This window comes from Streptomyces sp. STR69 (assembly GCF_024519455.1).
GTDB lineage: Bacteria > Actinomycetota > Actinomycetes > Streptomycetales > Streptomycetaceae > Streptomyces.
In genome coordinates this window covers 1-55,640 of the sequence record NZ_JALJRY010000024.1, presented here as the reverse complement: position 1 = coordinate 55,640, position 55,640 = coordinate 1, and the positions used below count along the sequence as shown (strand labels likewise).

General features: G+C 70.6%; 56 protein-coding genes (1 of these 56 running past the window's edge). 18 read left to right on the top strand and 38 right to left on the bottom strand.

The window, feature by feature from the left end; all coding sequences use genetic code 11:
• The 3 genes from OC490_RS35710 to OC490_RS35700 form a co-directional block, all read right to left on the bottom strand.
• Window positions 1–284, bottom strand: the 5' portion of a protein-coding gene (locus OC490_RS35710) for a carboxylesterase/lipase family protein (protein WP_262062191.1). It extends 1,369 nt beyond the left edge of the window; the window shows 284 of its 1,653 coding nt (coding positions 1–284); its start codon is at window positions 282–284; its stop codon lies beyond the left edge, outside the window.
• A gap of 72 nt (window positions 285–356) precedes the next feature.
• The gene (locus OC490_RS35705) at window positions 357–1,100 is read right to left on the bottom strand and encodes a polysaccharide deacetylase family protein (protein ID WP_262062190.1); all 744 of its coding nucleotides are present in this window, start codon (window positions 1,098–1,100) and stop codon (window positions 357–359) included.
• A complete protein-coding gene (locus tag OC490_RS35700; protein WP_262062189.1) occupies window positions 1,097–2,698 on the bottom strand; it encodes a glycosyltransferase in 1,602 nt (533 codons plus the stop codon). The genes OC490_RS35705 and OC490_RS35700 overlap by 4 nt, the downstream gene beginning before the upstream one ends.
• Window positions 2,699–2,827: 129 nt before the next feature.
• Here OC490_RS35700 and OC490_RS35695 point away from each other — a divergent pair, with 129 nt between their 5' ends.
• From OC490_RS35695 to OC490_RS35685, 3 genes are all read left to right on the top strand, one after another.
• A complete protein-coding gene (locus OC490_RS35695; protein ID WP_262062188.1) occupies window positions 2,828–3,253 on the top strand; it encodes a BlaI/MecI/CopY family transcriptional regulator in 426 nt (141 codons plus the stop codon).
• Between the two features lie 4 nt (window positions 3,254–3,257).
• Window positions 3,258–4,265, top strand: coding sequence for a M56 family metallopeptidase (locus OC490_RS35690; protein ID WP_262062187.1), 1,008 nt, complete (start codon window positions 3,258–3,260; stop codon window positions 4,263–4,265).
• A 235-nt stretch (window positions 4,266–4,500) separates the two neighbouring features.
• On the top strand, window positions 4,501–5,436 hold the full coding sequence (locus tag OC490_RS35685; protein WP_262062186.1) for an alpha/beta hydrolase: 936 nt from the start codon (window positions 4,501–4,503) through the stop codon (window positions 5,434–5,436).
• Between the two features lie 67 nt (window positions 5,437–5,503).
• Here OC490_RS35685 and OC490_RS35680 read toward each other — a convergent pair whose 3' ends face one another.
• The 5 genes from OC490_RS35680 to OC490_RS35660 form a co-directional block, all read right to left on the bottom strand.
• Window positions 5,504–6,583, bottom strand: coding sequence for an Ldh family oxidoreductase (locus OC490_RS35680; protein WP_262062185.1), 1,080 nt, complete (start codon window positions 6,581–6,583; stop codon window positions 5,504–5,506).
• 21 nt (window positions 6,584–6,604) lie between these two features.
• On the bottom strand, window positions 6,605–8,314 hold the full coding sequence (locus tag OC490_RS35675; protein ID WP_262062184.1) for a thiamine pyrophosphate-dependent enzyme: 1,710 nt from the start codon (window positions 8,312–8,314) through the stop codon (window positions 6,605–6,607).
• 13 nt (window positions 8,315–8,327) lie between these two features.
• Window positions 8,328–9,188 carry an amidohydrolase family protein gene (locus tag OC490_RS35670; protein WP_033282910.1) on the bottom strand — a complete coding sequence of 287 codons (861 nt, stop codon included), beginning with the start codon at window positions 9,186–9,188 and terminating at the stop codon, window positions 8,328–8,330.
• Between the two features lie 122 nt (window positions 9,189–9,310).
• Window positions 9,311–10,519: an L-2-hydroxyglutarate oxidase gene (lhgO, locus tag OC490_RS35665; RefSeq protein ID WP_262062183.1), complete on the bottom strand. Its 1,209-nt coding sequence runs from the start codon at window positions 10,517–10,519 to the stop codon at window positions 9,311–9,313.
• Window positions 10,520–10,552: 33 nt separating this feature from the next.
• On the bottom strand, window positions 10,553–12,001 hold the full coding sequence (locus OC490_RS35660) for an aldehyde dehydrogenase family protein (protein ID WP_262062182.1): 1,449 nt from the start codon (window positions 11,999–12,001) through the stop codon (window positions 10,553–10,555).
• 246 nt (window positions 12,002–12,247) lie between these two features.
• On the opposite strand from OC490_RS35660, the gene OC490_RS35655 reads away from it, so the two are divergent.
• On the top strand, window positions 12,248–12,535 hold the full coding sequence (locus OC490_RS35655) for a putative quinol monooxygenase (RefSeq protein ID WP_262062181.1): 288 nt from the start codon (window positions 12,248–12,250) through the stop codon (window positions 12,533–12,535).
• A gap of 45 nt (window positions 12,536–12,580) precedes the next feature.
• Here OC490_RS35655 and OC490_RS35650 read toward each other — a convergent pair whose 3' ends face one another.
• The 9 genes from OC490_RS35650 to OC490_RS35610 form a co-directional block, all read right to left on the bottom strand.
• Window positions 12,581–13,609 carry a methionine synthase II (cobalamin-independent)-like protein gene (locus OC490_RS35650; RefSeq protein WP_262062180.1) on the bottom strand — a complete coding sequence of 343 codons (1,029 nt, stop codon included), beginning with the start codon at window positions 13,607–13,609 and terminating at the stop codon, window positions 12,581–12,583.
• Window positions 13,610–13,612: 3 nt separating this feature from the next.
• A complete protein-coding gene (locus OC490_RS35645) occupies window positions 13,613–14,095 on the bottom strand; it encodes a GlcG/HbpS family heme-binding protein (RefSeq protein WP_262062179.1) in 483 nt (160 codons plus the stop codon).
• Window positions 14,092–14,877 (bottom strand): alpha/beta fold hydrolase, encoded by a 786-nt coding sequence (locus OC490_RS35640; RefSeq protein ID WP_262062178.1) that lies wholly within the window; start codon window positions 14,875–14,877, stop codon window positions 14,092–14,094. Before OC490_RS35640 ends, OC490_RS35645 begins: the two co-directional genes overlap by 4 nt.
• A 26-nt stretch (window positions 14,878–14,903) precedes the next feature.
• A complete protein-coding gene (locus OC490_RS35635; protein ID WP_262062177.1) occupies window positions 14,904–15,275 on the bottom strand; it encodes a VOC family protein in 372 nt (123 codons plus the stop codon).
• On the bottom strand, window positions 15,272–16,042 hold the full coding sequence (locus OC490_RS35630; RefSeq protein WP_262062176.1) for a fumarylacetoacetate hydrolase family protein: 771 nt from the start codon (window positions 16,040–16,042) through the stop codon (window positions 15,272–15,274). The genes OC490_RS35635 and OC490_RS35630 overlap by 4 nt, the downstream gene beginning before the upstream one ends.
• 6 nt (window positions 16,043–16,048) lie before the next feature.
• The gene (locus OC490_RS35625) at window positions 16,049–17,497 is read right to left on the bottom strand and encodes an NAD-dependent succinate-semialdehyde dehydrogenase (protein ID WP_262062175.1); all 1,449 of its coding nucleotides are present in this window, start codon (window positions 17,495–17,497) and stop codon (window positions 16,049–16,051) included.
• A gap of 32 nt (window positions 17,498–17,529) precedes the next feature.
• Window positions 17,530–18,447, bottom strand: coding sequence for a VOC family protein (locus tag OC490_RS35620; RefSeq protein WP_262062174.1), 918 nt, complete (start codon window positions 18,445–18,447; stop codon window positions 17,530–17,532).
• 98 nt (window positions 18,448–18,545) lie between these two features.
• A complete protein-coding gene (locus OC490_RS35615) occupies window positions 18,546–19,457 on the bottom strand; it encodes a LysR family transcriptional regulator (protein ID WP_262062173.1) in 912 nt (303 codons plus the stop codon).
• 474 nt (window positions 19,458–19,931) lie between these two features.
• Window positions 19,932–20,504: a carboxymuconolactone decarboxylase family protein gene (locus tag OC490_RS35610; RefSeq protein ID WP_262062280.1), complete on the bottom strand. Its 573-nt coding sequence runs from the start codon at window positions 20,502–20,504 to the stop codon at window positions 19,932–19,934.
• A 233-nt stretch (window positions 20,505–20,737) separates the two neighbouring features.
• On the opposite strand from OC490_RS35610, the gene OC490_RS35605 reads away from it, so the two are divergent.
• On the top strand, window positions 20,738–21,148 hold the full coding sequence (locus OC490_RS35605) for a cupin domain-containing protein (RefSeq protein ID WP_262062172.1): 411 nt from the start codon (window positions 20,738–20,740) through the stop codon (window positions 21,146–21,148).
• Window positions 21,149–21,211: 63 nt separating this feature from the next.
• Here the strand turns inward: OC490_RS35605 and OC490_RS35600 are convergent, their stop codons facing one another.
• From OC490_RS35600 to OC490_RS35565, 8 genes are all read right to left on the bottom strand, one after another.
• Entirely contained in the window at window positions 21,212–22,549 is a 1,338-nt protein-coding gene (locus OC490_RS35600; RefSeq protein ID WP_262062171.1) for an MFS transporter, read from the bottom strand.
• 125 nt (window positions 22,550–22,674) lie between these two features.
• Entirely contained in the window at window positions 22,675–23,625 is a 951-nt protein-coding gene (locus tag OC490_RS35595; protein WP_262062170.1) for a catechol 2,3-dioxygenase, read from the bottom strand.
• Window positions 23,606–24,739, bottom strand: coding sequence for a 4-oxalomesaconate tautomerase (locus tag OC490_RS35590; protein ID WP_262062169.1), 1,134 nt, complete (start codon window positions 24,737–24,739; stop codon window positions 23,606–23,608). Before OC490_RS35590 ends, OC490_RS35595 begins: the two co-directional genes overlap by 20 nt.
• On the bottom strand, window positions 24,736–25,440 hold the full coding sequence (locus OC490_RS35585; RefSeq protein WP_262062168.1) for a 4-carboxy-4-hydroxy-2-oxoadipate aldolase/oxaloacetate decarboxylase: 705 nt from the start codon (window positions 25,438–25,440) through the stop codon (window positions 24,736–24,738). The genes OC490_RS35590 and OC490_RS35585 overlap by 4 nt, the downstream gene beginning before the upstream one ends.
• Before the next feature lie 2 nt (window positions 25,441–25,442).
• Entirely contained in the window at window positions 25,443–26,228 is a 786-nt protein-coding gene (locus OC490_RS35580) for a PIG-L deacetylase family protein (RefSeq protein ID WP_262062167.1), read from the bottom strand.
• 61 nt (window positions 26,229–26,289) lie between these two features.
• On the bottom strand, window positions 26,290–26,940 hold the full coding sequence (locus tag OC490_RS35575; protein WP_262062166.1) for a GntR family transcriptional regulator: 651 nt from the start codon (window positions 26,938–26,940) through the stop codon (window positions 26,290–26,292).
• 164 nt (window positions 26,941–27,104) lie between these two features.
• The gene (locus tag OC490_RS35570; RefSeq protein WP_262062165.1) at window positions 27,105–28,967 is read right to left on the bottom strand and encodes a tannase/feruloyl esterase family alpha/beta hydrolase; all 1,863 of its coding nucleotides are present in this window, start codon (window positions 28,965–28,967) and stop codon (window positions 27,105–27,107) included.
• 62 nt (window positions 28,968–29,029) lie between these two features.
• Window positions 29,030–29,884: a LysR family transcriptional regulator gene (locus OC490_RS35565; protein WP_262062164.1), complete on the bottom strand. Its 855-nt coding sequence runs from the start codon at window positions 29,882–29,884 to the stop codon at window positions 29,030–29,032.
• A gap of 68 nt (window positions 29,885–29,952) precedes the next feature.
• Here OC490_RS35565 and OC490_RS35560 point away from each other — a divergent pair, with 68 nt between their 5' ends.
• The gene (locus tag OC490_RS35560; protein ID WP_410099215.1) at window positions 29,953–30,849 is read left to right on the top strand and encodes an EamA family transporter; all 897 of its coding nucleotides are present in this window, start codon (window positions 29,953–29,955) and stop codon (window positions 30,847–30,849) included.
• Window positions 30,850–30,903: 54 nt separating this feature from the next.
• On the opposite strand, the gene OC490_RS35555 is transcribed toward OC490_RS35560, so the two are convergent.
• From OC490_RS35555 to OC490_RS35525, 7 genes are all read right to left on the bottom strand, one after another.
• On the bottom strand, window positions 30,904–31,743 hold the full coding sequence (locus OC490_RS35555) for an SDR family oxidoreductase (protein WP_262062163.1): 840 nt from the start codon (window positions 31,741–31,743) through the stop codon (window positions 30,904–30,906).
• Window positions 31,724–32,899 carry an NAD(P)/FAD-dependent oxidoreductase gene (locus tag OC490_RS35550; RefSeq protein WP_262062162.1) on the bottom strand — a complete coding sequence of 392 codons (1,176 nt, stop codon included), beginning with the start codon at window positions 32,897–32,899 and terminating at the stop codon, window positions 31,724–31,726. Before OC490_RS35550 ends, OC490_RS35555 begins: the two co-directional genes overlap by 20 nt.
• Entirely contained in the window at window positions 32,896–33,093 is a 198-nt protein-coding gene (locus OC490_RS35545; protein ID WP_262062161.1) for a ferredoxin, read from the bottom strand. The genes OC490_RS35550 and OC490_RS35545 overlap by 4 nt, the downstream gene beginning before the upstream one ends.
• 41 nt (window positions 33,094–33,134) lie before the next feature.
• Entirely contained in the window at window positions 33,135–34,376 is a 1,242-nt protein-coding gene (locus tag OC490_RS35540; RefSeq protein ID WP_262062160.1) for a cytochrome P450, read from the bottom strand.
• 367 nt (window positions 34,377–34,743) lie between these two features.
• Window positions 34,744–35,511, bottom strand: a complete 768-nt coding sequence (locus OC490_RS35535; RefSeq protein ID WP_262062159.1) for a DUF6082 family protein — start codon at window positions 35,509–35,511, stop codon at window positions 34,744–34,746.
• 98 nt (window positions 35,512–35,609) lie between these two features.
• A complete protein-coding gene (locus OC490_RS35530; RefSeq protein ID WP_262062158.1) occupies window positions 35,610–36,326 on the bottom strand; it encodes a response regulator transcription factor in 717 nt (238 codons plus the stop codon).
• Between the two features lie 308 nt (window positions 36,327–36,634).
• Window positions 36,635–36,817: a hypothetical protein gene (locus OC490_RS35525; RefSeq protein WP_262062157.1), complete on the bottom strand. Its 183-nt coding sequence runs from the start codon at window positions 36,815–36,817 to the stop codon at window positions 36,635–36,637.
• 196 nt (window positions 36,818–37,013) lie between these two features.
• Here OC490_RS35525 and OC490_RS35520 point away from each other — a divergent pair, with 196 nt between their 5' ends.
• The 9 genes from OC490_RS35520 (at window position 37,014) to hemC (ending at window position 47,855) form a co-directional block, all read left to right on the top strand.
• Complete coding sequence (locus OC490_RS35520; protein WP_262062156.1) at window positions 37,014–38,174, top strand: sensor histidine kinase; 1,161 nt, start codon at window positions 37,014–37,016, stop codon at window positions 38,172–38,174.
• 22 nt (window positions 38,175–38,196) lie between these two features.
• Complete coding sequence (locus tag OC490_RS35515) at window positions 38,197–38,841, top strand: response regulator (RefSeq protein WP_262062155.1); 645 nt, start codon at window positions 38,197–38,199, stop codon at window positions 38,839–38,841.
• A gap of 156 nt (window positions 38,842–38,997) precedes the next feature.
• Window positions 38,998–41,202: an MMPL family transporter gene (locus OC490_RS35510; protein WP_262062154.1), complete on the top strand. Its 2,205-nt coding sequence runs from the start codon at window positions 38,998–39,000 to the stop codon at window positions 41,200–41,202.
• A 145-nt stretch (window positions 41,203–41,347) separates the two neighbouring features.
• Window positions 41,348–42,559, top strand: a complete 1,212-nt coding sequence (locus tag OC490_RS35505) for a sensor histidine kinase (RefSeq protein WP_262062153.1) — start codon at window positions 41,348–41,350, stop codon at window positions 42,557–42,559.
• Complete coding sequence (locus tag OC490_RS35500) at window positions 42,556–43,245, top strand: response regulator (protein WP_262062152.1); 690 nt, start codon at window positions 42,556–42,558, stop codon at window positions 43,243–43,245. The genes OC490_RS35505 and OC490_RS35500 overlap by 4 nt, the downstream gene beginning before the upstream one ends.
• 95 nt (window positions 43,246–43,340) lie before the next feature.
• A complete protein-coding gene (locus OC490_RS35495) occupies window positions 43,341–44,291 on the top strand; it encodes an ATP-dependent DNA ligase (RefSeq protein ID WP_262062278.1) in 951 nt (316 codons plus the stop codon).
• A gap of 135 nt (window positions 44,292–44,426) precedes the next feature.
• On the top strand, window positions 44,427–45,203 hold the full coding sequence (locus OC490_RS35490; protein WP_262062151.1) for an NPP1 family protein: 777 nt from the start codon (window positions 44,427–44,429) through the stop codon (window positions 45,201–45,203).
• A 77-nt stretch (window positions 45,204–45,280) separates the two neighbouring features.
• Window positions 45,281–46,849 carry an MGH1-like glycoside hydrolase domain-containing protein gene (locus OC490_RS35485; RefSeq protein WP_262062150.1) on the top strand — a complete coding sequence of 523 codons (1,569 nt, stop codon included), beginning with the start codon at window positions 45,281–45,283 and terminating at the stop codon, window positions 46,847–46,849.
• Window positions 46,850–46,919: 70 nt separating this feature from the next.
• On the top strand, window positions 46,920–47,855 hold the full coding sequence (gene hemC / locus OC490_RS35480) for a hydroxymethylbilane synthase (protein ID WP_262062149.1): 936 nt from the start codon (window positions 46,920–46,922) through the stop codon (window positions 47,853–47,855).
• A 25-nt stretch (window positions 47,856–47,880) separates the two neighbouring features.
• Here the strand turns inward: hemC and OC490_RS35475 are convergent, their stop codons facing one another.
• The 4 genes from OC490_RS35475 to OC490_RS35460 form a co-directional block, all read right to left on the bottom strand.
• Complete coding sequence (locus OC490_RS35475; RefSeq protein WP_262062148.1) at window positions 47,881–48,396, bottom strand: hypothetical protein; 516 nt, start codon at window positions 48,394–48,396, stop codon at window positions 47,881–47,883.
• A gap of 189 nt (window positions 48,397–48,585) precedes the next feature.
• Window positions 48,586–49,446 (bottom strand): ABC transporter permease, encoded by an 861-nt coding sequence (locus OC490_RS35470; RefSeq protein WP_262062147.1) that lies wholly within the window; start codon window positions 49,444–49,446, stop codon window positions 48,586–48,588.
• Window positions 49,406–50,266, bottom strand: coding sequence for an ABC transporter ATP-binding protein (locus OC490_RS35465; RefSeq protein WP_262062146.1), 861 nt, complete (start codon window positions 50,264–50,266; stop codon window positions 49,406–49,408). The genes OC490_RS35470 and OC490_RS35465 overlap by 41 nt, the downstream gene beginning before the upstream one ends.
• Entirely contained in the window at window positions 50,263–50,718 is a 456-nt protein-coding gene (locus tag OC490_RS35460; protein WP_262062145.1) for a MarR family winged helix-turn-helix transcriptional regulator, read from the bottom strand. Before OC490_RS35460 ends, OC490_RS35465 begins: the two co-directional genes overlap by 4 nt.
• A 145-nt stretch (window positions 50,719–50,863) precedes the next feature.
• On the opposite strand from OC490_RS35460, the gene OC490_RS35455 reads away from it, so the two are divergent.
• Window positions 50,864–51,667: a VOC family protein gene (locus OC490_RS35455; RefSeq protein WP_262062144.1), complete on the top strand. Its 804-nt coding sequence runs from the start codon at window positions 50,864–50,866 to the stop codon at window positions 51,665–51,667.
• A 3-nt stretch (window positions 51,668–51,670) separates the two neighbouring features.
• On the opposite strand, the gene glgX is transcribed toward OC490_RS35455, so the two are convergent.
• Together glgX and OC490_RS35445 are read right to left on the bottom strand one after the other, a co-directional pair.
• Entirely contained in the window at window positions 51,671–53,779 is a 2,109-nt protein-coding gene (gene glgX / locus OC490_RS35450) for a glycogen debranching protein GlgX (protein WP_410099216.1), read from the bottom strand.
• Window positions 53,780–53,802: 23 nt separating this feature from the next.
• Window positions 53,803–54,306 (bottom strand): pep a2, encoded by a 504-nt coding sequence (locus tag OC490_RS35445; protein WP_262062142.1) that lies wholly within the window; start codon window positions 54,304–54,306, stop codon window positions 53,803–53,805.
• Between the two features lie 298 nt (window positions 54,307–54,604).
• Between OC490_RS35445 and OC490_RS35440 the strand changes: the two genes are divergently transcribed.
• Together OC490_RS35440 and OC490_RS35435 are read left to right on the top strand one after the other, a co-directional pair.
• Complete coding sequence (locus OC490_RS35440; RefSeq protein ID WP_200716726.1) at window positions 54,605–54,922, top strand: DUF5133 domain-containing protein; 318 nt, start codon at window positions 54,605–54,607, stop codon at window positions 54,920–54,922.
• 72 nt (window positions 54,923–54,994) lie between these two features.
• Window positions 54,995–55,640: maltotransferase domain-containing protein (locus tag OC490_RS35435; protein WP_262062141.1), on the top strand; the 646-nt coding region annotated here is incomplete at its 3' end.

Sequence of the window (55,640 nt, the reverse complement as noted above, 5' to 3'; positions counted from 1 at the left end):
CGTACGCCCGTCCAGGAGTTGGCCCGCTGCGGCGGGCGCCAGCGGTTGGCGCCCGCCGTGGTCGCGGCGTAGGGCAGCCCCTTGAACACGGTGACGCCGGAGACCAGGGAGACCACACCGGACACCCGGCCGGTGTCGATTCGGAGCGGGCCCGTCAGCGGGGCTGCGGAGCTGTCGCGGTCCGCCGCGTCGGCGCCGGTCGCGCTGCCGACGAGTGCGGCCGTCGCGGCGACGGTCAGCGAACCGTTGAGGAAGGTCCGGCGGTTCAGGGCGTTCGAAAGCATGGGGGGCTCCCTGGTCCAGGTACTTGCGAACGTAAATTCCCTGGACCGGGAGCGCCAACAATATTGTCAACTTCAGAGCGGATCCACAGCATGCTCCCGCAGCGGCCCCACGGACAGCCCGCGCATCTCGCAGGTGTCGAGGATCCGGGGCACGGCGCCGAGGGTGGCGCGCCAGGAGCCGGGAGCCGAGGTGCAGTCGGAGTCGTGCAGCAGGATCGTGCCGCCGCCGCGCAGATCCTCGGTGACCGTGCGGTGGACCGACTCCGGTGTGGCGCGGGCCCGCCAGTCCTCGCCCCAGGCCGTCCACAGCACCGGCGTGAGGTCCAGGCGGCGGGCCGCGAGGTGGCCGACGGTCGACATCACGCCGTAGGGCGGGCGGAAGAGCCGTGGAGTCCGGCCGGTGATGTCGGCGACCGTGTCGCGGGCGCGGGCCAGGTCGTCGTGGGTGGCGCGCGGGCCGCGCAGCAGGAGGGGGCGGTGGAGCCAGCCGTGGACGGCGATCTCGTGTCCGGCGGCGGCGATCTCGCGGACCAGGCCGGGGGCGCGTACCGCCTGGTTGCCGAGGAGGAAGAAGGTGGCGCGGACCCGGCGCTCGTCCAGCAGGCGCAGGAACAGTGGGGTGGAGAGCGGGTCCGGTCCGTCGTCGAAGGTGAGCGCCACATGGTCGGGCCGGCCCCGGCCGGAGAGCCGGGGCATGACGCGGTTACGGAGCGGGCCGTAGGTGGAGAGGACGGGGGCGGCGTACGCGGCGGCGAGGAGGGGAAGTGCGGGGAGCGCGGCGCGGGCGGCGGTGCGGACGAGGTGGGCGGCGGTCATGAGTGGCGTCCCTTGGCGTGGCCTTCGTGACCTTCGTGACCCGCGTGGAGTGCGTCGTGTTCGTGGTGTTCGTGGTGTGCGTGGCCCACGTCGTCGAGGTCGAGGTCCTGCCCTATGGCATGTATGAGGCGCGGGCCGCCATCTGTCGTGGCGACGGCCGTGCCGACCGCGCCCGCCCAGACCGTGCAGGCCAGGACGGTGGTGATCGCGAGCCGCAGGGCGGCCGGACGGACCGCACGGGTCCGGGGGACGGCGAGCGGGGTGGCGGGCCCGGCGCCGGCCCGGCAGACCCGTACCGTCTCGGCGGCGGGGCCCCGGTCCGCGCTCATGGCCGGAGCCTGGTGTGCTCCGGCGCCGGTGCGGCGGGTTTCCCCGGCGACCGTGCCTCGGCTCTCGTCGGCGAAGCCGCCGTGGTCCTTCCCTTCGGCCGGTTCCGGTCCCCCGCCCGGAACCTCGCCTGAAGCCCCGCCCGCGAACAGTGCGAGCCCCGCCTCCCGCTGCAGCAACCCGCGCGGGCCGTCTATCAACTCGCCCAGCACGTGCTTGAGTTGGGCCGGGTCCCGGATCCACGCGGCGACGCCCGCCTGGTCGAGGGCGGACGCATTGGTCAGTCCGTGGCCGGGTATGCAGCCGTAGCTGGCGACGGGCAGGCCCGCGGCGAAGGCTTCCAGCGAGGTCAGTCCGCCGGCGTTCTGGACCAGGACGTCGGCGGCGTGCATCAGACCGGGCATGTCGTCGACCCAGCCGTGGACGTGCTCGATGCCGTCCGCTCGGAGCTGTGCGGCCAGCGCCTCGTTGCGGCCGCAGACCACGACCGGTACGGCCGCACCGCAGTCGCGCAGTTCCCGGGCGACCTGCCGCACCGGGCCCACGCCCCAGGAGCCGGCGACCAGCAGGGCCAGCGGGGCGTTCGCGGGCAGGCCGAAACGAGTGCGGGCCGCGGCGCGCTCCGTCGCGTTCACCGGATGGAAGCGCGGGTCGGCGACCGGGCCGCACACCCGGACGTCGCGCGCGCCGGCGGCTCTGGCCTGCGCGGCGGGCACGGCGTGCAGCGCGAGGTGGACGTCGACGCCGTCGGCCACCCACAACGGGTGGACGGAGAAGTCGGTGAGGTAGGTGAGAACGGGCACGGTGAGGCGGCCGGCGAGGCGGAGGCTGCCCAGGACCCTGCTCGCGCCCGGGTAGGTCGAGACGACGGCGCCCGTGTCGGCGGGCAGGGCGCGCAGCAGCCGTTCCTCGGCGGAGCGCAGCAGGGCGCGTGCGACCGGGCCGCCGCCTCCGGCGCGTTCGGTGCTGCTGTAGATCCGCTGGTAGAGCCAGGGTGTCCGGACGAGCATGCGGTGGTAGCCGTCCCGCACGAGCCTGCCCAACCGGGCGGGCAGCACGTCCAGCAGGTCGAACCGGTCGACCGCGAATCCGGCCGCGACCAGGCGCCGTTCCAGCTCGGCGGCGGCGCCGTCGTGACCGGCTCCGACGCTCGCCGAGACGATCACGACCCGGTCGGCCGCCGCCGGGCGGCGGGGCGCGGTCGCCCGTCGGGGGCGCAGGGTGGCGACCGCGAGGGCACGCAGATGCACCGTACTTCCGAGGTGGGGCATGGGCTTCTTCCTCCGCAGGTGGAGTGGAGCGGCGAAACTCTACAACATGTAGTAGGTGACGTCGTACAACATGTAGTAGGTCGGCGGGTAGGCTGGGGCGCCGAGCGGTGGAAGGCGGTGGGGTGAACAGTGCACGACCCGAAGAGCGACGAACCCGGCGCGACGTCCGGCAGGCGGGCGCGCGGTGAACTGGAGAGCGGCGTTCTCGCCGCGCTCTACGGGGCCGACCAGCCGCTGACCGCACGCCAGGTAAGGGACGGACTGCCGGGGGATCTGGCCTACACCACCGTGCTGACGATCCTGTCGCGCCTGTACGACAAGGGGATGCTCGTCCGGCATCGCGCGGGCCGCGGGTACGCGTACGCGCCCGCCCGCGACGAGGCCACGCACACGGCGGAGCGGATGCGTTCCCTGCTGGAACACGGGACCGACCGCGAGGCGGTGCTCACCCGCTTCGTCTCCGAACTCTCCGAGGAGGACGAGCAGTTGCTGCAGCGACTGCTCTCCGGGCACGAGGGGCCGCAGCACACCGGCCGCGCCGACGAAGGACCGTGAGCCGGTGCTGATCAGTGTGTACGTCCCCCTGCTGATCACCATGGTGATCGCGGTGTTCGCACCCCGCGCCGCCCCTCTGCTGGCCCCGCGCCCGGCGGCCTGGTCGCTGGCCTCCGCGGCACTGGTGGCATCGCTGGGCTGGCTCGGCTCCCTGGGACTGCTGGCGTTCGCGGGCCTTGCGCAGATCCCCGAGGTCGCCGAGGAGGGGCAGTGGTCGGTCGCCGCCGTACGCGCCTCCGACCCCGTCTACCTCACGGTCGCCGGGACCGCCGCACTCGCCCTCCTCGCGTCCGTCGCGAGCCTCGCCGTCACCACCACACGTCAGCTACGGCACCTGCGCTGGGCCCGCCGCGAATGCCAACAGCTGCCCGGCGACACGGAGTTGGCCGTTCTCGACATGGCGACACCGGAGGCCTTCGCGCTGCCGGGGAAACCGGGGCGGATCGTGGTGTCGCGCGGGATGCTGCGCTGCCTGGGCGATCGCGAACGCGAGGCGCTGCTCGCGCACGAGCGGGCCCATCTGCACGGTCGGCACCACCTCTTCCAGACCCTCTGGCGACTCTCCGCCGCCGTGAATCCGCTGCTACGGCCACTGTCCGCGGCCGGCGGTTTCGTCCTGGAGCGCTGGGCCGACGAGGAGGCCGCGGTGCGCGTCGGCGATCGTGCGGTGGTCGCCCGTGCCGTGGGCCGGGCGGCGCTCGCCACCTCGGCGAACCGATCCCGCCCGGTGCTGGCCGCGACCGGCGGGGCGGTGCCGCAGCGAGTGCGGGCGCTGTTGGCGCCTCCTCCCCCGCGCCGGGCGCTGCCGTTCGTCGCGGGCGCGGCACTGCTCGTGGTGTGCTGCGCGAGCCTGGCCGATGCCGCGACCGACAGCGAGCAGATGATCGAGACCGCACAGCACGCGGCGTGCGTGACGGCTCAGGTGGCGGCCACGTCGGCGGCTCCGGCGGTCCCGCCGCGCGGGCTGTGCTGTGAACACGTGCACTTGGACGGACCCGCCCACCACCACTGACCGGTGTGCGGCTCCCCCCCTCCCCGGGGGGAGCCTTGCGAAAGTGTGACGCTCGCACGAGTAAGTGACACACTTTTTCAGAGACCCACCCACCCCCCTCAACAGCGCCGATCACAGCATCCGCCCGGAATACCTCCGTGTTATCGTCGCCCTAGCCATCGCCAGGAATCCTGTCGATCGACCCCGACGCTCGGACTGCACTCCCCCGTCGCGCACACTCCATGAATGGAGCGGTATGTCTGTTCTGGCCCGGCCGACGGTGGCCGCCTTCGCCGCCAAGTCCCTGCAGCGCCTCTCCCTGATGGCGGACCGGCGTCCGAGCGGGCGCGGCTCCGCCGCCTCCTCGCATCAGCGGTTCCCGCAATTCCCGCGCACCACACGGGAGTTGACGATCCCGACCGCGGTCGCCCCGGCGCGCGCCACGGTGTATCTGCCGGCCGGCGAAGGTCCGCCTCCGCCGGTGCACGTGAACTTCCACGGCGGTGGTTACGTCGTGCCGCTGACCGAACTCGACGACCCGCTGTGCCGTTTCCTCGCGGTGGAGGCAGGTGTCGTAGTGGTCAACGTCGACTACGTCGTCGCACCGCAGCACCCGTTCCCCGCACCGCCCCGGCAGGCCTTCGAGGTCGTCCGGTGGATCGCGGAGCACGGCGCCGAACAGGGCTGGGACGGCGGCCGACTCACCGTGGGCGGCCAGAGCGCCGGGGGCGGACTCGCAGCGGCGGTGGCCCGGCAGGCGCTGGAGGAGGGCGGTCCCCCGATCGCGCTCCAGGTGCTGCACTATCCGCCGCTGGACCTCGCGACCAGCGCGAAGGACAAGCGGGCCGCCATCGCCAAGCCGGTGCTGCGGCCCTGGATGGCCGAGGTCTTCGACACCTCGTACGTCCCGGATCCGAAGGTGCGTGCCGACCGGCTGGTGTCGCCCGCCCACCCCTCGGACACCGCGGACCTCAAGGGCATCGCGCCGGCGCTGGTCGTCACGGCGGAGTACGACCTGCTCAAGGCCGAAGGCGTGCGCTACGCCGACCGGTTGCGTACGGCGGGCGCTCTGGTGGAGCACGTGGACGTCGCCGGAGCCGACCACGGCTACGACGGCACGGATGACGAACGGGCCCTGCAGACCTATGCGTTGATCGCCCGTCAGGTACGGGAGGCCGTGGGTACCGGCTGAACCACCCGCGCGGACAACACACTTCGCCGACCGCCCTCTCCAGGACGGTCGGCGAAGTGCCGCCGGGTCACACCGACGGCACCGGCTCCGGCGGAACGAGGCCGAACTTGCCTGCCGCCTCGGTCAGTTCACGCCACACCTTCGGCGCCACGGGAATGCCCTTCGCAGCGCGTCCCTCGGCGACCGCCGCGCTGCGCTCGCCGGGGTAGAAGACGCCTTCAGCGTCGTCCGCCGGCGGCAGTTGCTTGAGGGTGGCCAGTGTCGCGTCGACCGCTTCGGTGAAGGCGGCCGGGTCACCGAAGGCCGCCGGGTCAAGAGCGATGAGCAGCGCGTTCTGGCGGTGCTTGCGGCCCTGCGGGTCGTCCGAGTGGAACGCGGCGAAGATCGGCGCGCCGACCAGCACACTGGTGAGCAGTTCGAACGCGAGGGACATCCCGGCCCCCTTGGCGCCGCCCAACGGCAGTGGCATGACGGCCAGTTCGGGATCGGTGGTCGAGGTTCCGTCTGCGGTCGCGGCAGCGCCCTCGGGCAGCAGGGTACCGCTCGCCTTCGCCTGGCGGATCTTGCCCAGGGCGATGGTGGCGGTCGCCATGTCGAGCAGCAGGGGGGCATGCGCCGAGGCCGGTACGGCGATGGCGAGCGGGCTGGTCGCCACGGCGGCGCCCTTGACGCCGGTGTAGCCCATGTTGGGCATCCCGGCGACGTAGCCGATACCGACGAGGCCCTGCTCGGCGATCTTCGACACGTAGTAGCCGATGGCGCCGGTGTGGACGGTCCGGCGGACCCCCACGGCGGCAACTCCACTGGTCCTGGCCCGGGTTACCGCCTCGTCGGCGGCTGCGCTGAGGGCGACCGGGCCGGGGGCACGGTCGGCGTCCAGCACGGCGGCGGCCGGGGCGGTGGACTCGATCCTGATGTCGGCGTCGGCGTTGGCCACGCCCTTGGCCAGCAGCTCCAGGTAGGCGGGGACGCGGGCGATGCCGTGCGAGTCGACGCCGCGCAGCGCGGCCCACACGAACACGTCGGCGGTGGTGCGCGCCTGCTCGACGTTCAGGCCGCCCTTCTCCAGGAGAGCGGCGGAGAAGGTGCGCAGATCGTCGGCGGCGACAAGGACCTTGCCCGGCTTGGGCGTTGCGGTGTCGGACATGGTGGCGGATGCCTTCCTGGTTCAGCGGGTGACGAGTACGTCGACGACGGCGGTGGTGCCCTCCGACACGGCCTTGAGCGCACGCTCCAGCGCGGGGGCGAGCGCCTCGGGCGCGTCGACCGTCTCGGCGTGCATCCCGAACGGCTCGGCGAACGCGGCGAGCCGGGGCAGCCGGTGCAGATCGGTACCGAGCCACTCACCGGTGTCGGCGGCGGCGCCCTCGGGGTAGAACCTGCGGTGGTTGAGGTTCATCGACTTGTAGACGCGGTTGTTGAACACCACGATCAGCAAAGGGAGTTCGTAGGCGTTCGAGGCGTCGTACGACTGGATGACCGGGTTGTAGGTGAACGCGCCGTCCCCGATGGTGAGCACCACCGGGCGTTCCTGGACGGCGAGTTTGACGCCGAGCGCGACCGCGATGCCCTGGCCGAGGCCGCCCTGGACGTAGAAGTACGAGTCGGGGTCGGCGGTTCGGACATGGCGCTTGACGACACGGCTGTGGGTGATGGTCTCGTCGACGACGATCCCGTCCCGGCCCTCCAGCAGCTTGCGCAGGGTCGCGGCGACGAGCACCGGGTCGATGCCCTCGGCGTTGGCGGCCTTTGTCTCGGCCTGGGTGATCGCCGTCTGCTCGGCCGCGAAGCGGGCGTCCTGTGCGGCCCTGCGTTCCGCCACTGCCGTCCCGTCGAGATCCTTCGCCCGCTTGGTCAGCTGGCGCAGGGTGTTGGCGACGTTGCCTTCCAAGTACTTGTCGGCGAACAGGACTTGGTAGACGACGTGGGGACGCTGCGGCACCTCGTCGATGACGACGACGGTCGCCTTGGAGGGGCGGCGCGAGGGCGGGTAGAAGGGGGCACGGCAGTTGACCAGAAGGATCAGGTCCGCCTCGTCCATCCACGGGCCGATGTCGCTGCCGGCGTGCAGCGGGTGGGTGCGCGGGAAGTTGCCGCAGACCGCCGAGTCGGGTTCGACGACGGGGATGTTCCACGCCTCCGCGAAGGCGACGAGGGCCTCGAAGCCGCCCGCCTCGCGCCCTGCGGTCTCCGTGACGACGACCGGGTTCTTCGCCTCGCGGATCAACTGGGCGACCGGGTCGACCTCTTCGGGCGAGCTGTGCGTGGAGCCGGGCGCCACGATGGGCTTCGCCTCGCGGCCGTCCCACTCCTCCAGGAGGATCTCCAGGGGGACGTTGAGGTACGCCGGTCCCGCCGGGGCACGCCACGCCAGTTCCGCCGCCCGCGTCACCATCGTAGGAAGGGTGTGGACGCTGGCGGCCTCGTTGGACCACTTGGTGAAGGGCTGTGCGATCTGGTGCGGGCCGCCCACGACGGACAGGTTGCGGTACCACTGGCCGCCCGGGTCCTGGCCGGGGCCGTCGCCGTAGGTGGTCGACTCCGAGGAGCTGACCACCATCGGGACGCCCGCGAGCAGCGCCCCGTGCACGGCCATCGAACCCTGGAGCAGACCGGGGGCCGCGTGCAGCAGCACGCCCTGCGGCCGGCGCTTGACGAGTCCGTAGCCGGTGGCCATGCCGACGGCGACCGTCTCGTGGGTCAGGTCCAGGTACTGCGGGCAGGGCAGTCCGTCGCGGTGGCGGCGGGCCAGGGACTCCCAGACCGGGGCCCACTCGGAGCCCGAGGAGCAGAAGATGTAGTCGGCGCCGACGGCGTTGAAGGCGGTAACGAGAGCATCGCCGCCGTCGGCGCCCGGGGTGTTGGTGGTGTCGGTCATCTCTCGCGCTTCCTCAGCCCTCGATCGGCCAGTTCAGGACCTCGGAGATACCGCGGCCCATGATCCATTCAAGCTCCTCGGGCGTGAAGTCCCAGTGCTTGGTGAACTGCTCGATCGTGTCGGTGTAGGTGATGCCGTGCCCGAGCAGCCGCGTGATGTCGGTGCCGTAGAAGCAGCGCTGCGGGCCCATCTTGTCGACCATCTCGCGCACGTACTTCTGGATGTTGTTGTTCGGGAACGGCTGCGTGGAGTAGCCCGGGAGCGCCGAGAGCTTCACGTAGATGTTGGGGTGGGCGGCCAGGTCGGCGGTCTCCGAGACCCAGTAACCGATCGCGTCGTCGACACAGCGGGCCATGATGCCCATGTGGTCGATGATGATCTTCAGCTCGGGGTGCTTGGCGGCGATCTCGCCCAACTCCCGCTTCCAGATGGGCGCGTGGACCATCGTCGGGACGCGCAGCTCCTCGGCGATCGGCCAGTACCAGTCGTTGGTGCCGTCGATCATCCAGTTGCGGTCCTGCGGCCGGTGGAAGGTCAGGCGCGTGCCCTTCACATGCGGGTTCTGCGCGAAGTCCGCCAGCATCGCCTTGCCCTCTTCGGGCTTGTTCTGCGGGATGCGCGCCATGATCCCGAAGCGGTCGGGGTGCGCCTCGCAGGCCTCCAGGGCGTAGTCGATACGGTCCCCCTCCCAGGACGGCGGCAGGATCAGGGCCCGGTTCACGCCGGCCTCGTCCATCAGCTCCAGGGCCTCCTCGTACGAGAAGGGGTCCTCGCGGTGTCCGTTGAGACGGATGCGCTCGCGCGCGCCCGGGACCCAGGGGCGGTCCGGGGTCTCTTCCTTCCAGATGTGGATCTGCGTGTCGACAACGAACATGTCCGGAACTCTTTCTCTCGAACGGTCTTTACGGAAGGAACGCTAGGCGGGCGACGGGGCCTTGCCGAGCGCTGGGAGTGCAAGCAGTAGTTGCGCGAAACACCGCTGTACGCAGGGCATTCTCAGTTTGCGGACGAGGCGCTGAACACGGCCTCGACGATGTGCTCGGCGATCGCCATGGAGGCGGTGGCGGCCGGCGAGGGCGCGTTGCGCACAGCGGTGATCCGGCCGACCCGATGGATGCGGAAGTCGTCCACGAGCGTGCCGTCGGGGTCCAGTGCCTGGGCCCGGACGCCAGCCCCGCCGCGTACGACGTCGGAGACGCCGACACCGGGGACGTACAGCTTCGCGTCCTTCATGAAGACCGACGCGGACAGCGAGCCGCGGTACTCCTTGATGCCGGTCCGCCAGTGCTGGGCGGCCATCCGCCAGGTGCCGGGGTAGGCGGCGAGTCCGGCGAGATCCTTCAGCGAGAAGCGGCCGAGCTTGTAGCCCTCCCGGGCCAGGGCGAGGACGGCGTTCGGGCCGACCTCCACGCTGCCGTCGACACGCGGGGTGAAGTGCACGCCGAGGAAGGGGTAACGGGGGTCCGGCACCGGGTAGACGAGCCCGCGCACCAGGTGTGTGCGCTCCGGTTTGAGGAGCATGTACTCGCCCCGGAACGGCACGATCTTCGGCGCCTTCTTGTCCTGCGCCAGCTTTGCCACGGCGTCGGAGTGCAGCCCCGCGCAGAGGATCAGCCGGTCGACCCGCACACACTCCTGCCCGGACGCGACCTCGATACCGCCCGGCACGGTGGTGATGGACGTGACCGGGAAGCCGAGCCGCACCTCGCCGCCGGAGGCCTCGATGTCCTTGGCGAACTCGCGGGCGACCGCCGGGTAGTCGGTGATCGCGGTGCGCGGGGAGTGCAGGGCCGCGATACCGCCCACATGCGGCTCCAGCTCCTTGATCTCTTCCTGGGAGATCCTGCGGAGTTCGGGGACATGGTTGTTCCTGGCCCGCTCGTACAGGTTCTCCATCCGACCCAGTTCGTCCGGCCGTACGGCCACGACGAGCTTGCCGATCTCCTCGTACGGCAGGCCGCGGTCCTGGCAGTACTCGCGCAGGATCGATACGCCCCGGACGCACAGGTCGGCCTTGAGGCTGCCCGGCGCGTAGTAGATGCCGGCGTGCACGACCCCGGAGTTGTGGCCGGTCTGGTGGACGGCGACCTCGTGTTCCTTCTCCAGGACCACGACCCGGGTGCCGGGGCGGCGCAGGGCGATCTCGCGGGCGGTGGCCAGGCCCACGATGCCGGCGCCGACGATGCCGATCGTCTCGTCAGCCATCGGCATCCTCCTCTCTCTGACGTGCTCGCTCGCTCAGGCGCCGATGTGGACGGCGACGGTCTTGACCCGGGTGGAGAAGCGCAGGACCTCGTCGCCCTGCTCCTTGTAGCCGGTGCCGGAGTCGTGGAAGCCGCCGAAGGGCAGGTGCACGTCCCAGCCCGGGGTGGTCGCGTTGACCGCGATCTGCCCGCACTCGGCGTCGTCCGCGAAGCGGTACGCGGAGGCGAGGTCGCGGGTGAACACCGCCGCGGCCAGGCCGAATTGGGAGTCGTTGACCGCGTCGACGGCCTGCGCGAAGTCGTCCACGGCGCGCACGGCGAGGACCGGTCCGAAGACCTCCTCGCGCCAGATCGCCGTCTCGGCGGTGACATCTGCGAGCACGGTCGGCTGCACGAAGCAGCCGTGCGCGTGGTCGCCCTCGGTGTCCGCCGAGCCGCCGGTGAGGACGGTGGCACCCTGCTCTACGGCGCCCTTGAGGTGGGCGAGGACACTGTCGCGCTGCTTGGGGCTGGACAGCGGGCACAGGGTGGTCGCCGGATCACTGCCGGGGCCGACTTTCAACGCCTCGACCTCGGCGACCAGGAGCCGGGTGAACTCCTCGTACACCGGCCGCTCGACGATGACTCGGCTGGTGGCGGTGCACCGCTGTCCGGCCTGGCCGAAGGACGCGGCCACGACGGTCTTCGCGGCGAACGGGAGGTCGGCGTCCACCAGGACCACCGAGGCGTTCTTGCCGCCGAGTTCGCCCTGGAAGCGGACGTTGCGGTCGGCGAGGCGGCGGCGGATCCGGTTGCCCACCTCGTTCGAGCCGGTGAAGGTGATGCCGACGATGCGCGGGTCGTCGAGGAGCGCCTCCTCGATCTCGGCCGTACGGCCCGTCACCACGTTCAGGACGCCGGCGGGCAGGCCGGCGTCGTGCAGGGCGCGGGCGAAGTGCAGGCCCGACAACGGTGTCTCGGTGGCCGGCTTGAACACGGCCGCGTTGCCGGTGGCGAGCAGCGGGGCGAGCTTGCGGGCCGGCGTGATCAGCGGGTCGTTCCAGGGGCTGATCACGAGGATCACGCCGATCGGCTCGCGCTGGGTGTGCACGCGGGTGTTCGGGCGGGCGTCGTGCAGAAGGGTGCCGTAGCCCTGGCGGGCCAGGCCCGCGTAGTAGTCGAGGAAGTCCGCGGCCTTGAGGGTCTCGCCCCGGGCCTCGGCGCCGGTCTTGCCGTTCTCGGCGGTGACGTCGGCGGCGATCTCGTCGACCCGCTCGCGGATCAGCCTGGCCGCGTCCGTGAAGATCCGGGCCCGTTCGAAGGGGCTGGTGCGCTTCCATACGGCGAAAGCGCGCTCGGCGTGGTCGTAGGCGCGGGTGACGTCCTTGGCGGCGAGGGCGGGGATGCGCGCGAGGGGGGTGCGGACGTCGGCGGGGTTGTGCACCTCGATCCACTCGCCGGTCGCCACCCACTCTCCACCGGAGAGGGTTTCCAGGCTTCGCATGAAGATCACTTCCTTCGTCCGCCGCGGTGCGGGTCCGCGGTCTGCACAGTCAGCGGCCACAACGGGCCGAATGCGACAACACACCATGTGAGGGCGGTACCACCAGCCCCACGCAGGCAGGCATTGCTTGCGCCGTGCGCAGGTCGGCGGAGGGTTGTTCCGTGCTGGAATCGGCTGGCCGGACGGCATGTGCCACGCCGCCGGGAGCCGAGGATCCGCCGCGGATCGACCGAGGAGAGACACGACATGGCCTACGCAGTCATCGCCCGCTACTTCTGCGACCCCACCGACGAGGCCACGGTGCGGGCCGCGTTGCTGAAGGTGCGCGAGCAGACCCGTGCCGAGCCGGCGAACCTGGCGTACGAGGTGCACGCCGAGGCGGACGTACCGGGGAGTTTCGTGCTGTACGAGCAGTACGCCGACGTGGCCGGTTTCGAGGCGCACAAGGCGGCCGACCACTTCGACGAGCTGATCGTGCGGACGATCTGGCCGCTGCTGACCGACCGGAAGGTGACGTTCGCCGAGGTCCTCTGACGGACCTTGCTGGGAAGCGCGGTGCCGCGCTTCCCAGCTCGCGCGTCAGAACTCGTTGCCCCAGACATAGCGGGCGACCGTCTCCACCAGCTCGATCTTCCGGCGCTGTTCCTCGGTGGTCAGCAGCGGCCGGCTCGCCACGTCGGCGAAGCCCCGGGACGGTGCTACGGCTCCGTCCTCCAGGTCCTTGAACTCGCCGACCGCGTCGAGCCTCGCCATCACCGTGTCGATGTCCTCCAGCCCGGGCATGGTCGCGTCGACGACACCCAGGCAGAAGTCACGGCCCTCCGGCAGGGCCTTGACCAGGGCGAGCTCGGCAGGGGTGCCCTGGTCGAAGGGCAGGATCCAGCGGTCTGCGCCGATCGCGCCGTAGAGCAGCTCGGCACGGGCCCGGTCCACCGCGGCCGGGGCGACCGGGCCGGGGGCCACGCCGATCCGTACGCCCTCGGGGCGCTCGTCCAGGCGTACCGCCAGGGCGTCGACGGCGAGTGCGTCCTCGAAGGAGAGCGCGCCGGGGTCCGCCGGGTCGGTGGCCAACTGCCCCAGCAGAAGGGGGTTGTTGAGCTGGATCAGGCGCACTCCCTTAGCGACCAGTGTCTCGATCTCCGTGAGGACGATCTCCGCGAGGGCCTCCCCCAACTCCCGTGCGGAGGAAGGGCCGAGACCGGGCTGGAAGGTGGTGGCGGCGAGGTACGCGGGCGAGGGCAGCGAGACCTTCGGGGCGATCACCGTGAGTTCGGTGAGCCGTGCCGCCCAGTCCGCGAGCAGGGGGCCGTTGGCCTTCGGCAGGGATTCCGCGACCCAGCGGACCAGGCCGTCGGCGTCGGTCTCGTCAGTGCGCCGGAAACCTGATACTCCGTCAAGAACCGCGCTGCGGAAGTCCTCTCGGGGGAAGTCGCCGTCGGTGACGACGGTGGAGCGCAGCTTGCGCTGGAAGACGACCGCCTCCCTGACCGCCTGGAGCTCAGCCTCCTTCAGCGCTTCGGGGTCGCCGGCCGCGCGGGCGGCGGTCAGCTCGACGGGGCGGACCAGGCTGCCCTGGTGGTCGATGCGGTAGTTGAACGTATCCGCCATGGCTCATGCGTCCTTTCCGGGCGAGGACGGGGCGGGCTTGCCCGCAACTCCCCAGGCGGCGAACTCCAGTTCGTAGCCGAGCGAGGCGAGGACCTCCTCGGCGATCTGCTGGTCCTCGTCGGCGGTACCGCCCGCGATGCCGAGGCCGCCGATGATCTCGCCGTCCTTCTTGATGGTGAGGCTGCCTTCGGTCGCCATGATCGGCATTGCGGCACCGGGGAGTTGGGAGAGCTGGGAGAAGAAGACCGGCTGGCTCTCCTGCCACTTCTTCAGCATCTTGCCGGGCCGCTGCATGATGGCCGCCGTGTACGCCTTGGCGCGGGCGATGTCCGGGGTGAGCGGGCGGGCGCCGTCCGGGCGGCGGATGGCGATGGGGAAGCCGCCCGCGTCCACGACGGCGACGCTCACCGCCTTTCCGATCGACTGGGCGCGTTTGTGGGCGGCGTCGATGATCTCCTCGGCGGCGTCCAGGGTGAGGCTGCTCATGCTGCTTCCTTCGGTGCGGTGAGGGTGCGGCGCAGGTGGGCGACGGCGGCGTTGTACTTGGCGGGCGTCTCCCAGTACATGGAGTGCGGGGCGTCCGGGACGATCTCCAGGTGCGAGCCGGCCAGCAGTTCGTGGGCGCGGGTCACGGTCTTCACGCTGAGCACCGCGTCCTTCTCGCCCGCGAGGAAGGCGACCTTGACGCCCGAGTCCCGGATGTCGTCCAGGGACGGGCCGTTGGTGTCGAGGTTGCGCAGGTCCTGCATCTTGGCCACGTTGAACGTGCCCATCTGCTGGAACAGGAAGGTGAGGTCGGCCCGCTCCTCCTGGAACCGCTTCGTCAACAGGCGGTCGATGACCGGCAGTTTGACGGCCTCGGCGCGGTCGGCGGCTGCCAGTTCCCTCAACTCGGGGTGGCTGATGCCGCCCAGCGAGTGGCCGAGCACGACGGAGCCGACCCGCTCGGGCCGCAGCAGTCCGGCGCGCAGGGCGGCGACGGAGCCGATGGACTGGCCGACCAACATGGCGTCGGTCAGGTCCTCCTGGTCCAATACGGCGACGACGTCGCCGGGAAAGTCCTGGCCGTCGAACTCGGGCATGGACGAGTCGGACTTGCCGAAGCCGCGCAGGTCCACGGTGACGACCGTGAACTCGGCTCGCAGCGCTGCCACTTGCTGCCACCATGCGGCGTGGTGGCCGCCGCTGCCGTGCACGAACAGGATCGCCGGACCGCTGCCGTGGCGCTCGTAGTAGATGGAGGTGCCGTCGGAGTCGGCGATGGGCATGGGGGTGAACTCCTGTACGCGCGGGATTAGTTGGGGCGCCGACCGTGGAAGACGAGCTCGATCATCGTGTGGTCGGGGTCGTGGATGTAGCAGAACTTCGACTGGTTCTCGGGCCGTTCGATCGGCCGGGTGTGCCGGATGCCCAAGTCCCCGAGGTGGGCGAGGAACTCGTCCCAGTCGTCGACCTCGACGGCGAAGTGATAGGGCGCCATGCGCTCCATCTCCTCGACCGGTGTGAAGTGGAGGTCGAAGTTGCCGCGGGTCATCAGCACCACACGGGAGTTGGACTTGGGCATGATGCGCTTCATCCCGAAGACCTTCGTGTACCACTCGGCGGTCCGGTCGGGGTCGGTGGTGGGGAAGTTGACGTGGTGGATGTAGCGGGGTGCGCTGCTCATGACGGATTCCCTTCACTGTGTACGGGGTTGGACAGGACGCCGATGCCGCTGATCTCGATGTCCACGGTGTCCCCTGGTTCGAGTTGGCAGGTGGACTCGGCGCCCATCCACAGCACGTCCCCCGGGTGCATGGTGATGTGCTTGGTGAGCTCGACGATGTGGTCGAACGGGTCGAAGACCATGTCGCCGGTGGCGAACGAGGCGCGGACCTCCCCGTTCACACGGAGTGTCGTGGTCTGGGCCAGGGCATCGACATCGGTCTCCATCCAGGGGCCCATGGGCTTGAACGTGTCGCTGTTCTTGCTGCGCCAGAAGGAGCGGTCCTGGTGCTGCCAGGTGCGGGCGCTGACGTCGTTGCCGATGGTCCAGCCGAAGACCGACTTGCGGGCCTCGTCGTACGTCGCGTGGCGCAAGGTGCGGCCGATGACGGCGACCAGTTCCGGCTCGGCCTCGAAGCGGCCCTCGACCTCGTCCGGCTTGACGATGGGCGAACGGTGGCCGGTGAGCGCGTTGTTGGCCCGGTAGCCGACCTCGGGGCGGGTGGGCGTCTCGGCGCGGGCGTGCGCGATGTGCCGCGGGTAGTTCATGCCGACGGCGTAGAAGACGGGCGGGACGACGACGGGCAGCCAGTGGGCGTCGGCGACCGGCACCGTGCCGAGGACCGAGGGGTCGCCGTCGAGGGGGGACTCGGACAGCAGCTCGATGTCCTCCTCCCCCACGCGGCCCCACACCGCCCGGCCGCCGACCGCAACACGGGTGTACCTCATGGCGGTTCAGCCCGCCAGCAGGTGGGAGACGCGCTTGGTGACGAGGTAGGCGTCGAGGGCCTCGGGGCCGCCCTCCCTGCCGTAGCCACTCTCCTTGACGCCGCCGGAGGGGGCCTCGGCGACGGAGCCGCCGCAGTGGTTGATGGAGAGGATGCCGGCCTCCAGCGCGTCCGAGAGTTTCTCGGCGGTGGCGGCGGACTCGGTGAAGCCGTAGGCGGCGAGGCCGTACGGCAGGGCGTTGGCGAGGGCCAGCGTCTCGTCCAGGTCGGTGAACGGGACGATCGGCGCGAGCGGGCCGAAGGGCTCCTCGTGCATCAGCTTCGCGTCCGCCGGTACGTCGGTGAGGACGGTCGGGGCGTAGAAGTAGCCGTCGCGCGCGAGGCGTTGACCGCCGGTGAGCACCTTGGCGCCGCGTTCGACGGCGTCGGCGACCAGGTTCTCCATGGCCTGCAGTCGCCGCTCGTTGGCGAGCGGGCCCATGGTGGTGTCGGCGTCGAGGCCCTCTCCCACGGTGACTTCCTGGGCTGCCTTCACGAACTCGGCGGTGAACTCCTCGACGATGCTCGCGTGGACGAAGAAGCGGCTCGGCGAGGTGCACACCTGGCCGGCGTTGAAGAACTTCGCCTGGGCCGCCTTGCGGGCGGACTTCACCGGGTCGGCGTCGGCGCAGACGATGACCGGGGCGTGGCCGCCGAGTTCCATCAGGGTGGGCTTCATGACCTCGCCGGCCTGTGCCGCCAGGAGCTTGCCGACCGGGACCGAGCCGGTGAAGGCGACCAGGCGGATCCGCGGCGAGGGGATCAGGTGGGCGGAGACCTCGGCCGGTTCGCCGAAGACGAGGTTGAGGACACCGGCCGGGAGCCCGGCGTCGGCGTAGCAGGCGACCAGGGCGGCGGCCGTACCCGGGGTCTCCTCGGACGCCTTGATGACGATCGAGCAGCCTGCGGAGAGGGCGGAGGAGAGCTTGCGGTTGGGGCCGCCGACGGGGAAGTTCCACGGCACGAACGCGGCGACGGGGCCCACGGGTTCACGGCGGACGGTGAGGACGGTACCGGGTGCGGACGGGATGATCCGGCCGTAGGCACGGCGGGCGTCCTCGATGTGCCAGCGCAGGGTGTCGGCGGTGCGCAGGGCCTCGGTGGTGCCCTCGCGCAGCGGCTTGCCCTGTTCCTGGGCCATGATCCGGCCGATCTCGGGAGCGCGCTCGGTGATGAGGTCGGCGGCTGCGTGCAGGATCGCGGAGCGCTTGCCGATCGGGGTGTTGCGCCAGGTGCGGAAGCCCTCGGTGGCCGCTTCGAGGGCGCGGTCGAGGTCGGCGGCGGTGGCGAGGGGTACGTCGCCGATCACCTTCTCGGTGGCCGGGTTCACGATCGGGGCGGTCCGTCCGGTGCCGCCCTGGCACCACTCGCCCGCGATGTACATGCGGACGGCGGGGTAGCCGTGGTCGGAGGTCATGAGTGGGTGCCCTCTCAGGCTGGGGAGGAGAGTCAGGTGGCGGGGGCGTCCTGGTCGCGGTTGGAGCGCAGTGCCCAGATGTGGTGCGGCGGGGTGGTCTCGTGGACGCGGGTCTCGTAGGTGTCGTCGACGCGGTCCATGTCGGCCGCGTACTCGACGCGACCTCCGCAGGGGGCGTGGACGAATCGGAAGACGTTGGAACCGACCGTGTGGCGGCCGAGTTTGCGGGCCTCCCGCCAGCCGCGCTCGATCATGAAGTTGCCGCCCTCGATGACGTCGTCGAAGCCGGGGACCTCGTAGGCGATGTGGTTGACGCCGGCGCGGTCGGGGCGGTGGCACAGCAGCACGGTGTGCTGGTCGTCGTCGCCCGGTGCCTGCATGAAGACGCCCATCGGTTCGACGACGTCGGTGGGCCGGAAGCCGAGCCGCTCGGTGTAGAAAACGACGGCCTCCTCGCGTCCCTCCTTGGCGATGTTCAGCGCGACATGGCACATGCGCAGCGGGAAGGCCCGGGTGAGCGGTTCCAGCGCGGTGTTCCAGCGGTCGACACTGCCCGTCGCGTTGGCGGGGCGGGGGGTGACGTCCACGTCCTTCGGGCGGGCCAGGGTGAGTCCGACGCCGAAGCCGCTCTCGTCCACGGTGTGGAAGACACCGTCGGCGCTCTCGTGGATCTTGCGGTCACGGCCGGCGGCGGCGACCAGCCGGGCCAGTTCCTCGGGGGTGTCGACGCCCCAGACGACCTCACGGATCGTCGGCCCGGCCTCCACCGGCGGCGGCAGCAGCGGGCCGGGCACGGTATCCAGGTGGAGGGTCTGTCCGGCGAGCGTCTCGAAGACCGCGTGCTCCTCGGTGCGCTCCAGCAGGAACAGCCCGAAGTCGACGAAGAAACGCACACATTCGTCTACGTCGTCGATGCCGTAGGTGACCGATTCGATTCTCTGGATTCCCATGGATGCCTCGTTTCGCGGGTCGCCCGGCGAGCCTAGATTTCAGGAGGTGAAGGCCTCAATGGTCCGGGCTCGCCTGAATTCGCAATCGTTTCTTGCGGCTACGCACGGATGGCCGGAATGGGGTTCTGGGCGAACCATTCGGCAAGGAAGTCCAGGAAGACGCTGACCTTGCGCGGGGTGGCCTGGCCGGGGCCGTAGATCGCGAAGAGCGGGCGGTCGGGTACGGCAAGTTCGGGCAGCAGGACCTTGAGGGCGCCGGAGAGGAGGTCGTCGTAGGCGGGGCGCTGTGGGAGCAGGGCGATGCCTCGGCCGTGGACGGCGGCCTTCTGGAGCGCGAGGTAGGAGTTGGAGGAGAACGCCACGTTGCGGATCTTGTGCAGGGTGCTCGTGTGTCCGTGGCCGATGCGCCAGACCGGGTCGTTGACGTGGACGAGGCACTCGTGGTGGGCGAGGCCGTTGGGTTCGGTGAGCGGGCCGCAGCGCTCCAGGTACTTCTCGGAGGCGCAGAGCACGAAAGGCAGGGAGGCGATCTTCTTCAGGCGGACGCTCGAATCGCGGAGGTCACGGGTGTGGAAGGCCACGTCGAAGCCGCTGTCCAGGAAGTCGTACGTACGGTCCGACATGCCGCCCAGCTCGAAGCGGACGTGGATCTTGGGGTGGGCGGCGGAGAAGGCGGCGATCGCGTCTCCGAGGTCCAGGCTGCCTATCCACTTCGGGCAGATGATGCTCAGGGTGCCCTCGGCGCGGTCGTGGAGGTGCGAGATGACGGCGTCCTCGGCCTCGATCTCGTCGAGGATGCGGGCCGCGAACTCGGCGTACCGCAGTCCCGGTTCGGTGAGGCTCACCGAGCGGGCGGTGCGGTTGACGAGGCGGACGCCCACCTGTCGCTCCAGTTCGGCGACGTGGCGCGACACGAGTGAGCCCGACGAGCCCAGCTTCTTGGCGGCGCCGCTGAAGCTGCCGGCCTGGGCGACGGTGACGAAGCTGTGCATGAGGAGCAGTCGATCCATGATTCCTCCGGAGGCCCACGTGTGCCAGGGGTGGGCCCCGGCGGCGGTGCCGGTCGTGCGTAGGGGTCCGACACGATCCGGAATGTCCTTGTAGCGGCTCTGTCAGGACATTCCGGCGATGTGCCGGACGGGCGGCTCGGGACGGTGCGGGGACAGGCATCGCTGCCCGCGCGACTGTGTCGCTTGGGGCAGTACTGGGGTGCCTTGTTCAAGTTGTCCTTGGTGACCAACAAAAGAGGAATGTTGGCAATATTGTCAACCTTCTTCTTGGCCAGGATGCCGACGGCGTCTTGACCGCGGTCCGGTCGATCGACCAGGCCGAGTTCGCGACGGTGGCGGAGAGCCGTCCGTCCTTGACGACGGCCAGTCCCTCGTCCGTTCCCCTGGCGGTCACGATCTTCACGGCCTTCTTGCCGGCCGCGCCGAACGCCTTGCGGGCGGCCGGCGCCGTACCGCGTCTCCCCCCGGGGTTCGTCACGCGCGCGGCGCGGTGCCGTAGGCGCCGTCCGGGGCGACACGGCCGTAGCCGCGGATGTCCGGGAACGGGGGTTCCTTGTCTGCCTGGAGGTCCACCTGAAAGGTGTTGAGGCACATGCCGAGCATGGTGAAGTTGCCGAGCGCGCCGATGGTGTCGACGAGGCCCTTGGAACCGAAGTGCTCCAGTGCGGCGGCGAAGGTCGCGTCGGTGACGAAGTGGTCGTCGAGGATCTCGCGGCAGAACTGGTAGAAGGCCTGGTCCGCCTCGTTGTCGAAAACGGCCTCGCGCTTCTCCGCGATCGCCTTGACGGCGGCTTCCGGAATGCCGGCCTCGATCGCCTGGTGGACATGGGCGTTCCAGGAATACTGCGCGTCCCAGTTGCGGGCGGCCATCAGCAGCGTGAGTTCGCTCAGGTGCTTGGGGAGGCTGCTGTCGAAGCGGGCGAACGCACCGAGGGATTCGGCCCGTTCGCACATCTCCGGGCTGTGCAGCCAGACCCGGAAGGGGCCGCGGACGGCGCCGCGCCGGCCGGCGATGCGGGCGGCCAGTTCCTGCTGGCGCGGGTCCATTTCCTCTTCGGTGAGAACGGGGAGCCTCATGGGCCGATACCTGCCTTTTCTTTCCGGCACGCTACGTGCACGGTTCGTGAAGCCGTGCGATGCGTACCGACGCTACAGCCGGGTCCGGAAAGCCCACCCCTCTGGAAGCGCAAGGTAAAGCTGCACGCCAGAGGGCACCCATTCCCCCGCGCGAGGCCTAACGTCGTTCGACGCAGAAGTGTGTAAGTGGAAAGGAACTCCGGATGACCACGATCATCAAGGTCGCGTCCGTGCCCGTACTCGACCGGGGCGGTGCCGTCGCCTCGACACCCCTCATCACGACACCGTCGGCGGGCGGGGAGAACCTGATCACCAGTGGCATGAGCGTGTATCCGGTCGGCTCCGGGGCGCCGTTGCACTCGCACAACTGCGACGAGCACGTGACGATCCTGGAGGGCGAGGCGGAGGTGTGGGTCGACGGCGAGGTGACGCGGCTGGAGCAGTACGACACCACGTACGTCCCCTCACCGATCCCGCACCTGTTCCGGAACGTCGGTGACACACCGTTGCGCATCCTGTGGGTGTACTCGTCGGGGTACGTGACCCGGACCTTCACGGAGACCGGCAAGACGGTGGAACACCTGTCGGCGGAGGACCAGATGGGCAAGGACTGACCCGCCGCACACGGAGGCGCCCGCGTCTTTCGACGCGGGCGCCTCCGTGTGTGCCCTTCCCGGTCAGTGGGTGCCGACCAGCTCCTGCGGGGTGCTGGTCCGGGCGGCCTGCTTCGAGCTGCGCAGGGCGGCGATCCCGATGAAGACCATCGACGACAGACCGGCGATGGCGAAGGACGTGAAGCCCCAGTCGCCGTTGCCGGAGGCGAGCAGCCGGCCGCCGAGCCACGGGCCGAACACGGCGCCGAAGCGGCCCATGCCGGAGGTCCAGCCGACCGCCGTGGCGCGGTTGTCGGGGGTGGAGCGGATGGAGACCGTCGCGTAGATCATCGTCTGGGCGCTGTTGAGGAAGACGCCGGTGAGGAAGACGACCAGCATCGTCACCGCCTGGCCCATGTGGACACCGAGCAGGAAGACACCCACGGCGGTGAGCGCGAACCAGATCGCCGAGATGCGCGGGGCGCCGAAGCGGTCGGCGGCGCGGCCTGCGGCGAGCATGCCCACGATGCCACCGAGGTTGAAGACGACGACGAAGGTGAGCGCGTCGGCGAGCGCGTAGCCCTCGGCGCGCATCAGGGTGGGCAGCCAGGTGGCGACGCCGTAGACGAGGAGCAGGCCGCCGAAGGAGGCGAACCAGTACAGCAGGGTCTGGATCCACTGGCCGCCGCTGAAGAGGTTGCGCAGGGCGTCCCAGCGGTCGGCCGCGGTCTTCTTGCCGGTGGCGGCGGGGAGTTCGACCTCGAAGCGCTCGGCGAGGGCGGTGGCCTCGGCGGCGCGGCCCTTGGCGACCAGGAAGCTCAGCGACTCGGGCAGGAACTTCAGCAGCACCGGGACGAAGAGCAGCGGCAGGACGCAGACCCAGAAGGCGGCGCGCCAGCCGACCGGATCCACCAGCCACTTGGCCACGTAGGCGGAGAGGATGCCGCCGGCGTGGTGGGCGGTCATCAGCATGCCGATGGTGAGGGCGGTCCGGCCGCGCGGGGCGTAGTCGGAGACCATGCTGATCGCGGTGGGCAGCAGCCCGCCGAGGCCGACGCCGGCGAGGGTGCGGCCGAGGCCGAAGACCTCGACGCTGCCGGAGACCGCGCAGATGCCGGAGGCGAGCGAGAAGAGCGTCACGCAGGCGATCATCAGCTGCTTGCGGCCGATCCGGTCCGCGACCGTGCCCGCGGTCAGGGCGCCGACCAGCATGCCGAAGGTGGCGTAGCTGCCGAGGTCGCCGGCCTGGTCCGCGGTGAGACCGAAGGTCTTCGTCTCCAGCAGGTGCGGGAGCACCGAGCCGTAGATGAACATGTCGAGGCCGTCGAAGAGGACGGCCAGCCAGCACAGACCGATGACCAGCAGGGCCAATCGGCTGCCGCGGGCGGACAGAGCGGGGGACGGGGAGGGGGAGGAAGACATCGTTGGTTACCTCTCGTGCTTGGTGCGCCAGACGCTAAGGAGTCACCCCCCGGATAGTCAACATTTTTGTCAACAATCTCATCGACAATCGCGTGAGGGTGACTCCGGTGACTCCTGCGCGCCGCTCAGCCGACCGGCGGAGTCCCGTGCGTGTGGAACGACTCGATGGTCTTCAGGCCCCAGGCCTGCCCCTTCTTCCGCTCTTCCTCGGTCCAGGTGATCAGCGGCCAGTCGGGCGCCAGGACAAGTCGGGTGAGCGGATTGCACAACTCGATGCGGTTGCCGCCGGGTTCGTAGACGTAGAGGAAGAACGTCTGCTGGATGGCGTGCTTGTGCGGGCCCGTCTCGATGAACACGCCCGTGTCGATGGCGAGATCGGCCGCGCGCAGGATGTCCTCACGGGTGTCGGTCGCGAAGGCGATGTGGTGCAGCCGCCCGGTCGAACCGGTCCAGTCCTTGGTGTACACGACGTCGTACGACTTGTTCGTGTAGGTCAGCCAACGCGCCGCGATCCGCCCGCTGTTGAGCTGGATCTGCTCCGTCGGCCTTGCGCCCAGCACGTGTTCCTGGAACTCGGCACTGGAAAGCACGTCCGCGGCAAGGAAGTTGATGTGGTCGAGGCGCCGTACGCCGACACCCCGGTTGGGTTTGGCCTGCGGCTGGTTCTTCAGAGCCGGTTTCAGCTCGTCGGGGGCCTGGTAGTGCTCGCTCTCCCAGTACAGGGCGTGCTCGTGGCCGTCGGGGTCAGTGGTGATGTACAGCTTGCCGAGGCCTGGCTCGTCCTCGACCCATCGGCCGGTTCCGCCCGCCTCCTCGATCGCCTCGATACGGCGCTGGAGGGCCTCCTCGCTGGAGGTGCGCAGGGCGAGGCGGCCGAGGCCGGGCTGTTCTCGGGCGGTGAGGACCAGGCTGTGGTGCTCGTAGTCGTCGTAGGTGCGGAGGTAGACGGTGTCGCCGTCCTGCCCGTTGGCGGTCAGCCCGAGGTAGTCGGTGAAGAAGGCGACACTGGCGTCCAGGTCCGGGGTGAAGAGCTGGGCGTGGCCGATATGGGCGATGTCACCGAGCGGCGGAGCCATCGTTGCCTCCAAGGGGTCGTACGGGTGCGGGTGTGGGGGTTGTGTCGGCGGACCGGGGGAAGACGGTGCCGTCGAAGATCTTGCGGGCGGTACGCACCACGGCGGTTCTGCGGACCACGGGAGCGGTCTCGCCGGATGCGGGGGTCACGCTGGTTTCGATGTCCAGGAATCCGCTGGGATGCTCGATGCGAATTCGGTCACTTTGCGCAGAGACGTCGGCGATGCCCTCCCCCACCCCGCCGGGCAGGAGCAGCCCCGCCGCCACGCTCGCGGCGCCGAGGACGCCGATCGAGGTGTGGCAGCGCACGGGGATGAAGGTGCGGGTCATCACCGCTCCGCCGTCCCGGGGCGGTGCCAGCAGGCTGAGCTTGGGCACGGTGGTGCTCTCGACGTCCCCGAGGCCCATCAGCTTGCCGGCCTCCAGGCGGATCTCCCGGAGACGGTCGGCGAGCATCAGGTTCTCTTCCAGGTCCTGGGGGCTCTCGTAGCCGGTGACGTCCAGTGCGGTGGCCGGGATCAGGACGACCGGCATGCCGTTGTCGACGCACGTCACCTCGGTGCCGGCGAGGACGTCCCGGATCCGGCCCGTCGGCAGCAACGGGCTGCTGCCCTGCGGGAATTCGATGACCACGGCGGCCGCGGTGCCGGGTACACCGGAGATTTCGGCGGCGCCTGTGTAGTCGACCCGGCCGCCGGGCGTGGGGAAGCTCGTGATCGCCAGTTCCCCGGTGTTGAGCATGCGGATACGGACGGACGTCTCGCCGTCGGCGGGGGCCACGAGCCCCCGCTCCACGGCGAACGGGCCAATTCCGGCGAGGATGTTGCCGCAGTTCTGACGATCCGTCACCTCAGGTCGGTCGACAGCGACTTGCAGGAACAGATAGTCGACGTCGGCCTCGGGGTCGGCCGAGACGGAGACCACGCCGACCTTGCTGGTGAGCGGGTGGGCGCCGCCCAGGCCGTCGATCTGGCGCGGGTCGGGGCTGCCCATGACGCGCAGCAGCAGGTCGTCGCGTTCGGCGGGGTCGGCGGGGGGGTCCTCGGCCAGGAAGTAGGCGCCCTTGGAGGTGCCGCCGCGCATCAGCATGCAGCGCACCTCCGCGGGCCCGGTCACGACCCGGCTCCGGTGTACTCCTCGTACGACCGGTACTCGACGCCGAGTTGCTTGAGGGTGTCGCGCAACCCGTAGCGGTCCAGGCCCAGTTGACCCTCCAGGAAGGCGGCGCGGGTGGCCGCTTCCTTCGCCTCGCGGGCCTCGGACCTCTCGGCGGTCTCACGGGCCTTCTCGCGCGGTACGACCACCACGCCGTCGTCGTCGGCGACGATCACGTCACCGGGGCGGACGACCTGGCCGTCGATGGCGATGGGCACGTTGACCGAGCCGCCGGTGGCCTTGACGGTGCCCTGGGAGGAGACGGCCCGGGACCAGGCGGCGAAGCCCATGTCGCGCAGTTCCTGAGTGTCTCGGATGCCGGTGTTGAGGACGACTCCGCGCACCCCGCGCTGCTGCAGCGCGGTGGCGAACAGCTCGCCGAACAGGCCGTCCGTGCACGGGGAAGTGGTGGTGACGACGAGGATGTCCCCCTCGGCGCACTGCTCCACGGCCGCATGGATCATGAGGTTGTCGCCGGGCCAGCTGAGCACGGTGACGGCGGTGCCGGCGACCCGAACTCCCTGCTGCACAGGGCGGATTGACGGACCGAGCAGACCGGTGCGGCCCATGGCCTCGCTCACGGTGGCCACGCCGAAGGCGGCCAGCGCCTCGACGTCCTTCGCGTCCGCCTTCGGCGGGTTGGTGACGATCACGCCGCCCATGGCTATGCCAGCTCCTTCGCGATCTGCGGGTACGGGCGCATGTACGCCTCGGCCATCGTCTTGTGGGCCAGGCCCAGGTTCGGGCCGGCGTTGCGCTTGAGCTGGACACCGCGGCGGACGGCCAGGTCGGTGTAGTAGTCCCACAGGTGCTGCTGGGCGCCGAGGCACTCCATCGCCTTGCGCTTGGTGTCCCAGACCTCGGTGATGTCGAGGAGGACCTCGGGCTTGAAGCCGCTCATCTCGGGCTGGTGCGGCTCGAAGTAGAAGACCGGCGGGGCGCCGATGATCTCGCCCTCGCCGGGGTAGCCGATGGCCTGCGCCAGGACGCGGGCCTCCAGCGCCATCCGGCTGGCGGCCGGGTGGTCGCCGTTGTACGGGTCCTCGGTGGGGTGGGTGAGCACGACGTCCGGCTGCGTCTCGCGGTAGACGGCGACGAGTCGGTCGGTCAACTCGGCGGTGGCGACCAGGGGGTAGTCGCCGGCGTCGTAGAAACGGACCTCGGCGCCGAGGGTGGCCGCGGCGCGCTCGGCCTCGTCCCGGCGGATCGCCTTGATCTCGTCCAGCTGCTTGCCCTCGCGCCAGGCCTTGGCGGACTCGCCGCGCTCGCCGAAGGTCAGACAGGCGATGGTGACCTTCTCGCCACGGGCGGCGGCCAGGGCGATGGCTCCGCCCGCCCGCCACACGAAGTCCCCGGCGTGCGCCGTGACGACGAGTGTCGATCGTGATGGGGGTCCCCCCGCGCGAGCGTCGTCGAGCGTGGGGGAGGCGGGCGCGTTGCCGTGCGTCATTGCGTCAATCTCCTTGGTGGACAGGTGTGCGCCCGCCCCGGGCGTGCCGAGCCGCCGCGCCTCAGTCGCGCAACGCCTCGATCACACTGGTGAGATGGGCGCGGACGGCCGCCTCGGCCGCCTGCGGGTCCCTGGCCGTGATCGCCTCGATCATGGCCAGATGCTCGTTCAGGGACTGCTGCGGACGCCCCGGCCGCAGCGCCAACTGGAAGCGGTGACGCACCAGTTGGGCGTTGAGCCGTTCCAGCAGGGCCAAGGCCGTCTGCTGGCCGGAGAACTCCCGGACCTTGTCGTGCAGTTCGTGGTTGAGCTCGGAGTACGTCACGGGCTCGCCGTCGGCCACGGCCTTGGTCATGGCCCGGCCCAGGTCCGCCAGTTCGGTCAGCTGCTCGTCGCTGGCCGCGACGGCCGCCTTCGCCGCGCACAGTCCCTCCAGGACCATGCGGCACTCCGTGATGGCGACCGCTTCCTCCACGGTCACCACCCGCACCCGGGAGCCCCGGTTGCGGATCCGCTCGACCAGTCCTTCGGCCGCCAGATCGATCAACGCCGCGCGGATGCTGGCCCGCGTCACATCGAGTTGCTCGGCGAGCTCGTTCTCCACCAGCCGCTGTGCCGGTGCCATGTCGCCGTGCAGGATCGCCTGCCGCAGCTGCGTGAGCGCATGCTGCTTGGCCTGCTCCCCGGTGCTCGGACGGGCTTCTTTCGGCATCGTTGCCCTCCCTGAGTGAGTGCCTGTCGAACCTAAATCTAGCCAAACAAGATTGTCAACAATTTTGTCCGCCGTATTGCAGGCATGGCTCAGCCCATACTTACCTCAGACATGCCGCCGCCCGCCCATGGACCGGCCATGGACGGGCGGTGAACCCGCTTCTACTACGGCTTGTGACGGGTGCAGCTCATCGACTTGCCGTCCTTCGTGTCGCACCACTCCTGGTAGCCGGAGGTGAAGGATCCGGCCCACTTGAAGTGGTCGTCGGGCAGCTTGTCGGGCGTGTAGGCACGGTAGTTGGCCGCGTCCTTCTTGTCGCCGGAGCCGTCGTAGGCGACCAGTTGCGGGTACGGGTGGACGGGCCGGGTGTACTCGACGGTGGGCGCGCTGCTGCTCGCGGAGGCCTTCGTGTCGCCACCGCCGAGCTGACCGCCGGCCGGTCCCCCGGGCTGGTTGCCGCCGCTGGTCTTGGACGCGATGACGGCGCCCGGCAGCTTCCCGGTCTCCCGCCAGTCGATCAGCTTGCTCAGCAGGTCGAAGCTGTCGGGTCCCTCACCGCCGCCGCAGTGGTTGACGCCGGGGAACAGGTACAGACGGTAGAAGTCGTCGACCTCGCCCTGCCCCATGGTGTCGATCATGGCCTGGCGGTAGGCCCGGGTGCCGGTGGGCGGGATGTCGGGGTCGGTCAGCCCGTGCCACTGGATGAGCCGGCCGCCCGCCTGGTGGAACTTGGTGAGATCCGGGTCGGTGGCGTCGTAGATCCCGGAGACCTCGCGCTGGTACGCCTTGAAGGTGTCGACGGTGAACAGCGACCCGTCGAGCTTCAGCGTCGGGTCGGCCTCCCACTTGCCGACCCAGCGCAGGAACCCGAGGCCGATCCCGTACAGCTGCACCGAACTCTGCCCCTGACCGGCCTTCGGAATGAACAGCCCCTCCCAGGCGGCCTCGGAGCCGTAGGGCTGGCCGCCGGTGTAGAGATGGGTGCCGTCCGGTGCGGTCACGCCCGCGTACGCCTTCCGTACGACGTCGATCTGCTCGGCGGTGAGACAGCCCGAACTGTCCTTGTTATCGGCGCACTTGAGGCTCGCCGGGTCGAAGGTGCAGGCCGCCGGGTCCTGGATGAGGTCGTTGTTCAGCTTGGGGTCGGCGCACTTCGCGATCACGGCCCTGTGGAGCATGGGGAGTTTCGAGGCGGGCAGGATCGTCGAGCCGTCCGCGCGGAAGTCGACGGTGGAGAGATACGCCTCCTGCATCGCGTTGAGCGCGGTCTGGTTGAAGGCCGGGGCGCCGACCAGGGCGGCACTGAAGTCGCCGGGGTAGCGCTGCACCTCCATCAGCGTCTCGCGCCCGCCGTCCGAGCAGCCGTCGTAGTAGGAGTACGTCGGCTCGGCGCCGTAGAAGGCCTTGGTGATCGCCTTCGCGGCGGTGGCGAAGGCATGCTCGGCCCGGTAGCCGAAGTCCACCTTGAGCTGTGGGTTCGTCGCCCAGACCTCGGCGGAGCCGCCGCCCGCGCCGGAGGTGGAGACATGGCCCTGGTTGTCCTGGCCGAGGGCGAAGGAGCCGTCGGTGACGGGGACGCAGCCGGTGGAGGCGGCAGGCCGGGCACTGACGCCGACCATCCCGCAGTAGCCGCCGCAGCCTTCCTGGAGATAGCGCTGCCGGTACGTCTGTGTCGGCAGCCGCAGTTCGAACTGGATCTGCGGGGCGACGGTGCCCTTGACGTCGCAGTACTCGTACGCGTTCGTACCGCCCTTGGCCACGACGGTCGCGGAGGCGACGGAGGTCGCCGCGTCGTCGAGGGCGCCGAAGTCCTTCTGGAGCAGGTCGGCGCAGTCGATCGTGGGCTTGGTGACCGGCAGGTTCCTGCCCACGTCGCCCACGGCGGTGACCCTTGTGACGCTCGCGTCGGCGTCCGCCGAGAACGTGTCGGGCAGCAGCGCGAGGCCCGTGACGAGGGCCGCGACGACGACGGCCACCAGGAGGACGATCCTCGTCCGCTTCGAGGAGTGGGCATGACCAGGGCTCATGGGCTCAGCGTCGAGCGGGCGCCCGACGGTGGCCACCGACGTGGGCCGAAGGGGTGAGCGGCTCAGGTCTCGCGGTAGAGCGCGGTGAGCAGTTCCAGTACGGCCTGGGTGGCGGGGTGCGGGTCGTCCTTCCACCAGGCGAGCCGTACGGCGATGGGCTCGCCGTCGCGCACCGGCCGGTAGACGACGCCGGGCCGCGGGTACTGGTTGGCGGTCGACTCCGCGGTCATGCCGACGCTGCGGCCGGTGGCGATCACGGTGAGCCAGTCGTCCACGTCGTGGATGTCCTCGGTGACCGGGCGGGAGTCGGCCGGCCACAGGTCGGCGGTCGTGGTGCCGGTACGGCGGTCGACGAGGAGGGTCCGCCCGGCGAGGTCGGCCAGCCGGACCGAGCGGCGCCGGGCCAGCGGGTCGTCGGAGGCCATGGCGCACAGCCGTCGCTCCAGCCCGACGATGGCCGACTCGAACCGCCGGTCGTCGAGCGGTCTGCGGACCACGGCCAGGTCGCAGGCGCCTTCGCCGAGTCCTGCGGTGGCCGAGTTGACGCGGATCAGGTGCAGGTCGGTCTCCGGATGCGCCCGGCTCCAGCGGCGCTGGAAGGGGAGCGTGTGGCGGCCGAGCGCCGACCAGGCGTAGCCGATGCGCAGATGGGCGTGGCCCGAGGTGGCGTCGCGGACCAGGTCGTCGACCTCGGCGAGGACCCGCCGGGCGTGCGCGACCACCCGCAGCCCGGTGCTCGTCGGGGTCACCGATCGGGAGGTGCGCCTCAACATCCGTACGCCCAGGGTCTGTTCGAGGGAGGCGAGGGTGCGGGAGACGGCTGCCTGGGAGACGCCGAGCGCGTGGGCGGCGTCCGTGAAGGTGCCCTCGTCGACGATCGCGACGAGACAGCGCAACTGCCTCAGCTCCAGATCCATGACTCCAGCGTATAGATCGTCCGGCTCATGCATTTTGCGCAAGTACGGGTGAGGCGCACGATCGGAGCATGCCTGGAGCCTCCGCAGCGACAACTCCCTCGCCCACCACGCCACATGGCACCGCTCGGTCGTCGCGGGTGGGCCTCGCCGGGGTGGCCACCATGGCCGGCAGCGGGCTGTCCAACCAGACCGGTGCGGCGCTCGGTTCCCTCGCCTTCCCCGTCATCGGGCCGGTGGGGGTGGTCGCGGTGCGCCAGTACGTCGCCGCGGCCGTCCTGTTCGCCGTGGGCAGGCCGCGACTGCGCGAGTTCACCCGGCGGCAGTGGTGGCCGGTCCTGCTGCTGGCGGTGGTGTTCGGGACGATGAACCTGTCCCTGTACACCGCGATCGACCGGGTCGGCCTCGGTCTGGCGGTGACGCTGGAGTTCCTGGGCCCGCTGTCCATCGCGCTGGCCGCGACCCGGCGCCGCGTGGACGCCTGCTGTGCGCTGATCGCGGCGGCGGGCGTGGTGACGCTCATGCGGCCTCGCCCCTCGGCCGACTACCTGGGCATGGGACTCGGGCTGCTCGCCGCCACCTGCTGGGCGTCGTACATCCTGCTCAACCGGACCGTCGGCAACCGCATCCCCGGCGCGCAGGGTTCGGCGGCTGCGGCCGGAGTGTCCGCGCTGATGTTCCTGCCGGTCGGGATCGTCGTCGCCGTCCGGCATCCGCCGACGCTCGCGGCGGCCGGGTGTGCGGTGGCGGCCGGGGTGCTGTCGTCGGCGGTGCCGTATCTGGCCGATGTGTTCACGCTGCGCCGGGTGCCGGCTCCGGCCTTCGGGCTGTTCATGAGTGTCAACCCGGTGCTCGCCGCCGTGGTCGGGTGGATCGGCCTCGGTCAGCGGCTGGGCTGGGCGGAGTGGGCGGGCATTGGAGCCATCGTGGCCGCGAACGCGCTGAGCATTCTCACGTCACGGGACTGAACCGACCGAGACCCGCCCTTCCGCTGTGACTGGCCGGTGTCCTGGGCGGGGCCGTCAGTGCCGCATGTGTCGACGCACCCACGCGGCCTGCCCGCCGTCGACGAGCAGATCGGTACCGGTGATGAACTGGGCCTGCGGGCCGGTGAGGAAGGCGACCGCGTCGGCGATCTCGCCGGGTGTGCCGGTGCGTCCCGCTCCACAGTCGCCCAGCATCTTCAACATGTGTCCGCCGTGCGGCGATTCGGCCTCCGCCTTCGACATCGCGGTGGAGACGACGCCGGGGCTGACGGTGTTGATGCGGGCACCGCGCAGGTTCCAGGCGAGCGCGGCGGCCTCCACGCGCACATGGTTGGCGCGTTTGGCGACCATGTAGGCGCGCAGCGAGTCGTCGCCGACTGCCGTGACGGCGGCGAGGGAGAGGAGTTCGTCCGCCGGGGCCGTGGCCAGGGCGGCCTCTTCCTCGGGGCTGAGCGAGGCGTAGTGCCCGGCCATGCTGGACACGGCGACCAGCGCGGTGCCGCGTCCCGCCACCGCCTCGAAGGCGTCGATGACGTGGACCGTGCCGAGCAGGTCGACCTCCAGGATCGTCCGCGCCGACGCGATCGAGGCGGAGACCCCGGCCGTGTGCGCCACGGCCAGGACCCGGCCCTCGCCGGCCGCGGTCTGCGCGAGCTTCTCGACGGCCGTACGGTCGGAGATGTCGGTCAGGACTCCGTGTGCCGCGTAGCCCTCGGCGCGCAACGCGGCCACGGTGCGGTCGAGTTGGCCGCGCGAGGCGTCGGCGAGGAACAGGGTGCGTCCGCTGCCGAGGCGGCGGGCGATCGCCGTTCCCATGCCTCCGGCGCCGGTGACCACGACGACGTCGCGGGGTTCCTCAGACGGTCGTTGCGCCATGGACGGCCTCCTGCCAGTTCACTCCGGCGGCGATGGCCGACCGCCAGCCGCGGATCGCTTTCGGGGGCATGCCGACCGCGAGGGCGCCGGCGAGCCGGTCGCCGGTGCGGTAGGCGGCCACGAACCGCCGCTCGCCCAAGTCCCCCTCCACGACGGCGACTTCGTCGTGGCCGCGCAGATAGCCGTGGGCCTGGATCTTCATGTCGTACTGGTCGGACCAGAAGTAGGGCACGGGCGCGAACGGTCTGCGCGTGTCGGCGCCGAGAAGGTTGCGGGCGGCGGCCATGCCCTGCTCGGCCGCGTTGGTGCGGTGCTCGATCCGCATCGACGTACCGAACAGCGGGTTGTACCAGCGGGCGACATCACCGGCCGCGTAGACGTTCCGGGCGGCCTCGCAGTACTCGTCGCACACCACTCCGTCGCCCGCCGACAGACCGCTGTCGGCGAGCCACGCGGTGTTCGGCAACGAGCCGATCGCGACGAGCACTTCGTCGGCCTCGATCTCCTCGCCGTGCGCGAGTTGTACGCCCTCGTCGGTCACCTCGGTGACCGAGACCCCGGTGCGCAGGTTCACGCCGTGGTCCACGTGGGCCTGGGCCAGTACCTGGCCGACCTGCTCGCCGACCGCGTGCGCCAGGGGGACGGATGCCGGTTCCAACAAGGTCACTTGAGCGCCGAGACGCCAGGCCACGGCGGCGGCCTCGGCGCCGAGGAAACCGGCGCCGACCACGACCAACCGCCGCCCGGGACCGAGCCGTTCGCGCAGTGTGAGCGCGTCGTCGAGCGTGCGCAGAACGTGCGCGCCCTCGCCGGGCAGCCGCCGGGGACGTACCCCGGTGGCGATGATCAGCCCGTCGTACGGCACCTGCGCACCGTCCGAGAGCGACACCTCCTGCGCGGTGAGGTCGAGCGCGGTCGCGGCGACACCGAGGCGCAGATCGAGGTCGTGCCCGGCCAGGTCGGCCGGGGTGCGCAGGGCGACCCGGTCCGGTTCCCACTCGGCGGCGAGGACCTGCTTGGACAACGGCGGCCTGTCGTACGGCAGATGGGACTCCTCGCCGACGAGGGTGACGGTGCCGTCGTAGCCCTCGCGGCGGAGCGTCTCGGCCGCCGCGAGTCCGGCGGCCGAGGCTCCGACGACGACGATCCGCTTCACTGCTCCACCAGCCGGATGGCCGCGGCCGGGCAGACCGCCACGGCTTCCCGTACATCGGCCACGAGTTCGGCACCGGGGTGCTCCTCCAGGAGGACGGCCACACCGTCGTCGTCCCGCTGATCGAAGACGTCGGGGGCGGCGACCACGCACTGCCCGGAGGCGACGCATTTCGGTTCGTCGAGTTCGACCTTCATGGCTGTGTCCTTTGCTCTCTTGTGCATTGACGTGGAGGTGGTCACCAGGCGACGGGAAGACAGGCCACGCCGTACGTCGTGCCGGTGCGGTCGAACGCCAACTGCTCGATGGGAGCGGCCAGTCGGAGGGTCGGGACGCGGCGGTAGAGGGTGCCGTAGACGACCTGGAGTTCGAGGCGGGCGAGGTTCTGGCCGAGGCACTGGTGGGGGCCGTAGCCGAAGGCCTGGTGTTGACGGGCGGAGCGGGTGATGTCCAGGCGGTCGGCCTCGGGGAACGCCTCGGGGTCCCAGTTCGCCGCGTGCAGGTCGAAGATCATGCCCTCGCCGGCCCGGATGGTGACGCCGCCGATCTCGATATCGGCCTTGGCGACGCGGCGGACGCCGGTCTGCACGATGGTGAGGTAGCGCAGGAGTTCGTCGACCGCTCCGGCGATGACCTTCGGGTCGTCCGTGTCGCGCACCAGGGCGAGTTGGCCGGGGTTCTGGAGCAGGGCGAGGGCGCCGAGGCTGATCATCGTGGCGGTGGTCTCATGCCCGGCGATGAGCATGGCGACGCCCATGTGGACGGCCTCGGCGCGGGTCATCTCGCCGGTCTCGACCCGGCCCGCCATCTCGGAGAGCACACCCTCGCCCGGGTTCTCCAGCTTCAGCCCGATGAGCTTGTCCAGATAGGCGGCCAGCGCACCGCTCGCCTCCCGCGCCTCCTGGGGCGAGGCGGCGCTGTCGAGCGCGATGCTGCTGCCGCGCTGGAAGAAGTCGTGGTCCGCGTACGGCACTCCGAGCAGTTCGGCGATGACCAGTGACGGGACGGGCAGGGCGAGCGCCGTGAGCAGGTCGGCCGGGTTGGGACCGGCGAGCATGTCGTCGATCAGCTCGTCGACGATCTTCTGGACGGGCGCCCGCATGGCCTCGATGCGCTTGACGAGGAAGGGCGCGTTGACCGTCCGGCGCAGCCGAGTGTGCTCGGGGGCGTCGGTGTTGGTGATCAGCCGCGGGGTGTGCGGGGCGATCTCGGCGCGGTGCGCGTTGACGTAGGGAAAGCCGGGTTCCAGGTCGTCGTCGCTGACGCGGGGGTCGGTGAGCAGGGCGCGCTGGTCGGCGTGCCGGGTGATCAGCCAGGGCGTGGCGCCGTTCCAGATGCGGACCCTGCCGATCGGTTTCCCGTCGCGCAGCCCGTGCACGGCCGGCGGCGGGGCGAGGGGGCAGCGCGCGTCCCGCTGCATCGGGTAGGCGGGGACCGTCGCGGCCGTGTCGGGCGCGGTGCCGGTCAGGGTGTCGGCCATGTCTCTCCTCGGTAGTGGGGGGCTCCGCGTGGGGCGGGACGCGGGGTACTGGGAACGAGGCCTCAATGAGCACATGCAAACAGAGCGGACTGACACCTTCCGGTCAGTTGCCTGACATCGACCTGACGTGATCCAGATCACCTATCGTCAGTGTTGCCATGAACCGGACAGAGATGTCAGGGAGGGTTACCTCAGGTGAATTACCTGAGAGTTGACCGACGGGCGCGTTACGGCGGCGACTCGCGGCCGCAACCAAAAGGGGGCGGGGTCACGTCACCGCGACCCCGCCCCGCAGTCCACTGCACAGCGCGTCCACATTTGCTCCGCAAAATCTCACCGCGGTCATCCCGTCGGGGGTCGGCCGCCCCTACCGGCGACTCCGCAGCAGCGACCCGAGCGCCAGGCCCGCGCCCAGACCGGCCAGAACGCCGACCGATGCCCGCCACGCGGGCGACGTCCCCACGGCGGGTACGGCAGGTGGGCGGGAAGCGATCGGTGAGCGGGTCGGAGGTCCGGATGCCGCCGCCCTCGCGTGTTCCTCGCCCACGACGGCCAGGAAGCGACGACCGACACGGCTTCCCGACGAACTGGCGATCCACGAGGCGTGGGCCCGGATCCAGTAGCGCCGCCCGGCCTCGCCGGTGAACATCCCGGCGAGCATGTCCCGCAGCAGGCTCTCGCGAATGGTCCCGATCTCGAAGCCCATCCAGGCGTAGTTCATCATGAGGTCGGCATAGACGTGCCGCTTCCGTTCATGCGGATCGACGATGTCCGTGTCGCCCCAGACAGGCTGGAACAGCGCCATGTCGTCGAGTTCCAGGCGGACCAGCTCAAGGTAGTAGCTGCGGATCCCCTGGACCTGATCCGCCCTGGCCTGCCGGTTCTGGACGCCCAGGGAAACGGCGACTCCGGCCAGCGCCAGCGCCGAGACGATCGCCGACGTGAAGCCGTACGCCGCGCCGACCTGACCGAGCCTGTCCCAGTCCACGCCCTTGGAGTCGGAGAGCTCCTCCAGCGCGAAGGGCGACAAGAGCACCACCGTCAGCGCGAGTGCCGCGGCAGCGACCAGCCCCAGAACTCTGCCCGCGCGACGCGCCGCCCCCACGGACCCATGACGAACCATCAGGTCGATCACCCCCAGGCGAGCCTGCCCCAGTGACTAGGCCGAGCCTGGAGCAGCCTACTTCCGGCCGACGCGGTCGACATCGCCCACCTGCACAACCTCAACACCCCCTACCCGGCCGCCCTCCCGAGCCAGTAGCCGAAGCCCCGGCGCGTGTGGATCAGCGCGGCTCCCTCCTGGTCCACCTTGCGCCTGAGGCGGGAGATCAGCTGCTCCATCGCGTTGTCGCCGCGGAAGTCGCCCCAGACGTACCGGCTGATCTGCTCCTTGGACAGCACCTTGTGCGCGTTGACGAGGAGGTGGCGCAGCAGCCGGTACTCCGCCGGCGTGAGATCGAGTGTGCGCCGGCCGCGCCGCGCCTGGCAGGTGGTGTCGTCCAGGACCAGGTCGGCGTAGTGCAGCGCACCGTCCCTGCCGCCACCCCCGGTACGCAGCAACACCTGGATACGGGCGAGCACTTCGGCGATCCGGAACGGCTTGGTGACGTAGTCCCGCTCCCCCGCGCCCAGTTCGGGCAGCAGCCTGTCCAGGGCGTCCCAAGCGGTGAGCAGCAGGACGGGCGGGCGGTGCGTGACAAGTCGGCCGCCCTGCTCAAGGGCGTCCATCTCCGGCAACTCCGCGTCGATGACGACGAGTTCGAACCGTTGCTCCGCCAGCCGCGACACCACTTCGGTGCCGCTGCCGGCCGTCCCGATCCGGTAGCCGGCCAACTCCAGTGTGGTGGACAGAAGTTCGGCGTTGTCCGGCTCGTCCACGGCGACGAGCAGGTGTTGCCCGCCACCGCGGGCGAGTGATCGTGTCTCACTGATGCTGCCGTACGTGGACATGCGCTCAGCCTACCGCCCTGCTTGCCTGACTCAAGCAATATCCATTCGATTGCTTGACTCAAGTAAGTCCCATATGCTTGCCTAACTCAAGGAAGCCCGACCGTGAGGACGGGTAGCGGAAAGCAGGAGCACAACTGAGCCCTCGCTCACCAGAGCCGGGGCCGCCTTGAGCGGAAGGCGGCCCCCGCGCCGAACCCGTGGGGACGGGGGTCGGCGCTGTCCCGGACCCGGTCGCCGGCCACTCCCCCAGATCGGCGCCGGGTCCGTGGACACACCCTCCTCATGTTCGAAGCGCAGGCGGGAAGTCGTCAGGCCGGTTTCCGGCGGGTCCGGTACAGGCTGATGCCCGCCCCGAGCGAGACCGCGCCCATGCCGACGCCGGTCAGGACGGCCTGCGGGCCGTCGGCGACGAAGGGCGCGGCGGTGGCGACGACCAGATTGAACAGGAACAGGAACCACAGCACGGGTCTCGACGCGAGCAGCGGTTTCATGAATGGTTTCCTCCGGATCGAGCAGACTTGGATCTTGGTTGACGTGGTGCTTCAACGATTCCGTCGTCCGCCCGACGACACGAGGGAGCGATCTCCCGAACCCTCGGTGGAGCGGTCTCCCGGGCCCGTGGTGGAGTGGGCTGCACCCGTGCCGCGCGGCCCGCGAGCCCGGGCCGTTGCGCCTAACCTGATCTCCATGCGCGCAACCCTGCGGCAGGCGGGCCGGGCGACACTCCAGCTCGTCATCTCCGCCGCGATGGCCTTCGGGTCGTACATCTTCATCACCGTGCTCCTGATCACCGCGATCCTCACGGTCTCGGTGGTCGGCGCGTTCATGCTGCCCGAGACCGTGCTGCTGATACGGCGGATCGCCGGGGCCAAGCGGCAGCAGGCGGGTGCCTGGACGGGGCGGAAGATCCCCGAGGCGTACCAGCCGCTGAACGGCACGGTCCGGGAGCGGCTGCGCACCGCGGTCCGTGATCCGAGCACGCTGACCGACTTCCGCTGGATGGTCGCCTACTACGGCTACGGCGCGCTGCCCGTGCTGATGCTGCCGTTGTGGCCGCTCGGTCTGGTCGTCGACGGGGTGTGGTGCGGGCTGCTGCGCCGCGAGGCCGTCGTCCTGCCGTTGATCAGCCGGCTCGCGGACCTGGACGCCGAGTGGTCGACCGCTCTGTTGAAGCCCTCACCGAAGGCTCAACTGGCCGTACGGGTCGAGGAGTTGGTGCAGACCCGGGCGGGCGCGATCGCCGCGCACGGGGCCGAACTGCGCCGGATCGAGCGGGACCTGCACGACGGGACGCAGGCCCGGCTGGTGTCGCTGTCGATGCGGATCGGCCTTGCCAAGCGGGCCTACGACCAGGATCCGGCGGCGGCCCGCCGGATGCTCGACGAGGCGCAGACGCTGGCCGAGGAGGCGCTGACGGATCTGCGGCACGTCGTCCGCGCGATCCATCCGCCGATCCTCACCGACCGGGGCCTGGTCGGCGCGGTGCGCGCGCTGGCCGCGAGCAGCGTGCTCGCCGTCGCCGTGACCGTGGACGGGCTGACCGACGGACACGACGGGCCGCGTGCCCCGGCGGCGGTGGAGGCGGCTGCGTACTTCGTGATCGCCGAGTCGCTGACCAACGCGGCCAAGTACAGCGGCGCCGACCGCGCCGAGGTCCGTCTCGCCCGCGCCCGCACCGGACTGCGCGTCCAGGTGCGCGACGAGGGCCGGGGTGGCGCCGACGAGGCAGGCGGATCGGGGCTGCTCGGCATGCAGCGCCGGGTCGCCGCGCTCGACGGCAGTGTGACTGTGACCAGCCCCGTGGGGGGACCTACCGTGATCGAAGTGGAGCTGCCGTGCGTCTGGTGAGCGTAGTTGAGGCGGGACTGTCATGAGGGTCGTGATCGCCGAGGACAACGCCCTGCTGAGGGAGGGCCTGGTCCTCCTGCTGACGTCGGCGGGGCACGAGGTGGTGGCCGTCGCGGGCAGCGGGCCGGAGGTACTGCCCGCGCTGCTCGAACACCGGCCGGACGTGGCCGTGTTGGACGTACGGATGCCGCCCGGCTTCCGCGACGAGGGGCTGCGGGCCGCGCTGGAGGCACGGGAGAAGATCCCGGGACTGCCGGTGCTGGTGCTGTCGCAGTACGTCGAGGAGTCGTACGCCGCCGAGCTGTTGGGCGTCGGGGCGAGCGGGGTCGGCTATCTCCTCAAGGACCGGATCGGCCGTGTGGACGAGTTCCTCGACGCACTGGACCGGGTCGCGGCCGGCGGTACGGCGCTCGACCCCGAGGTGGTGACGGAGCTGCTGACCCGGCGCCGCAATTCACCGCTGGACTCGCTCACCCCGCGCGAGCGCGAGGTGCTGAAGCTGATGGCGGAGGGCCACGACAACACGACGATCGCCAAGACCCTGGTCGTCACGGAACGCGCGGTCAGCAAGCACATCGGCAACGTGTTCCTGAAGCTGAGCCTGCCGCCGAGCGACAGCGGGCACCGCCGGGTGCTGGCCGTGCTGGCGTATCTGCAGAACGTGTGACACGCGCGCCGCCGGTCGTGCCACGGGATGACACGGCCGGCGGCGCGTACTGCGTTCTCAGTAGCCGCGATTGTCGGCAGCCGCACGACGACGGGACGGGGGTCCGGCCGCGAGTCTGGGGCGGTCCCCGAGAGCAGATGTGGAGCACTCCGTCCCGTGGCTACTTTTCTCCATCGACTGGGCCGACTCGCCTTCCGGCGGCGCTGGTTGGTCACCCTGTTCTGGGTGGCCGTGCTGGCCGCCGTCGGTTTCGCCGCCGTCAGGGCTCCCGAGGCCCCCGACGAGGGGTCGTCCATGCCCGGGATCGAGTCCCAGAAGGCGTTCGACCTGCTGGGGCAGCGCTTCCCGGGTTCGGCGGCGGACGGCGCGAACGCGCGGATCGTGTTCGTGGCCCCGCACGGCGAGAAGATCACCGCGACCGCGAACAGGGCGGTCGTCGAGAAACTGGTGACCGAGGCGACCGACGGGTCCCAAGTCGCAAGCGCCGTCGACCCGTTCACTGCGAAGGCGGTGAGCGAGGACGCGACGACCGCGTACGCGACCGTCACCTTCAAGGTGAAGGCGCACGACCTCACCGACACCGCGAAGTCCCATCTGCAGAACGCGATTGACACGGCCCGCGCTTCCGGCCTGACCGTCGAGGTCGGTGGCACCGCACTCGCGACCCAGCCCTCGGCGGGCGGCAGCGCCGAGGCGATCGGCATCGCGATCGCCGCCCTGGTGCTCCTGATCACCTTCGGTTCACTGGCGGCGGCCGGACTGCCGCTGCTGACCGCGATCGTCGGGGTGGGGATCGCCATGTCCTCGATCCTGGCCCTGTCCAAGGCCCTCAACCTGTCGTCCACGACAGGCACGTTGGCCACCATGCTGGGCCTCGCGGTCGGCATCGACTACGCCATGTTCGTCGTCTCCCGCTATCGCGAGGAGCGTTCCAAGGGTCACGCGCCCCAGGAGGCCGCGGGTCTCGCGGCCGGTACGGCGGGTTCGGCAGTTGTGTTCGCCGGTCTAACCGTTGTCATCGCTCTGGCCGGTTTGTCGGTGGTCGGCATCCCGACGCTCACCAAGATGGGGCTGGCCGCCGCCGGTGCGGTCGTCGTCTCCGTCCTCATCGCGCTGACACTGGTCCCGGCGCTGCTCGGGTTCTGGCCGAACGCCGTGCTGTCCCGCGCCGCCCGCAAGAAGGGGCGCATCGAGGAGAACGGCGAGAACAACGGCGGCAGCCGCTGGGCACGGTTCGTGCTGCGCCGTCCCGTCACCGTGCTGCTGCTGGGCGTGGTGGGCCTCGGGGCGCTCGCGCTCCCGGTGGCGGACCTCCAACTGGGCATGCCTGGCGACGAGGTGAAGTCCACGGCGACCACCGAACGCCGTGCCTACGACGACCTCGCGACGGGCTTCGGGCCCGGTTTCAACGGGCCGTTGACCGTCGTGGTCGACTCGAAGTCGGCGGGCGACACGAAGGCCGCGGTGTCGACGATCTCGAAGCGGATCGCGGCGACCGAGGGCGTGGTCTCCGTCTCCCCGGCCCGCTTCAACCCGGCGGGCGACACCGCCGTCTTCTCGGCCGTACCGTCGACCGGTCCCAGCGACGAGCGGACGAAGGACCTCGTCCACACCATCCGCGCCGAACGCCCGGCGATCGAGTCCGCGACCGGGACGACGTTCCTGGTCACCGGTACGACCGCCGTCAACATCGACGTGGCCCAGAAGGTGCAGAACGCGCTGATCCCCTACCTCGCGGTGGTGGTCGGCCTGGCCGTCGTCCTGCTCCTCCTGGTCTTCCGCTCGGTCCTGGTCCCCCTGAAGGCGGCCGTCGGCTTCCTCCTGTCGGTGCTGGCCTCGCTCGGCTCGGTCGTCGCGGTCTTCCAATGGGGCCACGGCGCAAGCCTGTTGGGCGTGGAGCAGACCGGCCCGATCATGAGCATGATGCCGATCTTCCTGGTGGGCATCGTCTTCGGACTCGCCATGGACTACGAGGTGTTCCTCGTCGCCCGCATGCGGGAGGCCTACGTCCACGGGGACCGGCCGGCGCAGGCGATCGCGACCGGGTTCCGGTACAGCGCCCGGGTGGTCGTGGCCGCCGCGCTGATCATGATGGCGGTGTTCTCGGGCTTCATCGGGGCCGGCGAGTCGATGATCAAGATGATCGGCTTCGGGCTCGCGGCGGCCGTGCTGCTCGACGCCTTCGTCGTCCGGATGGCGATCGTGCCCGCCGTACTGGCGCTGCTGGGAGGGGCCGCCTGGTGGCTGCCGCGCCGGCTGGACCGGCTGCTGCCGAACATCGACGTCGAGGGCGAGGCGCTCACCCGCAGGGAGCCATCAGCCCCTGCCGTACCCGAGCCGATACCGATCACCCGTGCCTGACCCCGCCCTCCCCGCGACGGGCCGCCCGCAGAGCGTGACGCGGGCGGCCCCGGCGGCCGTCCCAGAACCCCACCGGAGGGACCCGGCACCACGTCAGGACCGGTCATCGCCCACCATGGTCCCAGGAGACCCACCGGAGACATCGATGCACGACAGCTGGCAGCGCTACGCGGACGAGCACATCCGCACCGTCGACACCATGTCGGCGGTGCTGCTGTTCGCCATGTTCCTCTTCGGCAGCGAGCTGAACGTGCCCCGCGGTCCCGGGCCCGACGCGGTGGCCCCGACGATCGCGCTCGCCGCCGTCTCCTGCGCGGCCCTGTTCTGGCAGCGGAGCCGTCCCCGTGCGGTCGTCGCCGTCACGGCGGTCGCCGCCGCCGGGGCCGCCGCGCTGGGCTGTCTCCTCACCCCGCTGATGCTGGGGCCGCTGATGCTGGCCCTGTACCGGCTGGCCGTGCTCACCCGCCGCAGGACGGCCCGCCGCTACTTCCTCGCGTCGGTCGTGCTGGTGGTGACGACGGCGACGCTGATGGACCCGGTGCACCACCCCTGGCCGTTCAAGACGGTCGGCCCGGCCGCCTGGCTGCTGCTGCCGGTGGTCGCCGGGAACGCGCTCCGGCTGCGGGACGCCTATCTGGAGGCGGTGCAGGCGCGCGCCGAGTACGCCGAGCGCAGCCGGGAGGAGGAGGCCCGGCACCGGGTGGCCGAGGAACGGATGCGCATCGCGAGGGAGTTGCACGATGTCGTCGCCCACCATCTGGCCCTGGCCCACGCCCAGGCCGGCACCGCCGCCCACCTGGCGCGCACCCATCCCGACCATGCGCAGCGGATCCTGACGGAACTCGCCGGTACGACGTCCTCCGCGCTGCGCGAGATGAAGGGCACGGTGGGTCTGCTGCGCCGGGCCGGCGATCCCGGCGCACCGCTGGCCCCGAGCCCGGGGCTGGCCCAACTCGCCGAGCTCACCGGCTCGTTCGCCACCGCCGGACTCACGGTCGCCGTCACCACGGAGGGCGAACGGCGCCCGCTGTCGGCCGGGGTGGACCTGACGGCGTACCGGATCGTGCAGGAGGCTCTCACGAACGTCAGCAAGCACGCCACGACCGGGTCGGCGCAGGTGCGCCTGCGCTACTCCCACGACCGGCTGACCGTCACCGTGTCCGACGACGGCCCGGGTGCGCCGACCGTCCCGGCGCCGCCCCCGGGCCAGGGTTTCGGGCTGATCGGGATGCGGGAGCGCGCCCGGTCGGTCGGCGGTGCCCTGCGGGCCGGGCACCGGGTCGAGGGCGGCTTCGAGGTCACCACCGAACTGCCGCTGTACCCCAGCGCCCCGGAACCGGAAGAAAGAACCCCATGACCATCCGTGTGCTGCTCGCCGACGACCAGGCCCTGCTGCGGGCCACCTTCCGGATCCTGATCGACACCTGCGAGGACATGGAGGTGGTCGGCGAGGCGGCCGACGGCGCCGAGGCGATCGCGCTGGCCGGTGAACACCGCCCCGACCTCGTCCTGATGGACATACGTATGCCGGGCACCGACGGCCTGACAGCCACCACCGCCATCTGCGCCGACCCGGCGCTGTCCGGCACCCGCGTCCTCATCCTCACCACCTTCGAGGTCGATGAGTACGTGGCGCAGGCGCTCCGGGCAGGCGCAAGCGGTTTCCTCGGCAAGGACGTCACCGCCGAAGCGCTGCTCTCCGGCATCCGCACGGTCGCCTCCGGCGAGTCCCTGCTCTCCCCGCTCGCCACCCGCACCCTGATCACCCGTTTCCTGGCCACCCCCGCGCCGAGCGCCCGGCTGGCGACGTCCGACCGGCTCGGCGTCCTCACCGCCCGGGAGCGCGAGATCATGGCCATGGCGGCCGAGGGCCACTCGAACGACGAGATCGCCGAGCAGCTGTACGTCAGCCCGCTGACCGTCCGCACCCATGTGCACCGCGCCATGACGAAGCTGGACGCCCGCGACCGGGCCCAACTCGTCGTGATGGCCTACCAGTCGGGGCTCGTGCAGGCTCCGCCACCGTCCGGTTCCGCGCTCTGAGGGAGCGCCCGTTCAGGCGAACCCCCCGCCGAAAAGGCGTGCAGCCACCGCTCGCCGTCGACACCTGTGGCGTGCCCTTCCCCCACATCGCACCCATGCTCGCCACGCCCGGCACCCTCCCGCCCGCCGGGCAGGACGCCCGCTGGGCCTACGAGACCAAGCAGGACGGCCAGCGCGTACTGGTGTATCTCCCCGGCGACGGCAGCGTCCTGCTGCGCGCCCGCTCCGGTGCGGACATTACCGGCGCCTATCCCGAACTCCTGCCCCTGGGCCTTGAGTTGGGCAGCACGCGGGCAATCCTGGACGGTGAGGTGCTGGCTCTGGACGAACAGGGCCGCGCCGACTTCCAGTTGCTGCAGAAGCGGATGGGCCTGGCCGGCTCGCCCGCCCTGGCGGCACACCGAGCCGCGAACACCCCTGTCCATCTGGTGCTGTTCGACGTCCCGCACCTCAACAGGCCGCTCCTCGGGCTCCGTTACGCCGACCGCCGCGGCGAACTGGAGCGACTGGGCCTGCACGGCCCGAACTGGTCGACTCCCGCCGCGCTCACCGGACATGGCGCCGAGGCGCTGCGGGCCACCCGCGAACACGGGCTGGAGGGGCTGGTCTGCAAGCGGCTCGATTCGGCGTACGAGCCCGGGGTGCGCTCCCGGGCCTGGATCAAGATCCGCAATCTGCGCAGCGAGGACGTGCTGGTCGGCGGGTGGGTGCCGGGCAAGGGGCGGCTGTCGGGTCTGCCGGGCGCGGTACTGGTGGGGCAGCGCGCGGCCGGGCGGCTGCGGTACGTCGGCAATGTGGGCACAGGTTGGAGCGAGGCCGAACGTGCCGAACTCGCCGCGCTGTTGCGGGCCGCCGGTACCGACAGCTGCCCCTTCGATCCGGTACCGGCGGTGACCGGGGCGCGCTGGGTGGTGCCCCGGCTGGTCGGCGAGGTCCGCTACAGCACCCGTACCCGGGCCGGGATGCTGCGGCAACCGTCCTGGCTGCGACTGCGCCCCGACCTGGCACCGGAGGAGTCGGCCGCCGATCTACCGGAGAGCCGATGAACTTGCGTAGATCAAGTATTGGGCGTCGTGTCACCATCGTGACACCTCACCCCCTTGGCGCGTACATGAAAAGTAGGGACTCTGAAAGCCCTTTCCATCCACAGCCGTTGGGCTGCGCCCGAAATGGAGGACGCAGTGTCGTCCCAGACGTCCCGAACCCGCCGCCGCAGGTGGCTCGCCGGCCTCGGCGGTGCCGCCGTGCTCGTCATCGCCTTCCCCTCCGCCGCCTTCGCCGCCCCGCCCGCGGCGCTGCCCGCGAACGCCGAGACGGTGGAGAAGACGTATCTGCCCGCCTTCGACTACGACACGGACGGCTGCTACCCGACGCCCGCGATCGGCCCCGACGGCACCATCAACGGCGGTCTGAACCCGACGGGTTCACTCAGCGGCGAGTGCCACGACGCCTCGGACCTCGACAACACCAACAGCTACTCGCGCTACAAGTGCAACAACGGCTGGTGCGCGTACATCTACGGCCTGTACTTCGAGAAGGACCAGGCCGTCGCCAACTCCAGCATCGGGGGGCACCGCAACGACTGGGAACACGTCGTGGTGTGGGTGCAGAACGGCACGATCCAGTACGTGTCGACGTCCAACCACGGCTCGTTCACCGTGCACGCGGCGTCCGAGGTCCGCTTCGACGGCACGCACGCCAAGATCGTCTACCACAAGGACGGCATCGGTACGCACGACTTCCGACTGGCCGACGCCAACGACGAGCCGCCGGAGAACGACAAGCACACCTGGCAGTACCCGCCGCTCGTCGGCTGGAACGGCTACCCGGCGGGCCTGCGCGACAAGTTGAGCGCCTACGACTTCGGCAGCGCGAACTTCGGACTCAAGGACGCCAACTTCGTGGCCCACCTCACCTCGGCGAAGCCTTCCGGAATCACGTTCGACCCCGCCGCCTGACGGTACCGTCCGCAGGGCACCATCGTTCTCAGGGCTCCCGGGACCATCTCGACCCCGGGAGCCCGAGAGGACGGAACGTGGCAGCTGAACGCAGGGTCTCGCGGCGGGCTCTCCTGATCGCGCTGGGCATCGCCGGAGCGACGGCCATCCCCGCGGGTGCGCAGGGCCCGGACCCCGGGAACGGATACACCATGCCCACCCTCGCCTTCGACGACCCGGCCACCCAGCACCGGCTCGGCGCCCTGTACTCGTCCGCGCTCGGGTCCGTGTCCGGCGCCAACACCATCGGCGCGGACCGCTCGGTCTACGACAGGGCCGGACTGCTCAGCTATCCGCCCGGCACGGTCGTCCGGGCGGGCGGCGGCTATCCCGCGCCCCAGCGCTGGACGCGGGACGCGGCCGTCAACGCGTGGAGCGGCGTCAGCCTGCTCGCGCCGAAGGTCGCCCGCAACACCCTGTGGTCCGTGGTCGACCGCGCGCGGGACGGGCTCGTCGTCCAGCAGGACAACCAGTGGTGGGACCAGATCGTGTGGGTCCTGGCCGCCCATCGCCACTACCTGGTCACCGGCGACCGCGACTTCCTCACCCAGGCCCACGACACGTCCGCGCGCACCCTCGCGACCCGCCGCGCCCAGCACCTCAGCCCGTCGCTCGGCCTCTTCGAGGGCCCGGGCTTCATGAACGACGGCATCTCCGGCTACCCGAGCCCGCCCGCCTCGACCTCGGTCCACTCGTCCTTCGTCCTGGACCACCCGCACACCGACAAACTGATGTGCCTGTCGACCAACTGCCTCTACTACGGCGCCCATCTCGCCCTCGCCGCCATGTCCGAGGCTCTCGGCCGCCCCGTGCAGGCCGCCTCGCTGCGCTCGGACGCTGAGCAGCTGCGCACGGCGATCGACCGGCACCTGTGGCGCGCGGACGCCGGCACCTACGGCTACCTCGTCCACGGCGAGGGCCCGCTCGCCGGACACCTCGACACCTCGCAGGAGGGCGCGGGACTGGCCCTCGCCGTCCTCCTCGGCGTCGCCGACTCCGAACGGGCCGGCCGGATCCTCGACTCCACGCACTGGCAGCCGTACGGCATCGTCAACGTCTGGCCGCACTTCCCGCGCTTCGACGACCGGCGTCCGGGGCGGCACAACGTGATGGTCTGGCCGATGGTCCACGGACTGTACGGCCAGGCCGCGGCCGACGCGGGCCGCACCGAACCGTTCGCCCTCGCCGTCGACACCCTCGCCGGTCTGATCGCCACGAGCGGCGGCTTCTACGAGCTGTACAACTCGGTGACCGGTGCCGTGGACGGCGGCTGGCAGGGCGGTGCCAGTGGACACGCGAACCACTTCGTGTCGCAGCCCGACCAGACCTGGTCGGCGACGGCGTATCTGCGGCTGATCCACGACGGCCTGTTCGGTCTGACGTTCACGGACGAGTCCCTGCGGCTGCGCCCGTGTCTGCCCCCGACCTGGGGCACGGTGAGTCTGCGCGGGCTGCGGTACCGGGGCACGACCCTCGACATCACCCTGAGCGGCGGTGGGAGCCGGGTGCGGTCGTGCACGGTCGACGGGCGGCCGGGGGAACCGGTCGTAGCCGCGGACGGGACCGGTCACCACACTCTGCGCCTGGTGCTCACCGACACGGTGTGACGCATATGTCACTCTCGCCGGGTGCGGGGTCCGGTCCACGGCAGGGTGCCGGAAGGTCTATCGTGTCCGCATGTCCGTGCCTGAACTGATCCGAATCGTCTCCCGCGACTCACCCATGGCGCTGGCCCAAGTGGAGCGTGTCCGCGCCGAGTTGGCCGTCCTTCATCCACAGGTGCGCACCGAGGTCGTGCCGGTGAAGACGACCGGCGACAAGTGGATGGGTGATCTGTCCGCCGTCGAGGGCAAGGGGGCGTTCACCAAGGAGGTGGACGCCGCGCTGCTCGCGGGTGAGGCGGATCTCGCGGTGCACTGCATGAAGGACGTGCCCGCCGACCGGCCGCTGCCCGCCGGTACGACCTTCGCCGCGTTCCTGAAGCGGGACGACATCCGCGACGCCCTGGTCCACCCGGGCGGGCTGACCCTCGACGAACTGCCCGCCGGTACCCGCATCGGCACCTCCTCGGTCCGCCGGGTCGCACAACTGGCCGCCACGCACCCGGAGTTGGAGTGCGTGCCGTTCCGCGGCAACGTCAACCGGCGACTGGAGAAGCTCGCGGCGGGCGAGGCGGACGCGCTGCTGGTCGCGATGTCGGGCCTGGAGCGCATCGACCGGATGGACGTGGCCACCGAGGTGCTGTCCGCCGAGGCGATGATGCCGCCGATCGGTGCGGGCATCCTCGCCCTGCAGTGCCGTGAGGGCGACACCGACGTCATCGACACGATCAGCGGGCTCGGTCACCCCGAGACACATCGTGAGGCGACGGCGGAGCGCATGTTCCTGCATGTCCTCCAGGGGCACTGCAACAGCCCGATCGCCGGGTACGCCCAGGTCGACCGGAGCGGTGAACTGTCGCTGCGCGCCTGTGTGTTCACCCCGGACGGCAAGACCCGGCTCAACGCCCACGAGTGGGCCGGACGGCTGGACCCGGCGACGCTCGGCACGTCGGTGGCGGTGGCGCTGCTGCGGCAGGGTGCCCGCGAGATCATCGACGGCATCCCGCACTGACCGGAAGGGCCCGGACCCGCAGGTCTCAGGGGGTGCCGGGCTCCGCCTGGTCGCGGAGGAAGTTGCTCACCTGGTGAGCCAGGCCGTCCCGTCCGGCACCGGCCGCGACGGCCTCCTCGCACAGACCGGTACCACCCGCCCACAGGCGCCGTTCGGTCCACTCCTCCTCCACCCGCAGCTGCACCTGTACGTCGACCTGCGTCAGGGACGCCTCCGCACCGGCCGCGTACAGGACGGCGGTGGCGCGGCGCAGCGGATAGACGTCGAAGCCCTCGATGAACTGCGAGCTGCGCCAGTCGATGAAGGCGCTCTCGCCGTCCGGACCGACCCTGACGTCGATCTGCCCGTCCTCCAGGTGGATGCCGAGGTGCCGGGCGCCGCGGTTCTCGACGGTGACACGGAGAGTGAAATACGTCAGCCCTTCGGCGGCGTCGTCGCGTCCGCGCGGCGGCTCGGCTGCCGCCAGGCTGTGGACGCGGACACGCAGACCGGCATGTTCGTCGTACTCGTGCCAGTCCCCGACCACGTTCGGCTCGTACACAATGCACCCTCTCGACCTCAGAGAGCTGCTTCCTATCTGTGTGCTCAGCGCACTGTCAAATGAGCAGAATGCGCTGTGGCCAGCGTTTTCGCCCGCTTGATCACTGATCAAGCCGTGCGCAGGAGGAATCCGCTTTTCGGCCACCGAACCACGGTCGGGGGCGTGCCGCACATCACGTCCCCGACAAGATCAGCGGGCCAGCCGTCCGAGCAGCGAGGAGGCGGCGGCGATACCCAGGGCGGCGGCCACCAGAAGGACCGCGAAGTCGGTGCCCACATGCGACGGGGTGCCGAGCAGCAGCCCGCGCAGGGCGTCCACTTCGTAGCTGAGCGGGTTCGCCTTGCTCACCGCCTGCAGCCATCCGGGCATGATCGCCACCGGGTAGAGGGCGTTGGAACCGAAGAACAACGGCATGGTGATCGCCTGTCCGAAACCCATCAGCCGGTCCCTGCTGAGCACGATGCCGGCGATGGTCATCGACAGACAGGAGAAGAAGGCCGAGCCGAGGATCACAATCGCCCCGACACCGATCAGCTTCAGCGGGTTCCAGGTCAGTGCCACCCCGAGAATCGCGGCGATGACGACCACGACGACGGCCTGGATCAGCGACTTCACCCCGGCCGCGAAGGCCTTGCCGGTGATCAGCGCCGAGCGCGGGGTGGGGGTGACGAGGAGCTTGTTGAGGATGCCCGCGTCCCGCTCCCAGATGATCTGGATGCCGTAGAAGATGGCGATGAACATCGCGGACTGGGCGATGATGCCCGGGGCGAGGTAGTCGATGTAGGGGATGCCGCCGGTGGGGATCGCCTTGATGCGGGTGAAGGTCTGGCCGAAGATCAGCAGCCACAGGGCCGGTTGGACGGCCCGGGTGTACAACTCGGTGCGGTCGTGGCGGAGTTTCTGGAGTTCGACCGCGCACATCGCGATGACGCGGGCCGGCAACAGGCGCCATCCGGCCCGGGGTTCGGGTGGGGTGAGCAGCAGGTTCAGGTCGTACTCGGGGGCGGGGTCAGCCGACGCGGTTCGCGGTGCGGCGGGTGCTTCGGACATCGCGGAAACCTCCTGACTGGTCTTCGAGACCGCTGCCGGCGATGTCCCGGAAGACGTCCTCAAGGGTGGGCAGCGGATCGGTGGCGGGGGCGCCGTCGGCGCGGCGGCGTTCGCCGAGGCCCTCGCGGAGCTCGTCCGGGGTGCCCAGGGCGCGGATACGGCCGCGGTGCATCAGGCCGACGCGATCGCAGTACTGGTCGGCCTCGTCCATGTAGTGGGTGGTGACCAGGACGGTCATGCCGGTGGCCTCGCGCACGGCGTTGATGTGCTCCCACACGCTGGTGCGGGCGATCGGGTCGAGGCCGATGGTGGGCTCGTCGAGGATGAGCAGACGGGGCGCGCTGACCAGGGCCTGCGCGAGTTCGAGCCGGCGGACCATGCCACCGGAGTAGGTGTTGGCCAGCCGGTCGGCGGCGTCGGTGAGGTCGACGGCCCGCAGCGCCTGGGCGACGCGTGCGGCGCGTTCTCTGCGCGGGACGTCGAAGACGCGGGCGAAGAGAGCGACGTTCTCCCGGCCGGTGAGCCCGCTGTCGGCGGACAACTGCTGCGGGACGTAGCCGAGCATGCGGCGCACCGACATCTGGTCCTTGGCCGTGTCGTGGCCGAAGACGTGGACCATGCCCGCCGGGACCGGCAGGAGGGTGGTGATACAGCGGATGGCGGTGGTCTTCCCGGCGCCGTTGGGGCCGAGCAGTCCGAAGACCTCGCCCTCCCCCACGGACAGGTCGAGCCCGTCCACCGCGGTGGTCTCGCCGAAGGAGTAGGCGAGCCGGGTGCAGCTGACGGCTGCGGACCGCTCGGTGGCAGTGTCCTGCGTCATGAGTCCTCGGCCTCCTCGTGCAGATTGACGGCCAGCTGATGCAGGGCCGGGATGGCTGCGCGCAGCGCGTCCCGGTCGGCGGGGTCGAGACGGTCGACCTGCGCCCGTACGAGGGCCGCGCGCCGTGCGTGCCAGTCGCCGAGTCGCGTCTTGGCCGTGTCGGTGAGCTGCAGTCGGGCGGCGCGCCGGTCGGCGGGGTCGGTCTCGCGGATCAGGAAACCGTCCCGGGCGAGCTGGTTGACCAGGGTCGACACCGAGTTGCCGGCGAGGAACAACTCCTTGGCCGCCTCCGAGATACCGATGCCGGGCCGGATCTCGACCAGGCGCAGCAGCTCCACCTCGGCGCCGCGCAGTCGCGGCATGGTCATCTCGCTCCGCAGCCGCCTGCGGATCAGCCGCTGGACACCGACGAGCGCGTCGGCCAGCTCTTCCGGGAAGTTCTCCGTCTCCACACCCGGAGATTACCTCTTTAGCAGAGGTAACTAACCCAAAAGGATGGTCAAGACACCCGCTCGGGAGGCAGCGGGACCGATTCCGGTTGGACACTGAGAAGAAGACCGGTGGCCGCCGGTCCCAGGAGATCGGAACGCGACTGCCATGAACCACGACAGGAATCCGTCCCTCGGCGAGCCGGACGCCGTCTCCACCCGTTCGATGTTCGGCGCCCCCTGCTGGGTGAGTCTCACGAGCCGCGACGTGGAGACCACCGAGGCGTTCTACGAGGCCGTGTTCGGCTGGAAGTGGCGCTCGGCCCGACTCGGCGACCAGTTCCGGATCGCCACGGCGAACGACATTCCGGTGGCCGGCCTGGGCGCGGTGGCCTCCATGTGGCAGATCCCGGTGGCCTGGACGCCGTACTTCGCCGTGCCCGACGCGGATGTGGCCGCGGCCCGGGTCCGCGAGCGCGGCGCCACGGTCGCCGTCGGCCCGCTCTCCTTCCCCCCCGGCCGCGCGGCCCTGCTCGGCGACCGGGACGGCGCGACCTTCGGCATCTGGGAGGGCGACCTCATGGGCGGCTGGGAGACCTGGCGCCGCTCGGCACCGGCCTTCGTCCGGCTGCACACCCGGGACGCCTTCGACGCGGCGATCTTCTACGGCGAGGTCCTCGACTGGGCGTCGGCGGACCCGGCGAGCTGCGAGGTCCGGTACGAGGGCGGCGAGGTCGTGCTGCGCAGCGGCGGCAATGTCGTGGCGCGGATCGAGTCGGGCACGCTGGAGGCGACACCCGACCCGACCGTGCGCCCGCACTGGCAGGTCCACTTCGCGGTTTCGGACATCCGCTCGTGCGCCCGGGTCGTGGCCTCGCACGGCGGGAGCATCCTGCGGGAGAACGGCCACGAGGCCGTGCTGCGCGACCCGGACGGCGCACAGTTCACGGTGACCTCGCGCAGTGCCCCCTGACCTTCAGCGCCTGGCAGGGCGCGACAACAGCACCAGGCTGCGGGCCTCGACCACCATCTGCGTGTCCGCCTTGTGCTCCGTCTCGTCCGGGGTGCCCTGCGGCTCGGCGGTGTCGATCAGGGTCGTCCAGCGCTCGCCGTAGGTCATGTCCGGGAGACGGAAGTCGACCGGCTCCCAGTAGCTGTTGAGCAGGAGCAGGAAGGAGTCGTCGACGACGGGCCCGCCGTGCGGATCGCGCTCGGCGATGGCGTCGCCGTTGAGGAAGACACCGACCGAGTGCGCGTCGGAGCGCTGCCAGTCGCGGTCGGTCATCTCGCGGGCGTCGGGCAGCAGCCACACCAGGTCGGGCAGCGGCTGTCCGGGGTGCACGGCGGTCTCGCCGCGGAAGAACCGGCGCCGGCGCAGCACGGGATGCGCGGCGCGCAGCCCGATCACATACCGCGTGAACGCGGCGAGTTCGCGCTGCTCGTCGGTCAACTCCCAGTCGATCCAGGAGACTTCGTTGTCCTGGCAGTAGGCGTTGTTGTTGCCGCGCTGACTGCGCCCCAGTTCGTCTCCGTGACCGAGCATCGGAATGCCCTGCGAAAGGAGCAGCGTGGCAAGGAAGTTGCGCTGCTGACGGGCGCGGAGCTCCAGCACGCCGGGGTCGTCCGTGTCCCCCTCCACGCCGCAGTTCCAGGACCGGTTGCTGTTCTCGCCGTCCCGATTGCCTTCCCCGTTGGCCTCGTTGTGCTTGTCGTCGTACGACACCAGGTCGCGCAGGGTGAACCCGTCGTGTGCGGTGACGAAGTTGACGCTGGCCCGTGGACGCCGACGGCTGTGCTGGTACAGGTCGGAGGAGCCGGTGAGCCGGGACGCGAACTCGCCGAGCGTGTGCTCGCCGCCCCGCCAGAAGTCCCGTACAGCGTCCCGGTACTTGCCGTTCCACTCCGACCACAGCGGCGGGAAGTTGCCCACCTGATAGCCGCCCTCCCCCACGTCCCACGGCTCGGCGATGAGCTTGACGCGGCTGATCACCGGGTCCTGCTGGATCAGGTCGAAGAAGGCCGACAGCCGGTCCACCTCGTGGAACTGCCGGGCCAGCGTGGCCGCGAGATCGAAGCGGAAGCCGTCGACATGCATCTCGGTGACCCAGTGGCGCAGCGAGTCCATGATGAGCTGAAGGACGTACGGGTGCCGCATCAGCAGACTGTTCCCGGTGCCCGTCGTGTCGTAGTAGTGGCCCCAATCACCGTCCACCAAGCGGTAGTAGGAGGCGTTGTCGATGCCCCGGAAGGAGAGGGTGGGGCCCTTCTCGTTGCCCTCGGCGGTGTGGTTGTAGACGACGTCCAGGATCACTTCGAGCCCGGCAGCGTGCAGCGCCTTGACCATCGCCTTGAACTCGGTTACCTGTCCGCCCCGTTCGCGGTGCGCGGCATAGGCGTTGTGGGGCGCGAAGAACCCGATGGTGTTGTAGCCCCAGTAGTTGGACAGGCCGCGGTCCTGGAGCACCCCGTCCTGCACGAACTGGTGCACCGGCATCAGCTCGACGGCGGTCACCCCGAGCGAGACAAGATGGTCGACGACGGCCGGGTGCGCGAGTCCCGCGTAGGTGCCCCGGAGTTCTTCCGGAACCTCCGGATGGGTGCGGGTCAGCCCCTTCACATGGGCCTCGTAGATCACGGTGTCGGCGTACGAGCGCCGGGGCGGACGGTCGTCGCCCCAGTCGAAGGCGGGGTCGGTGACCACGCCGAGCATGCCGTGCCCGGCGCTGTCGCCAGGAGCAGGGCCGGCCGAACGCTCGTACAGCGAGGGGTCGTTGTCGATCTGTCCGTCCACCGCCCGGGCGTACGGGTCGAGGAGCAGTTTCTCCGGGTTGCAGCGGTGTCCGGCGGCCGGAGCCCACGGACCGTGCACCCGGTAGCCGTAGCACTGGCCGGGACCGATGCCCGGCAGATAGCAGTGCCACACGAAGCCGTCCGCCTCGGTCAGCCGGACGTTCCGGTGGCTGCCGTCGTCCTCGACGAGGACCAGGTCGACGCGCTCGGCGACCTCGCTGAACAGGGCGAAGTTGGTGCCCTTCCCGTCGTAGGAGGCACCCAATGGATAAGGGTGCCCGCTCCACACGGACACCCCTTTCCGACGCTGGCTCGCGGTCACCGGGCGCCCTCCAGGACGCCACGCGTCGGGCGGGCCGGCAGAACGGCCGGTAGCGCGCGGGGCAGCTGGAGCATCTCCCGCAGGCGCGGCGCGGGAGTCGTGGGGACGCGCGGGACGCGTTCGCCGCTGGGGGCGCGCTGCGAGAACCAGATGACCTTGCTTCCGGTGTCGGTGGTGCAGCAGCCCCAGCCGTCACTCATCGCGGCGATCCGGGCGAGGCAGGCGCGCAGGTCCTGGTCCGGGCGCAGATCGCGGTCGTTGTCGCCGATCGCGGTGATCAGGTGCTGGCCGTTCCACCAGAGCTCGATCGACGTGTCCTTGTCCGTGGCGTGCTCGTCGATGGCGCGCAGCAGCAACTCGGCGCCGCGGCAGACGGGGTCCACGAGAACTTCGAGGTCCCAGAGGCGGAGATGGGCGGCCAGGATGCGCCCGACCTGCCCGACCCGTTCCGGACTGACTTCCACGTCGAGGTGGTAGTAGCAGGGCACTGCGGTCTTCATCTTCGTTGGCTCCCTACCGGCGAAGCTCGCGCTTCCCCTCGCCCTGCGGGGCCGGGGCCCCGAACACGAAGCGTGAGCACTGATCGCTTCTGAGTCAGCTCCAGAGTGCGAGCGCTAGGCCATTCGTGCAACACGAGCGACCGATGAGGTAGTTGAAGATCCAACAAGACGCTTGGTCATCACCTGTGCACCATGAGTGAAAGCCTCGACTGCCGTGCCGGAGCCATGCCGCTCCGTGCACGGCCGCCACCCGACGGTCGGGAAACGCGGTCCGCCGAGGCGGAAGGTGAACAGCGCCATGCTGCTACCCGCCAAGGCCGAAGTGGCCCGCCAACTGCGGCGCTACCGGGTGTGGGAACGCGTGATGCTCGCGTCGCCGGGCGACCGGACGGCACGGGCCACCTTCGAGGACTCGGGCTACACCCTGTGCGTGCTGATGGGGAAGCGCTGCGCGCGCGAGGCCTCGGAAGCCGCCGAACGCTATCTGAGCAGCAGCAGCGTGGGCTCGTACCTCCAAGAGCAGAACGGACGCCCCCGTACGACGCCTGTCGTGCACCGCGGGCCACCTGTCACCGCCGCCGTCACCGTCGACCGGCGTTCCCCTGCCGGAAGGTAGTCCCCCTTCCGGCGCAGCTTGGCCCCCCACCGGGTGAACAGCCCGGCCACGAGCACGGCGGAGGTGAGACCCATGAACGCGACCCCGGCACCGATCGGCCGCATTCCGGTACGTGACGTGCGCCCGGCCGTGGAGAGCGGCGCGCGCCCGGCGAAGGCGGTGGTCGGCGAGACGTTCGAGGTCACCGCCACCGTGTTCCGCGAGGGCCACGACGCGATCGGCGCGAACGTCGTTCTCCGCGACGAGAACGGCCGTCCCGGCCCTTGGACCCCGATGCGTGAACTCGCCCCCGGCAGCGACCGCTGGGGCGCGGAGGTCGCCCCGGACACTACGGGCCGTTGGTCCTACGTCGTGGAGGCCTGGGGCGATCCCGTCGCCACCTGGCGCCGGGCCGCCCGCATCAAGATCCCGGCCGGCATCGACGTCGGACTGATGCTGGAGGAGGGCGCGGAACTGCACGCGCGAGCCGCCACCGGAGTGCCCGAGGGACCGGCACGGGCTGCGGTGCTGGCCGCCGCGAAGACGCTCCGCGACGACTCGCTGCCGGTGGGGACGCGGTTCGTGGCCGCGTCGACGCCGGAGGTGGAGGGGGCGCTGGAGCGGTATCCGCTGCGGGAGTTGATCACGGTCTCCGAGCCGCGCGCGTTGCTGGTAGAGCGGGAACGGGCGCTCTTCGGCTCCTGGTACGAGTTCTTCCCGCGCTCCGAAGGCACCGCCG

Excerpts from the sequence above, each read along its gene's own strand:
- OC490_RS35705 (WP_262062190.1), bottom strand. The coding sequence starts at position 1,100 with ATGACCGCCGCCCACCTCGTCCGCACCGCCGCCCGCGCCGCGCTCCCC.
- OC490_RS35635 (WP_262062177.1), bottom strand. The coding sequence starts at position 15,275 with ATGAGCAGCGCACCCCGCTACATCCACCACGTCAACTTCCCCACCACC.
- hemC (WP_262062149.1), top strand. The coding sequence starts at position 46,920 with ATGTCCGTGCCTGAACTGATCCGAATCGTCTCCCGCGACTCACCCATG.
- OC490_RS35660 (WP_262062182.1), bottom strand. The coding sequence starts at position 12,001 with ATGCGAAGCCTGGAAACCCTCTCCGGTGGAGAGTGGGTGGCGACCGGC.
- OC490_RS35640 (WP_262062178.1), bottom strand. The coding sequence starts at position 14,877 with ATGCCCATCGCCGACTCCGACGGCACCTCCATCTACTACGAGCGCCAC.
- OC490_RS35530 (WP_262062158.1), bottom strand. The coding sequence starts at position 36,326 with ATGTCCACGTACGGCAGCATCAGTGAGACACGATCACTCGCCCGCGGT.
- OC490_RS35455 (WP_262062144.1), top strand. The coding sequence starts at position 50,864 with ATGAACCACGACAGGAATCCGTCCCTCGGCGAGCCGGACGCCGTCTCC.
- OC490_RS35525 (WP_262062157.1), bottom strand. The coding sequence starts at position 36,817 with ATGAAACCGCTGCTCGCGTCGAGACCCGTGCTGTGGTTCCTGTTCCTG.
- OC490_RS35565 (WP_262062164.1), bottom strand. The coding sequence starts at position 29,884 with ATGGATCTGGAGCTGAGGCAGTTGCGCTGTCTCGTCGCGATCGTCGAC.
- OC490_RS35600 (WP_262062171.1), bottom strand. The coding sequence starts at position 22,549 with ATGTCTTCCTCCCCCTCCCCGTCCCCCGCTCTGTCCGCCCGCGGCAGC.
- OC490_RS35685 (WP_262062186.1), top strand. The coding sequence starts at position 4,501 with ATGTCTGTTCTGGCCCGGCCGACGGTGGCCGCCTTCGCCGCCAAGTCC.
- OC490_RS35520 (WP_262062156.1), top strand. The coding sequence starts at position 37,014 with ATGCGCGCAACCCTGCGGCAGGCGGGCCGGGCGACACTCCAGCTCGTC.
- OC490_RS35610 (WP_262062280.1), bottom strand. The coding sequence starts at position 20,504 with ATGGACCCGCGCCAGCAGGAACTGGCCGCCCGCATCGCCGGCCGGCGC.
- OC490_RS35645 (WP_262062179.1), bottom strand. The coding sequence starts at position 14,095 with ATGAGCAGCCTCACCCTGGACGCCGCCGAGGAGATCATCGACGCCGCC.
- OC490_RS35605 (WP_262062172.1), top strand. The coding sequence starts at position 20,738 with ATGACCACGATCATCAAGGTCGCGTCCGTGCCCGTACTCGACCGGGGC.
- OC490_RS35595 (WP_262062170.1), bottom strand. The coding sequence starts at position 23,625 with ATGGCTCCGCCGCTCGGTGACATCGCCCATATCGGCCACGCCCAGCTC.
- OC490_RS35515 (WP_262062155.1), top strand. The coding sequence starts at position 38,197 with ATGAGGGTCGTGATCGCCGAGGACAACGCCCTGCTGAGGGAGGGCCTG.
- OC490_RS35560 (WP_410099215.1), top strand. The coding sequence starts at position 29,953 with ATGCCTGGAGCCTCCGCAGCGACAACTCCCTCGCCCACCACGCCACAT.
- OC490_RS35445 (WP_262062142.1), bottom strand. The coding sequence starts at position 54,306 with ATGAAGACCGCAGTGCCCTGCTACTACCACCTCGACGTGGAAGTCAGT.
- OC490_RS35465 (WP_262062146.1), bottom strand. The coding sequence starts at position 50,266 with ATGACGCAGGACACTGCCACCGAGCGGTCCGCAGCCGTCAGCTGCACC.
- OC490_RS35700 (WP_262062189.1), bottom strand. The coding sequence starts at position 2,698 with ATGCCCCACCTCGGAAGTACGGTGCATCTGCGTGCCCTCGCGGTCGCC.
- OC490_RS35670 (WP_033282910.1), bottom strand. The coding sequence starts at position 9,188 with ATGTTCGTTGTCGACACGCAGATCCACATCTGGAAGGAAGAGACCCCG.
- lhgO (WP_262062183.1), bottom strand. The coding sequence starts at position 10,519 with ATGGCTGACGAGACGATCGGCATCGTCGGCGCCGGCATCGTGGGCCTG.
- OC490_RS35675 (WP_262062184.1), bottom strand. The coding sequence starts at position 8,314 with ATGACCGACACCACCAACACCCCGGGCGCCGACGGCGGCGATGCTCTC.
- OC490_RS35505 (WP_262062153.1), top strand. The coding sequence starts at position 41,348 with ATGCACGACAGCTGGCAGCGCTACGCGGACGAGCACATCCGCACCGTC.
- OC490_RS35585 (WP_262062168.1), bottom strand. The coding sequence starts at position 25,440 with ATGGGCGGCGTGATCGTCACCAACCCGCCGAAGGCGGACGCGAAGGAC.
- OC490_RS35630 (WP_262062176.1), bottom strand. The coding sequence starts at position 16,042 with ATGAGGTACACCCGTGTTGCGGTCGGCGGCCGGGCGGTGTGGGGCCGC.
- OC490_RS35655 (WP_262062181.1), top strand. The coding sequence starts at position 12,248 with ATGGCCTACGCAGTCATCGCCCGCTACTTCTGCGACCCCACCGACGAG.
- OC490_RS35440 (WP_200716726.1), top strand. The coding sequence starts at position 54,605 with ATGCTGCTACCCGCCAAGGCCGAAGTGGCCCGCCAACTGCGGCGCTAC.
- OC490_RS35500 (WP_262062152.1), top strand. The coding sequence starts at position 42,556 with ATGACCATCCGTGTGCTGCTCGCCGACGACCAGGCCCTGCTGCGGGCC.
- OC490_RS35625 (WP_262062175.1), bottom strand. The coding sequence starts at position 17,497 with ATGACCTCCGACCACGGCTACCCCGCCGTCCGCATGTACATCGCGGGC.
- OC490_RS35540 (WP_262062160.1), bottom strand. The coding sequence starts at position 34,376 with ATGGCCGACACCCTGACCGGCACCGCGCCCGACACGGCCGCGACGGTC.
- OC490_RS35680 (WP_262062185.1), bottom strand. The coding sequence starts at position 6,583 with ATGTCCGACACCGCAACGCCCAAGCCGGGCAAGGTCCTTGTCGCCGCC.
- OC490_RS35620 (WP_262062174.1), bottom strand. The coding sequence starts at position 18,447 with ATGGGAATCCAGAGAATCGAATCGGTCACCTACGGCATCGACGACGTA.
- OC490_RS35555 (WP_262062163.1), bottom strand. The coding sequence starts at position 31,743 with ATGGCGCAACGACCGTCTGAGGAACCCCGCGACGTCGTCGTGGTCACC.
- OC490_RS35580 (WP_262062167.1), bottom strand. The coding sequence starts at position 26,228 with ATGACGCACGGCAACGCGCCCGCCTCCCCCACGCTCGACGACGCTCGC.
- OC490_RS35545 (WP_262062161.1), bottom strand. The coding sequence starts at position 33,093 with ATGAAGGTCGAACTCGACGAACCGAAATGCGTCGCCTCCGGGCAGTGC.
- OC490_RS35570 (WP_262062165.1), bottom strand. The coding sequence starts at position 28,967 with ATGAGCCCTGGTCATGCCCACTCCTCGAAGCGGACGAGGATCGTCCTC.
- OC490_RS35495 (WP_262062278.1), top strand. The coding sequence starts at position 43,341 with ATGCTCGCCACGCCCGGCACCCTCCCGCCCGCCGGGCAGGACGCCCGC.
- OC490_RS35470 (WP_262062147.1), bottom strand. The coding sequence starts at position 49,446 with ATGTCCGAAGCACCCGCCGCACCGCGAACCGCGTCGGCTGACCCCGCC.
- OC490_RS35615 (WP_262062173.1), bottom strand. The coding sequence starts at position 19,457 with ATGGATCGACTGCTCCTCATGCACAGCTTCGTCACCGTCGCCCAGGCC.
- OC490_RS35650 (WP_262062180.1), bottom strand. The coding sequence starts at position 13,609 with ATGGCGGATACGTTCAACTACCGCATCGACCACCAGGGCAGCCTGGTC.
- OC490_RS35575 (WP_262062166.1), bottom strand. The coding sequence starts at position 26,940 with ATGCCGAAAGAAGCCCGTCCGAGCACCGGGGAGCAGGCCAAGCAGCAT.